The sequence below is a fragment of the Actinoplanes sp. TBRC 11911 genome, assembly GCF_012933445.1.
Taxonomy (GTDB): Bacteria; Actinomycetota; Actinomycetes; order Mycobacteriales; family Micromonosporaceae; genus Actinoplanes.
The window spans coordinates 230,687-288,357 of record NZ_JABBNC010000005.1 but is presented as its reverse complement, the minus strand read 5'-3'; the positions used below and the strand labels follow the sequence as shown (position 1 = coordinate 288,357).

The 57,671-nt window shown below is 70.6% G+C and carries 50 protein-coding genes and 1 pseudogene (2 of these 51 running past the window's edge); 27 read left to right on the top strand and 24 right to left on the bottom strand.

Annotated elements, in window-relative coordinates:
- The 4 genes in view from HH310_RS10745 to HH310_RS10730 are tightly spaced (at most 1 nt apart) and all read right to left on the bottom strand, a layout consistent with a single transcriptional unit that may run on beyond the window.
- Positions 1-1,456: the 5' portion of an FAD-binding oxidoreductase gene (locus tag HH310_RS10745; protein WP_211191988.1), read on the bottom strand. It extends 248 nt beyond the left edge of the window; the window shows 1,456 of its 1,704 coding nt (coding positions 1-1,456); the start codon lies at positions 1,454-1,456; its stop codon lies beyond the left edge, outside the window.
- Positions 1,446-2,222, bottom strand: coding sequence for a 1-acyl-sn-glycerol-3-phosphate acyltransferase (locus HH310_RS10740; protein ID WP_169175296.1), 777 nt, complete (start codon positions 2,220-2,222; stop codon positions 1,446-1,448). The genes HH310_RS10745 and HH310_RS10740 overlap by 11 nt, the downstream gene beginning before the upstream one ends.
- Entirely contained in the window at positions 2,219-3,016 is a 798-nt protein-coding gene (locus HH310_RS10735) for an SDR family oxidoreductase (RefSeq protein ID WP_211191987.1), read from the bottom strand. Before HH310_RS10735 ends, HH310_RS10740 begins: the two co-directional genes overlap by 4 nt.
- 1 nt (position 3,017) lies before the next feature.
- Positions 3,018-4,106, bottom strand: coding sequence for an SDR family oxidoreductase (locus HH310_RS10730; protein ID WP_169175295.1), 1,089 nt, complete (start codon positions 4,104-4,106; stop codon positions 3,018-3,020).
- A 626-nt stretch (positions 4,107-4,732) separates the two neighbouring features.
- On the opposite strand from HH310_RS10730, the gene HH310_RS10725 reads away from it, so the two are divergent.
- Both HH310_RS10725 and HH310_RS10720 read left to right on the top strand, forming a co-directional pair.
- Positions 4,733-5,350 carry a GntR family transcriptional regulator gene (locus tag HH310_RS10725; protein WP_169175294.1) on the top strand — a complete coding sequence of 206 codons (618 nt, stop codon included), beginning with the start codon at positions 4,733-4,735 and terminating at the stop codon, positions 5,348-5,350.
- Positions 5,350-6,357 (top strand): 1-aminocyclopropane-1-carboxylate deaminase, encoded by a 1,008-nt coding sequence (locus HH310_RS10720; protein ID WP_211191986.1) that lies wholly within the window; start codon positions 5,350-5,352, stop codon positions 6,355-6,357. Before HH310_RS10725 ends, HH310_RS10720 begins: the two co-directional genes overlap by 1 nt.
- 24 nt (positions 6,358-6,381) lie before the next feature.
- Here HH310_RS10720 and HH310_RS10715 read toward each other — a convergent pair whose 3' ends face one another.
- On the bottom strand, positions 6,382-6,948 hold the full coding sequence (locus tag HH310_RS10715) for a phosphoesterase PA-phosphatase (RefSeq protein WP_396027505.1): 567 nt from the start codon (positions 6,946-6,948) through the stop codon (positions 6,382-6,384).
- Between the two features lie 60 nt (positions 6,949-7,008).
- Here HH310_RS10715 and HH310_RS10710 point away from each other — a divergent pair, with 60 nt between their 5' ends.
- Entirely contained in the window at positions 7,009-7,431 is a 423-nt protein-coding gene (locus HH310_RS10710; protein ID WP_169175291.1) for a nuclear transport factor 2 family protein, read from the top strand.
- On the opposite strand, the gene HH310_RS10705 is transcribed toward HH310_RS10710, so the two are convergent.
- On the bottom strand, positions 7,406-8,224 hold the full coding sequence (locus HH310_RS10705; protein ID WP_211191985.1) for a helix-turn-helix domain-containing protein: 819 nt from the start codon (positions 8,222-8,224) through the stop codon (positions 7,406-7,408). The two genes, HH310_RS10710 and HH310_RS10705, sit on opposite strands and share 26 nt — an antisense overlap.
- A 33-nt stretch (positions 8,225-8,257) precedes the next feature.
- Between HH310_RS10705 and HH310_RS10700 the strand changes: the two genes are divergently transcribed.
- The 4 genes from HH310_RS10700 (at position 8,258) to HH310_RS10685 (ending at position 11,393) form a co-directional block, all read left to right on the top strand.
- Positions 8,258-9,181, top strand: a complete 924-nt coding sequence (locus HH310_RS10700) for an FAD-dependent oxidoreductase (RefSeq protein ID WP_211191984.1) — start codon at positions 8,258-8,260, stop codon at positions 9,179-9,181.
- Positions 9,178-9,783 (top strand): vancomycin high temperature exclusion protein, encoded by a 606-nt coding sequence (locus HH310_RS10695; protein ID WP_169175290.1) that lies wholly within the window; start codon positions 9,178-9,180, stop codon positions 9,781-9,783. Before HH310_RS10700 ends, HH310_RS10695 begins: the two co-directional genes overlap by 4 nt.
- Before the next feature lie 29 nt (positions 9,784-9,812).
- Complete coding sequence (locus HH310_RS10690) at positions 9,813-10,511, top strand: alpha/beta fold hydrolase (protein ID WP_169175289.1); 699 nt, start codon at positions 9,813-9,815, stop codon at positions 10,509-10,511.
- 66 nt (positions 10,512-10,577) lie between these two features.
- The gene (locus HH310_RS10685; protein ID WP_169175288.1) at positions 10,578-11,393 is read left to right on the top strand and encodes an LLM class flavin-dependent oxidoreductase; all 816 of its coding nucleotides are present in this window, start codon (positions 10,578-10,580) and stop codon (positions 11,391-11,393) included.
- A 98-nt stretch (positions 11,394-11,491) separates the two neighbouring features.
- On the opposite strand, the gene HH310_RS10680 is transcribed toward HH310_RS10685, so the two are convergent.
- Positions 11,492-12,835, bottom strand: a complete 1,344-nt coding sequence (locus HH310_RS10680; protein WP_312033954.1) for a peroxidase family protein — start codon at positions 12,833-12,835, stop codon at positions 11,492-11,494.
- Positions 12,836-14,986: 2,151 nt separating this feature from the next.
- Between HH310_RS10680 and HH310_RS10675 the strand changes: the two genes are divergently transcribed.
- The 3 genes from HH310_RS10675 (at position 14,987) to HH310_RS10665 (ending at position 16,920) form a co-directional block, all read left to right on the top strand.
- Positions 14,987-15,382 carry a cupin domain-containing protein gene (locus HH310_RS10675; RefSeq protein ID WP_169175287.1) on the top strand — a complete coding sequence of 132 codons (396 nt, stop codon included), beginning with the start codon at positions 14,987-14,989 and terminating at the stop codon, positions 15,380-15,382.
- Complete coding sequence (locus HH310_RS10670) at positions 15,383-16,120, top strand: SDR family oxidoreductase (protein WP_169175286.1); 738 nt, start codon at positions 15,383-15,385, stop codon at positions 16,118-16,120. It begins immediately after the preceding gene.
- Between the two features lie 71 nt (positions 16,121-16,191).
- Positions 16,192-16,920 carry a class I SAM-dependent methyltransferase gene (locus tag HH310_RS10665; RefSeq protein ID WP_169175285.1) on the top strand — a complete coding sequence of 243 codons (729 nt, stop codon included), beginning with the start codon at positions 16,192-16,194 and terminating at the stop codon, positions 16,918-16,920.
- Here the strand turns inward: HH310_RS10665 and HH310_RS10660 are convergent.
- Entirely contained in the window at positions 16,913-17,746 is an 834-nt protein-coding gene (locus HH310_RS10660) for a helix-turn-helix domain-containing protein (protein ID WP_169175284.1), read from the bottom strand. The genes HH310_RS10665 and HH310_RS10660 overlap by 8 nt on opposite strands.
- Positions 17,747-17,901: 155 nt before the next feature.
- Here HH310_RS10660 and HH310_RS10655 point away from each other — a divergent pair, with 155 nt between their 5' ends.
- The 3 genes and pseudogenes from HH310_RS10655 to HH310_RS10645 form a co-directional block, all read left to right on the top strand.
- Positions 17,902-19,413, top strand: a complete 1,512-nt coding sequence (locus tag HH310_RS10655; RefSeq protein WP_169175283.1) for a GMC family oxidoreductase — start codon at positions 17,902-17,904, stop codon at positions 19,411-19,413.
- 169 nt (positions 19,414-19,582) lie between these two features.
- Positions 19,583-20,212 (top strand): hypothetical protein, encoded by a 630-nt coding sequence (locus HH310_RS10650; protein ID WP_169175282.1) that lies wholly within the window; start codon positions 19,583-19,585, stop codon positions 20,210-20,212.
- A gap of 81 nt (positions 20,213-20,293) precedes the next feature.
- A pseudogene (locus HH310_RS10645) lies at positions 20,294-20,842 on the top strand (Pr6Pr family membrane protein); the annotation flags it as partial.
- A gap of 45 nt (positions 20,843-20,887) precedes the next feature.
- Here HH310_RS10645 and HH310_RS10640 read toward each other — a convergent pair.
- Positions 20,888-21,949, bottom strand: a complete 1,062-nt coding sequence (locus HH310_RS10640) for an XdhC family protein (protein ID WP_169175281.1) — start codon at positions 21,947-21,949, stop codon at positions 20,888-20,890.
- Between the two features lie 123 nt (positions 21,950-22,072).
- Between HH310_RS10640 and HH310_RS10635 the strand changes: the two genes are divergently transcribed.
- The 7 genes from HH310_RS10635 (at position 22,073) to HH310_RS10605 (ending at position 30,019) form a co-directional block, all read left to right on the top strand.
- Positions 22,073-22,942 (top strand): xanthine dehydrogenase family protein subunit M, encoded by an 870-nt coding sequence (locus HH310_RS10635; RefSeq protein WP_169175280.1) that lies wholly within the window; start codon positions 22,073-22,075, stop codon positions 22,940-22,942.
- 4 nt (positions 22,943-22,946) lie between these two features.
- On the top strand, positions 22,947-23,426 hold the full coding sequence (locus HH310_RS10630; RefSeq protein WP_169175279.1) for a (2Fe-2S)-binding protein: 480 nt from the start codon (positions 22,947-22,949) through the stop codon (positions 23,424-23,426).
- A complete protein-coding gene (locus HH310_RS10625) occupies positions 23,423-25,816 on the top strand; it encodes an aerobic carbon-monoxide dehydrogenase large subunit (protein ID WP_169175278.1) in 2,394 nt (797 codons plus the stop codon). The genes HH310_RS10630 and HH310_RS10625 overlap by 4 nt, the downstream gene beginning before the upstream one ends.
- A 10-nt stretch (positions 25,817-25,826) precedes the next feature.
- Positions 25,827-26,678: an XdhC family protein gene (locus tag HH310_RS45290; RefSeq protein ID WP_169175277.1), complete on the top strand. Its 852-nt coding sequence runs from the start codon at positions 25,827-25,829 to the stop codon at positions 26,676-26,678.
- A 35-nt stretch (positions 26,679-26,713) separates the two neighbouring features.
- A complete protein-coding gene (locus tag HH310_RS10615) occupies positions 26,714-27,535 on the top strand; it encodes a MoxR family ATPase (RefSeq protein ID WP_312033953.1) in 822 nt (273 codons plus the stop codon).
- Entirely contained in the window at positions 27,532-28,662 is a 1,131-nt protein-coding gene (locus HH310_RS10610) for an SRPBCC family protein (protein WP_169175275.1), read from the top strand. Before HH310_RS10615 ends, HH310_RS10610 begins: the two co-directional genes overlap by 4 nt.
- A gap of 202 nt (positions 28,663-28,864) precedes the next feature.
- Positions 28,865-30,019, top strand: a complete 1,155-nt coding sequence (locus HH310_RS10605) for a VWA domain-containing protein (protein WP_312033952.1) — start codon at positions 28,865-28,867, stop codon at positions 30,017-30,019.
- Positions 30,020-31,318: 1,299 nt separating this feature from the next.
- Here the strand turns inward: HH310_RS10605 and HH310_RS10600 are convergent.
- The 4 genes from HH310_RS10600 to HH310_RS10585 form a co-directional block, all read right to left on the bottom strand.
- A complete protein-coding gene (locus HH310_RS10600) occupies positions 31,319-32,242 on the bottom strand; it encodes an NADP-dependent oxidoreductase (RefSeq protein WP_169175274.1) in 924 nt (307 codons plus the stop codon).
- A 42-nt stretch (positions 32,243-32,284) separates the two neighbouring features.
- Positions 32,285-33,241: a LysR family transcriptional regulator gene (locus HH310_RS10595; protein WP_169175273.1), complete on the bottom strand. Its 957-nt coding sequence runs from the start codon at positions 33,239-33,241 to the stop codon at positions 32,285-32,287.
- A 119-nt stretch (positions 33,242-33,360) separates the two neighbouring features.
- The gene (locus HH310_RS45760) at positions 33,361-36,495 is read right to left on the bottom strand and encodes a S8 family serine peptidase (protein ID WP_211191982.1); all 3,135 of its coding nucleotides are present in this window, start codon (positions 36,493-36,495) and stop codon (positions 33,361-33,363) included.
- A gap of 80 nt (positions 36,496-36,575) precedes the next feature.
- On the bottom strand, positions 36,576-37,193 hold the full coding sequence (locus tag HH310_RS10585) for a TetR/AcrR family transcriptional regulator (protein WP_211191981.1): 618 nt from the start codon (positions 37,191-37,193) through the stop codon (positions 36,576-36,578).
- A gap of 106 nt (positions 37,194-37,299) precedes the next feature.
- On the opposite strand from HH310_RS10585, the gene HH310_RS10580 reads away from it, so the two are divergent.
- The 3 genes from HH310_RS10580 (at position 37,300) to HH310_RS10570 (ending at position 39,719) form a co-directional block, all read left to right on the top strand.
- Positions 37,300-38,727 (top strand): MFS transporter, encoded by a 1,428-nt coding sequence (locus HH310_RS10580; protein ID WP_169175272.1) that lies wholly within the window; start codon positions 37,300-37,302, stop codon positions 38,725-38,727.
- A gap of 87 nt (positions 38,728-38,814) precedes the next feature.
- Positions 38,815-39,195, top strand: a complete 381-nt coding sequence (locus tag HH310_RS10575) for a hypothetical protein (RefSeq protein WP_169175271.1) — start codon at positions 38,815-38,817, stop codon at positions 39,193-39,195.
- Positions 39,192-39,719 (top strand): DUF6036 family nucleotidyltransferase, encoded by a 528-nt coding sequence (locus HH310_RS10570; RefSeq protein ID WP_169175270.1) that lies wholly within the window; start codon positions 39,192-39,194, stop codon positions 39,717-39,719. The genes HH310_RS10575 and HH310_RS10570 overlap by 4 nt, the downstream gene beginning before the upstream one ends.
- 45 nt (positions 39,720-39,764) lie before the next feature.
- Here HH310_RS10570 and HH310_RS10565 read toward each other — a convergent pair whose 3' ends face one another.
- Positions 39,765-40,364 carry a hypothetical protein gene (locus HH310_RS10565; RefSeq protein WP_211191980.1) on the bottom strand — a complete coding sequence of 200 codons (600 nt, stop codon included), beginning with the start codon at positions 40,362-40,364 and terminating at the stop codon, positions 39,765-39,767.
- A gap of 86 nt (positions 40,365-40,450) precedes the next feature.
- On the opposite strand from HH310_RS10565, the gene HH310_RS10560 reads away from it, so the two are divergent.
- Positions 40,451-40,738: a GNAT family N-acetyltransferase gene (locus HH310_RS10560; RefSeq protein WP_169175269.1), complete on the top strand. Its 288-nt coding sequence runs from the start codon at positions 40,451-40,453 to the stop codon at positions 40,736-40,738.
- A gap of 9 nt (positions 40,739-40,747) precedes the next feature.
- Here the strand turns inward: HH310_RS10560 and HH310_RS10555 are convergent, their stop codons facing one another.
- A complete protein-coding gene (locus HH310_RS10555; protein ID WP_169175268.1) occupies positions 40,748-44,854 on the bottom strand; it encodes a fibronectin type III domain-containing protein in 4,107 nt (1,368 codons plus the stop codon).
- Positions 44,855-45,028: 174 nt separating this feature from the next.
- On the opposite strand from HH310_RS10555, the gene HH310_RS10550 reads away from it, so the two are divergent.
- Positions 45,029-47,083 carry an MMPL family transporter gene (locus tag HH310_RS10550; protein ID WP_169175267.1) on the top strand — a complete coding sequence of 685 codons (2,055 nt, stop codon included), beginning with the start codon at positions 45,029-45,031 and terminating at the stop codon, positions 47,081-47,083.
- Here the strand turns inward: HH310_RS10550 and HH310_RS10545 are convergent.
- The 7 genes from HH310_RS10545 to HH310_RS10515 form a co-directional block, all read right to left on the bottom strand.
- Positions 47,080-48,000: an isocitrate lyase/phosphoenolpyruvate mutase family protein gene (locus tag HH310_RS10545; protein WP_169175266.1), complete on the bottom strand. Its 921-nt coding sequence runs from the start codon at positions 47,998-48,000 to the stop codon at positions 47,080-47,082. The two genes, HH310_RS10550 and HH310_RS10545, sit on opposite strands and share 4 nt — an antisense overlap.
- A gap of 1,487 nt (positions 48,001-49,487) precedes the next feature.
- The gene (locus HH310_RS10540) at positions 49,488-49,592 is read right to left on the bottom strand and encodes a VOC family protein (RefSeq protein ID WP_169175265.1); all 105 of its coding nucleotides are present in this window, start codon (positions 49,590-49,592) and stop codon (positions 49,488-49,490) included.
- Positions 49,593-49,628: 36 nt separating this feature from the next.
- Positions 49,629-50,258: a sigma factor-like helix-turn-helix DNA-binding protein gene (locus HH310_RS10535; protein ID WP_169175264.1), complete on the bottom strand. Its 630-nt coding sequence runs from the start codon at positions 50,256-50,258 to the stop codon at positions 49,629-49,631.
- Between the two features lie 167 nt (positions 50,259-50,425).
- Positions 50,426-51,904 (bottom strand): thiamine pyrophosphate-binding protein, encoded by a 1,479-nt coding sequence (locus HH310_RS10530; RefSeq protein ID WP_169175263.1) that lies wholly within the window; start codon positions 51,902-51,904, stop codon positions 50,426-50,428.
- Positions 51,905-51,976: 72 nt separating this feature from the next.
- Complete coding sequence (locus tag HH310_RS10525) at positions 51,977-53,119, bottom strand: MFS transporter (RefSeq protein ID WP_312033951.1); 1,143 nt, start codon at positions 53,117-53,119, stop codon at positions 51,977-51,979.
- Positions 53,120-53,162: 43 nt separating this feature from the next.
- A complete protein-coding gene (locus HH310_RS10520) occupies positions 53,163-54,413 on the bottom strand; it encodes a GH1 family beta-glucosidase (protein WP_169175262.1) in 1,251 nt (416 codons plus the stop codon).
- 112 nt (positions 54,414-54,525) lie between these two features.
- A complete protein-coding gene (locus HH310_RS10515; protein ID WP_169175261.1) occupies positions 54,526-55,260 on the bottom strand; it encodes a hypothetical protein in 735 nt (244 codons plus the stop codon).
- A gap of 224 nt (positions 55,261-55,484) precedes the next feature.
- Here HH310_RS10515 and HH310_RS10510 point away from each other — a divergent pair, with 224 nt between their 5' ends.
- A complete protein-coding gene (locus HH310_RS10510; protein ID WP_396027504.1) occupies positions 55,485-55,985 on the top strand; it encodes a sigma-70 family RNA polymerase sigma factor in 501 nt (166 codons plus the stop codon).
- Positions 55,982-56,698, top strand: a complete 717-nt coding sequence (locus HH310_RS10505; protein ID WP_169175259.1) for a zf-HC2 domain-containing protein — start codon at positions 55,982-55,984, stop codon at positions 56,696-56,698. The genes HH310_RS10510 and HH310_RS10505 overlap by 4 nt, the downstream gene beginning before the upstream one ends.
- A gap of 9 nt (positions 56,699-56,707) precedes the next feature.
- Here the strand turns inward: HH310_RS10505 and HH310_RS10500 are convergent, their stop codons facing one another.
- Together HH310_RS10500 and HH310_RS10495 are read right to left on the bottom strand one after the other, a co-directional pair.
- Complete coding sequence (locus tag HH310_RS10500) at positions 56,708-57,328, bottom strand: NADPH-dependent F420 reductase (RefSeq protein ID WP_169175258.1); 621 nt, start codon at positions 57,326-57,328, stop codon at positions 56,708-56,710.
- A 49-nt stretch (positions 57,329-57,377) separates the two neighbouring features.
- Positions 57,378-57,671, bottom strand: the final stretch of a protein-coding gene (locus HH310_RS10495) for a polysaccharide lyase family 1 protein (protein ID WP_248293871.1). It continues 1,161 nt past the right edge of the window; 294 of the gene's 1,455 nt are visible here — the last part of the coding sequence; the start codon falls outside the window, past its right edge — the gene reads right to left on this strand; the stop codon is at positions 57,378-57,380.

The window sequence follows — 57,671 nt, the reverse complement described above, 5'->3', positions numbered from 1 at the left end:
AGTAGAGGCACGCGCCCGAGCGGTACGAGTGGGAGAGATGCGACATGATCGCGCCCTGCACGCCCGCCTGCCGCAGCGCCGCGTGCGCCGCCTTGACCACTTCGTCGTGCATGGTGACCAGCTTGGACCAGGGCGCCGCGGTCTCCGAGACGTCCGCCGCGCTGCCGCGGTCCAGCAGGAAGTCGCGGATGTAGGGCGTGTCGAACTTCTTCTGGTCGTAGAGCGCGCCGGGCCCGGTGCCGATGCTGATGCCCTCGTTCGCCTTGACGATCCGGCCGACGGCCTTGCGGATCGCACCGATCTGCCGGCTGCTGCCCTCGTAGCCCACGAACGACAGCGCGATGTTCTCGAGGTCCCAGCCCTTGGCCTTCAGGTACTTCATGAGGCCGTTCTTGACCATGGCCTCGACACCGCTGCTGCCCTTGCTGGTGGCGAACGAGAACGACGTCTCCACGGCGTCCGAGACGCGGGTCAGCGTCACCGGCAGCCCGTTCTGGGTGATGGCCCGCATCGCGGCCACCCCGTGCTCCCAGGTCTTGAACAGGTAGGCGCGGACCTCGCGGGCCTCCGGCTTGCGGTGCACCTGGATGGTGACCTCGGTGATCACGCCGAGGCGGCCCTCGCTGCCCAGGATCATCTCGCGCAGGCTCGGCCCGGTCGAGGTGCTCGGCAGCGGCCGCAGCGCCAGGATGCCGTCCGGCCGGGCCACCCGCAGACCCTTGGTGATGTCGGCGATGTCGCCGTACTTGTCGGACTGCATCCCGGACGACCGGGTGGCAACCCAGCCACCGAGCGTGGAGTGCGTGAAGCTGTCCGGGAAGTGGCCCAGCGTCCACCCGGTCTCGGCGAGCTGTGCCTCCAGGTCGGGGCCGCGCACGCCGGCCTCGACCCGGGCGAGCCCGGAATCGGTGTCGATGTCCAGCAGCCGGTGGAGCCGGCCCATGTCGAGCGAGACCACGACCCGCTCCTCGGCCGCCTGCGGTTCCAGGCTGCCGGAGATGTTGGAGCCACCGCCGAACGGGATGACCACGAAGTCGCGCTGAGCGGCCATCGTGACCACCGCGGCGACCTCGGCCTCCGATCCCGGATAGACCACCACGTCCGGGACTCGGCCGAAGTCGCCGGCCCGCATCCGCATCAGGTCACGGACGCTCTTGCCGAACGTGTGCAGCACCCGCTCGTGCGCGGTGGTGAGGACGTTGTCGGCGCCGGCGACCTCGGTCAGCGCCTTGACCAGATCGTCGTCGATGCGCGACGGCGGCACCTCGAGATCGTCGAAGGACGGGGCCTGCCCGGCGACGCGCGTCTCCAGGTCGAGGCCCACCACCTTCTTGATGAAGGGCGCGAACGCCGGCATGTTCGCGTAGCTGAAGCTCACCCCGTCGACGCCCCACCCCCACCACTTCATGTGGGGGACGTCCGTGCGGTTGAAGGGAGCCGCGTTGTCAGGGCTCAAGGGGAAGTCTCCCATCGGCGTCCGCACGCCGGCCCATGATCGCCGGCGTGCTGGTGTTCATCAACTCAACGATCTCCGCGCGCAGACGTTCACTGAAGGTCTCGGCATTGTCGTCGGCGGTCGGCCGCAGCGGTGCGCCGAAGGACACGCCGATCGGCGGGCGCCCGACCTTCGGCCACCACGAGGTGCCGGGGGGCTGCGCGTCGTAGGTGCCGACGATCGCGGCCGGGACGCACGGCACGCCGAGCTCCAGCGCGAGCCGGGCCGCACCGGTCTTGAACTGCCCGGTCCGGCCGGTCTTCTGCCGGCCGCCCTCGGGGAAGACCAGGATCGGCACGCCCATCTCCAGCAGCGTGCGCGCCGAGTATCCCGCGTCGCGCTCGGGCCGCTGCTCACGCTCCTCCGGTTCCGCGCGGCGCGGGTCGGAGCTGTCGCGGCGTACCGGGAAGGCGTTGAAGAACAGTGACGTCAGTCCCCGCCGCCAGGGGACGTCGAAGAAGTAGTCGGACGCGGCGGCCGCCGCGAGGCGGCGGGCCATCCGGGCCGGCAGCGCGCTCATGATCAGCGGCGCGTCGAGGTGGCTCAGGTGGTTCGCGACCACGATGAACGGCGCGTTGAGCTCGCCGAGGCGGTGCCGTCCCAGCACCGTGACCTTCGTGAACGTCCACACCGCCGGCTTGAGCAGCCCCCGCTGCGCGACGTATCGCACGGCCGCGTGGGACTTGGCCGTGAATCTGGCCGGAACCCCGGCCTCGGGCTGACTCATCGTCTTCCTATCGCCTCGGCGCGTCTGCGGCCCATGATCTCGGCCGAGATGGCGCGCACGATACCGCGTGGCGCGTGCCGCAGAAAGCTCCCGATGACCCGGTACCTCGTGGTGGGTACCGAGACGACCCGGTGCGCCGCGGCATCTCGTAGACATATACGAACGACCGGCTCCACATCAACCCACAGCGGTCCGGGAATTCCCCGGCGCCCGCCGGCCTTGTCGTGGAACTCGGTTCGGATCCAGCCGGGCAGCAGCAGGGTGACGCCGACACCGGTGTCCTTCATCTCCAGGGCGAGCGCCTGCGAGTACGTGATCATCCAGGACCGGGAGGCGGCGTACACACCCGACGTGAGCAGCCCGGTCAGGCTGGACACGTTGATGATCGTGCCGCGCCGGCGTGCACTCATGCCCGCGGCGGCCGCGGCCGCGAGCACCATCGGTGCGCGCTGGGTGACGTCGTACAACCGGTCGTGGCCCGGGTCCGGCGTGGTGACCGGCGTCCGCCACGCGTAGCCGGCGTTGTTGACCAGCACGTCGACCGGCCGCGCGTCGTCGGCCAGCCGGGCCGCGACCCGGTCGACGTCGTCGCGGTCCGCGAGATCGGCCGGCAACACCTCGACCTCGCGGCCCAGACCCTTCAGCTCGCCGGCCAGTTCCTCGAGACGCTCCACCCTGCGCGCGACCAGGATCAGGTCGAAACCGCGCGCGCCGAGCTGCCGGGCGAACTCCGCGCCGAGTCCCGAGGATGCCCCGGTCACCAGTGCGACCTTGCCCGGGAGTGGGCGGGACACGTCAGCGTCCTGCCGGAGCCGCGAGCACGTTGTCCAGGTACCAGGCCGAGTACCGGTCCAGCACCTCCGTGTCCATGGGGTAGGTCATCGCCTCGGGACCGCAGATGTCCACCGTGTTGGTGGTGTCGAAGATCTTCGAGGAGTTGATGTACGAGTCGTAGAACTTGCTGCTCAGCCGCCGGTCGAGCGGGCTCAGCGAGTCGGGGTCGTCGGTGAACACCGGCATCGGCAGGTCGAGCAGCCGGAACCCGGCCTCGAACACGTCGAACAGCCGCGGCGCCTGGTCGTTCGTGACGTGGAAGACCCGCTGGTCGCTGTCGGACAGCGCGATGCGCACGGCGGCGGCCGCGACCATGTCGACCGGGATGAGGTTGAGCTCCTGCTGCGAGTCGGCCAGCACCCGGATGGCGCCGGGAATGCCAGCGGTCCGCATGAAACGGTGCAGACGGGAGCTGGCTCGTAGCATCGCGTAATAACCGGTGGAGCTGGCGGTCGCGGCGGTCTCCCGGTGCCCGATCACGACCGAGGGCCGCACGATCCGGGTGTCGATCGCGGCCTCGCGCACGAGCGCCTCGGCGTCGGCCTTGGTGCGTTCGTACTCGTTGTAGTAGTCGCCGGGGGCCGGGTCGTCCTCACGGATGACGCCGGTGCGGCGGCCCGCGACGTACGCGGTGCTCACGTGGACCAGGCGGTTGATGCCCACCTGCTCGGCGAAGCGGACCAGCGCGCGGGTGCCCTCGACGTTCACGCGCTGCAGTTCGGGGGCGTCACGCTCGGAGAACTTGAGGCTCGCCGCCGAGTGAATCATGAGGTCGTGCGCCGACTCCGGCAACCTGCCGGGCAGCTCGGGGTCTTCGAGATCACCGTGGATCGCCTGGACCCGCTCGTCGATCGCGGGCAGCAGCTCCGGCCGGCCGTAGAGCACGGCGGCCTTGGTGAGGTAGTCGTTCAGCCGACGGGTCGCTGCGGCCTGGTTCTCGGCCCGCGTCAGGCCATACACCGTGACATCGGTCACAGCGAGCAGTTCCAGTGCGATCGCTCCACCCACGAAGCCTGTCGCTCCGGTAACCACCACCGTTTTCGGCCGCATATGACGAAACCCTCCATTCGGAACAACAGACGTATCGAAGGGCCGATCGGCTTTTTCTCCACGCCCAACTGGGTATGGATTTGGGCACCCGGGATTCGGAGAGCACTCATCCGGAACACAAGGATGTTAGGCCAAGTCTTCAGTTGTGAAGCATGATCCACAACACAAAAAGTGCTTGGCGCTGCACATCGCCGTCTATTTGTTGCTTGACGTGGCGTCCTTCCCGGTGGAAAATCCCGATCCTTCAATGGCCGCTAATAGCGTAACTTCGTCGTCACTCTACGTGATGTTGAAAACGGACATGGCGAGCCACGTCCGTCCGGTGCGGCGAGCGGGCAAGAGTGTACCACCGTCGATGGCTGCCCTTCGGCGACTCCGGTTCGCGGTGTCGCGTCCAAGATCAAGCGGCATGCGTACAACTTAGCGGAGGCCGGGCGGGCGGCGCCGGGAGCCTCGCCGTCCGCTGTGGAATCCCAGGTGACAGGGCATGCGCGGAGGACGTGACGGTCATCCCATGGGTGGACCGCCGGGAAATGGCGACGATGGCCATGCGCCTAAATAGACGAGCGGACGCGGTTGTCCCGGGCCCTTCCCCTGGGACCCTCTGACATCTAACATTTCAGTTCGTGGAGAGTGTGGGACGGCATCTGCTGCGCGACGCGGCCTACGGACGGCTGCGGCGCGCGATCATCGACGGCACGCTGGCACCCGGGACCGCGCTTAAGCCCGACGAGCTGGCCGCAAGGCTGGGACTGTCGCGGGCGCCGATCCGGGAGGCGCTCTTCCGGCTCGCCGGGGAAGGGCTCGTCGAGACCAAGCCGCAGAGCTACACGCGGGTCACGCTGGTCGACGCTAAGGAAGCCGCGGACGCGGTCGCCGTGCTCGAGGCGATGCACGACCTCGCCGTACGGGAAATCGCCGCAAGCATCCCCGCCGAGCTGGTGGAGACGATGCGGCAGGCCAATCGGCGGTTCGCCACGGCGGTCGCGGTCGGTGACGCGGACGCCGCGCTCGACGCCGACGACGAGCTGCACGCGGTGCCGCTCGAGGCGTACGGCAACGCGGCGGCCGTCGGCACAGTGGTGCGATACACCCCGCTGGTACGCCGGTCCGAGCGCCTGCTCTTCACCTCGGCCCGGGCGTCCGGGTCGGTCGCGCTGCACGACGAGCTCATCGACGCGCTCGCCGCGCACGACCGGGACCGCGCGGTCACCGCCAACCACACCATCTGGAGGCGTTTGTGATGCTCGCCGACTTTCCGCGTCACCCGCTGCTGTTCGGGCCCTCGCCCGTGCACCGGCTCGACCGCCTGACCGCGCACCTCGGCGGCGCCGCGATCTGGGCCAAGCGGGAGGACTGCAACTCCGGGATCGCGTACGGCGGGAACAAGACCCGCAAGCTGGAATACCTGGTCGCGGACGCGCTGCGGGCCGGCGCCGACACGCTGGTGTCGATCGGCGGCGTCCAGTCGAACCACACCCGCCAGGTCGCCGCGGTGGCCGCCGCCGTCGGCCTCAAGTGCGTGCTCATCCAGGAGAGCTGGGTGGACTGGCCGGACAGCGTCTACGACAAGGTGGGCAATATCCTGCTGAGCCGGCTCGCCGGCGCGGACGTGCGGCTGGTGCGGGCCGGCTTCGGCATCGGCTTCAAGGAGAGCTGGGACGCCGCCATCGCCGAGGTCGAGAAGAGCGGAGGCCAGCCGTACGCCATCCCGGCCGGCGCATCCGACCATAAGCTCGGTGGCCTCGGGTTCGCCGGGTGGGCCGCCGAGGTCGTGCGACAGGAGCGCGAACTCGGCGTCTTCTTCGACACCGTCGTGGTGTGCTCGGTGACCGGCAGCACGCAGGCCGGCATGGTCGCCGGGTTCGCCGCCGCCGGGGGCCCGCCGCGCCGGGTCGTCGGCATCGACGCGTCCGCCGAGCCCGCCGAGACGCGGGCCGCGATCGACCGCATCGCCCGCGCGACGGCGGCGCTGATCGAGACCGGTCGCGAGCTGACCGACGACGAGATCATCCTGGACGAGCGCTATCACGCCGGCGTCTACGGCATCCCGGACGAGACGACGCTGGACGCGATGCGGCTGGCCGCCCGCCAGGAGGGCATGATCACCGACCCGGTGTACGAGGGGAAGTCGATGGCCGGGCTCATCGACATGGTGAGCACGGGGGAGATCCCGCGGTCGGCCACCGTGCTGTACGCCCATCTCGGTGGGCAGCCCGCGCTGAACGCGTACGCGGCGCTGTTCTCTTAGCGCCGTCAACGTCTCTTAGCGCCGTCAACGGAGTACCGGGAACACCGTGCCGGCGACGGCGGCGCCGACCAGCGCGCCGGCGATCACCTGGGGTGCGGTGTGGGCCGACAGGCGCAGCCGGGACCAGCCGATCAGCGGGACCAGCGGGGCGGCGAGCCAGGCCCACGGGCCGTAGACCGCGATCAGCACGGCCACCGTCCCGGCCGCCACCCCGGTGTGGAACGACATCTTCCAGAACAGCGTGACCACGGCGAAGACGAACAGGCCGGTCAGCCCGGCGGCGAGCAGCGCCACGAGTTCGCGCGGCGCGCCCAGCACCGCTAATAGAGCAGTACCGACGAGCGACGAGGCCGCGCCGAACAGCAGCGGGCCCCGGCGCAGCTTGCGGTCCGGGATGTGGTGGTCGCCGAGGCGGCCACGGCGGACACCGCGGACCACGTACGCCATCGGGATGCCGGCGGCGAACACGGCGGCCGGCACGCCCCACCACCCGGAGCCGCCGGCCTGCCAGCCGACGAGTAAGAGCAGGGCCGCGACCAGTACCGCGGGGGCGAAGACTTCGGTCACGAGACGGGCCAGCCGATTGCGCACCCGCAACATGGTAATGGCGTTACCAGGCACGCCGCCGGAATGGTGATTAACGTTGCCGGCATGTCCACCGACAATCGACAACTCATCAGCGATCTTTACAAATTCGCGGCCACCGGGGATTTCGTCCGGCTGGGCGAGCTGATGGCCCCGGATTACGCATTGGTGCAATCGCCCGGCCATCCGATGGCGGGCACGTGGGAAGGTGCCGCCGCGACCGCGGCCGCCGGTCAGTTCTCGCAGGCGCTCGGCATTTCCGGGATCACCGTGCACGACATCGCGACCGACGGCCCGCACCGGGTGATGAGCCTGGTCGACCTGATCGGCACCGACGGCGCGGGCCGGCCGTGGACGATGCCGCTGGTGGAATGCTTCCGGATCGAGAACGGGAGGATCACCGAAGTGCGTCCGTTCTACTGGGATCAGCACGAATTGGCGGCGATCCTGGCCTCGCGCGGGATCACCGAATTCCGGCCGACAGTTTAGCCAGCGCCTCCTCGGACGCCTCGTCCAGCGCGGTATAGGTGACCAGGGAAAGCCCCGGCCGGTCCTCCACCGCGAAAAGCTGCGTCTCCATTCGGAGAGGGCCCGCGGCCGGGTGGTGATAGGTCTTGCGACGCACCTTCGCGCCGCTCACCGCCTGCGCGTCCCACCAGCGCCGGAATTGCTCGTCGGTGCGCCGCAGCTCGGCGATCAGGGCGATCAGCTCGGCGTCACCCGGGTGCCGGCCCGACTCCATCCGCAGCACCGCCACGCCCTCGCGGGCCATCTCGGCCCATTCGTCGCCGAACTGGGCCCGGTACGCGCTGTCCAGGAACGCCATCCGCACCAAGTTGCGCTGCCGGGGCGCCATCGCGTCGAAGTCGGCGACCACGGCGGCGGCGAGCTCGTTCCAGAGCAGCACGTCCATGCCGCGGTTGAGGACCAGGGCCGGGACGTTCCGCAAGCTCGACACGAGTTTGCGCACCCCGAGCGGGATGCCGGGCACGGGCTCGCTCTCCGTTTCCCGGGCCGCCGCCAGAGCGTGCAGGTAGGCGCGCTGGTCGGCGGTCAGCATCAGGGCGTCGGCGAGCGCGTTCAGCACCGGCGGCGAGACGTGCCGGCTGCGGCCCTGCTCGATCCGCACGATGTAGTCGACGCTCACCTTGGCCCGCTCGGCCAGCTCCTCGCGGCGCAGGCCGGGCACCCGGCGCCGGCGGGCGTCGCGGTGCACCCCGGCGGCGTCCGGGTCGACCGCGGCGCGTCGCGCGCGCAGGAAGCCACCCAGGGTCGAGTCCATGACCACCATCATGGCTCGGGCAGGATCGGGGACATGACTGACGTTCTCGTGGTGGGCGGCGGCATCATCGGCCTCACGGCCGCGAGCCGGCTGCGGCAGCGCGGCGCGAACGTGACGATCTGGACGGCCGACGACGTACGGGACACCGTCTCGTCGGTGGCGGCCGCCGTCTGGTACCCGTCGCACGTCGACGAGGATCCGCGGGTGCTGAGGTGGGCCGCCGAGGCGTACCGGGAATTCGTTCGTCAGGCTTCGGCCGGCGTGCCGGGGGTGATGCTGCGCCGGACCCGGATGGTGATGCGGACGGCGCCGGACGTGGTGCCGTGGTGGGTCGCGGGCGCCGGCGACGCGAGCCTGGCCGACGGCGAGGTTCACTTCACCGCGCCGCTGGTGGAGATGGAGACGTATCTGCCGTGGCTGCGCCAGGGGCTGATCGACGACGGGGTGCGGATCGAGCGGCGGCGGGTGTCCTCGCTGTCGCCGGCGCTGGCGGCGGCGCCGCTGGTGGTGAACGCGACCGGGCTGGCGGCGGGGGAGTTGTGCGGCGATCCGGCGGTGTTCGCGGCGCGCGGGCACGTCGTCATCACGGACAATCCCGGGCTCGACGTGTCGGTGCGCGACGAGGACAACCCGGCCGGGCTCACGTACGTGCACCCGCGTAGCCACGACGTGGTGCTGGGCGGCACGTACGAGGTGGGGCAGTGGTCGCTCGAACCGGATCCGGCCGAGGTGACGGCGATCCTGCGGCGCTGTGCCGCGCTGGAGCCACGGCTTGCGGGCGTACGGGTAAGGGGTTCGAAGGTTGGTCTGCGGCCCGGCCGTCGGGGTGGTCCGCGGGTCGAGGCGGCCGGACGGGTCATTCACGCGTACGGGCACGGCGGCGCCGGGATGACACTGTCCTGGGGTTGCGCGGACGAGATCGCCGGGTTGGCATCGTCCGGCACGATCAACGGATGACCCGGAAACGGATTTTATGGGCCTTGCTCGCGGTCGTGGTGCTGGTGAGTGCGCCGTGGCTGTGGACCTTTCTGGCGGCGCAGGGGCATCTGCACGACGCGGACTCGGCGCCGCCGGCCGACGTGGTGATCGTGCTGGGGACCGAGCCGGGCAACCGATTACAGGGGCGGCTGGACACCACGGCGGCGCTGGTGACGAGCGGGCGGGCCGCTTCGGTGCTGGTCTCCGGCGACCGCGGCGGTGAGCGCGGCGACGAGATCGCGGCGATGACCGACTACCTGGTGGCGCACGGGGTGGACCGCGGCAGGATCACGACGGATCCGTACGGGCTGGACACCTACGACACGTGCAAGCGGGCGCGCGACGTGTACCGGGTGTCGCGCGCGCTGGTCGTCACCCAGACGTACCACCTGAGCCGGGCCGTGACGCTGTGCCGGCACATGGGGATCGACGCGGAAGGGGTGCGCGCCCGCTGCGACTGCTCGGCGTGGCTGCTCGCCTCGAAGTGGTTCCGCGACTATCTGGCCAGCGGCAAGGCGGTGTGGGACGTGGTCCGCGACCGCCCGGCCCGTGTCACAGATGTTGTTGCTGCCCGGTCCTAGTAGGCAACGACGAATTGAAGGAGCAACACATGAAACCGACAGTGGTTCTGGTGCACGGGGCGTTCGCCGAGTCGGCCAGCTGGAACGGTGTCATCGAAAAACTCGGTGATGTCGATGTGGTGGCGGTCGCCAACCCGCTGCGCAGCCTGGACGGCGACGCCGCGTACGTGCGTGACGTGATCGCCGGTATCGGCGGGCCGGTGCTGCTGGTCGGACACTCGTACGGCGGGATGGTGATCACCGAGGCGGCCGCCGGGAACGACGCCGTGGCTGGGCTGGTCTACGTCTGCGCGTTCGCCCCGGAACAGGGCGAGTCGGCCTTCGCACTGTCCACCAAGTTCCCCGGGAGCACGCTCGGCGAGGCGCTCAACGCGTACCCGGTGAGCAGCGGGGGCAACGAGTTCGCGATCCGGTCCGACGTGTTCCGTCACCAGTTCGCCGCCGACGTGCCCGCCGCGCAGGCCGCCATCATGGCCGCCACCCAGCGGCCGGTCACCGAGGCCGCGCTCGCCGCGGGACTGTCCACGGGCGTACCGGCGTGGAAGTCGATTCCGTCGTGGTTCGTCTTCAGCGACGAGGACCTCAACATTCCGGTGGCGCTGCACCGTTTCATGGCCGAGCGGGCCGGTGCCAAGACCGTGCGCGAGGTGCGCGGGGGCTCGCACGCGCTCAGCGTCTCGCAGCCGGGCGCGGTGTCCGAGGTGATCCGGGACGCGCTCGGAGCCTGAGCTCAGTGTGCCGCCCGTCGCTCCGCGTCACCTGAACCGCGGGGCGGCGGGCTCGTTCAACGAGGTATGAACACACCTGCTTTTCGCTTCGGTATCAGCCTTCTGACGCCTCGCTCCGCGGCCGACTGGGCCGCCCGCGCGCACGAGGCCGAGGACCAGGGTTATCACGTCATCCAGAGCGCGGACCAGCTCGGCATGGCCGGGCCGTTCCTCGGACTGCTCGCCGCGGCCGAGGCCACCCACCTGCGGGTCGGCACGTACGTGCTGAACGCGGGTGTGCACAGCGCGGCCTACCTGGCGCGCGACGCCGCCGACCTGTACCGCCTCACCGACGGGCGCTTCGAAATGGGCGTCGGCGCCGGAATGGCGGCCTCGGCGGGGTCGTCGTCGCCCGGCTCCCGGATTCGCAATCTGAACCAACTGCTCACCGAGACGCTCGAGCTGCTGGCCGCGGAGGCGGACCAGCCCAAGCCGCCGGTCATGGTGGCGGGGGCCGGGAAGCGGGCGCTCGAACTGGCCGCGCGCACGGCCGACATCGTGAGTTTCCCGATCACGGCCGGTCTCGGCGAGCACGGCGGCGAGCAGGAGCTGGACTATCGCGTCAAGCTGGTACGGCAGGCGGCCCGCGGCCGCGAAGTCGAGCTGAACCTGTTCGTCCAGGGGATGGGTGCCCGCGTCGCCGACATCGACCTCGGTGACCTGCCGGCGCAGACCGGGCGGTCGGCGCAGGAGCTCGCGGACCTGCCCGGTGTCCTGGTTGGATCGCCGCGGGAGATCGCCGATACGTTGCGGCACTACCGCGAGGAGCTGGGCATCAGCTACATCAGCGTGCGGGAGCCCTACCAGCGGGCGTTCGCCGAGGTCATCGAGCAGCTGCGCTGACGGCTGATGTGGCGGCTCCGGCTCCGGCCCCCGCCGCCGCGGCCCCGCAACCCGACGCCGGCCCCACCGGAACCCGTTCCGACCCGGCCGGGCCGCGGTCACCCCGCCGTCGCCAGCGCTATCAGGTCGGCCATGCCGAACTGCCCGCCCAGCTCGGGAGTCCACCCGGGTTCCAGGCTCAGGTAGCTCTGCGGGTCGGCGCGCAACAGTCCGATCAGGACCTCGGCGACGATCCGGCCGCCCACCGGCCCCAAGGCGTCGCCGTCGGTGAAGTGCTCGGCCTCCTTGAGGATGTAGAACCACAGTGGCGTGCCGTGCGGCCACTCGTGTCCCATCTGCGCGCCGGTCATCGCCTCGACCCCGAGCAGCCGCGCGACGGCCTCGCCACTGGGTAACTTTGTTGACTCGCCGCGCAACAGGTCGCGTACGGCCAAAGATCGGTATGCCGCGTCGGCGGGACCGGTCACCTGCTGCGGCAGCCCGATCAGACTCCCCGCGAGGGTGCCGTCGAGCCGTTTCGCGCGCTGCGCCGGCGGCCGGCCCGGCACGTCGAAGATCTGGCTGAGATCCAGGCGCCGGTCGGCGGGCAGCGGCCCGAAGCCGACCAGATCGGGGAACAACGGCACCGCCGGCCCGCCGTCGACCAGCCGATAGGTGTGCCGGATCTGCCCGTGCCCGTAGCGGTAGGCGGCGTCCGCGAACTCGAGCGGGATGAACGCGTGCCCCGGCGCCGGCGCGAACCACCTGCCACCCTCGGTGAGCACCTTTTTGACCAGTTCCCGGCCGACCAGCCGCGGCAGGAAGTCGTGCACCACGATCCACTGGTAGTGCCAGGTGAGGGCGACGCGCGCGCGGTCGAACACGTCCGTTTCGCCGTTCGCGCGCAGGATCTCGACGATGCGGTTGTGGGCCCGCAGCAGCGCGACGTGCAGACTCAGCGAGAACAGGTGCACGTCGTTGCGCGGGTCCCCGATCAGCGCCACCCCTTGCTGGTTGCGCGGCACGTCCCCGCCGTCCGGCCCGAGCAGGAACTTCGCCGGGTCGCCCACGTCGAACAGATAGGGTGACCCGACCGGCCCGTCCGAGTAGATGATCTCCAGGTTGAGCTTGGGCTGGCGGGCGTTGCGCAGCACCCGCGGATCGGTCCCACCCATCAGAGCCGACCGGTCCGCCGTGATGTCATGCGCGACAAGCTGCCCGAAGAACGGCCACCCCGCAGCTTCTCCCGCATCGTCCCCACCGGCGTCCGGCGCCACCGCCGCGTCACAGATCCCGCCGCTGACCCCGGCCCGCACCAGCACGTCCGCCCCGGTCCCGAGCGGCGCCAGATCCGGAAACATCCGCCCATACCGGGCAGCCTCGGCGGGCCGGTCCACCGCCCGCACCAGGCTGAGGCAGTGATCACGAGCAGCCACTTGGGTGCCGGTCTCCACAGTCTTCACGACATTCCTCCCGTACGCCTCCACCCCGCCATCACAAAGACCAGCAACCAGGTCCCGCTGTGACAGACGCCCACCCCCGCCGCCACGCCGTCGCTGACCCGTTGCCTTGGCTGACCCGTCGCCTTGGCAGCCCTTGTGCCGTGGCTGATCTCTCGCCTTGGCTGATCTGTCGCCGTGGCTGATCTGTCGCCGTGGCTGATCTGTCGCCGTGGCTGATCTGTCGCCTTGGCCGCCCTTGTGCCGTGGCTGATCTGTCGCCTTGGCTGACCTGCTGCCGTGGCTGACCTGTCGCCTTGGCCGACCTGCTGCCTTGGCTGACCTGCTGCCGTGGCTGACCTGCTGCCGTGGCTGACCTGCTGCCTTGGCCGACCCGCTGTCGTCGCTGACCTGCTGTCGTCGCTGACCTGCTGTCGTCGCTGACCTGCTGTCGTCGCTGACCTGCGGCTTCCGCTGACCTGCTGCACCCCTGGCCGACCCGCCGCACCAGCCCAGCTTCAGCGCCCACGCCGCAGTCCGCAACGCCCTGCCTGCCCGAGGCCCGCCACGCCCACGCACCGTCACCCGCGCACCGTCACTCCATGCACCGTGACCCGCGGCACCGTCACTCCATGCAGCGTCACCCCCGCTGTCGTCCCCATGCGCTGTCGTCCGGCGTGTTGCCGGAGCCCGCGCGCCGTCGTCCTGCGAGTTGGCGTTCCGTGCCCTCGTCCCGCGTGTTGGCGTTCCGTGCCGTCGTCCTGCGGGGTGTCGTCCTGTGCGTTGCCGTTTTGTGCGCTTTCGTCTTGTGCGCGTTAGTTGTCCAGCGTCTTGTTCTCCGCGCCGTCGTTCCGCCGCCGACCGGCCCGATCACGGCGCCGCTCGGCCTGCGCATCGATCCGCGCCGCTTGAGCACGTGGCGGCAGCGACCCGGCGGGCGCTGGCGACGGCGACGGTCGCAGGCCGCATATCGCTCATGTCGGTCTTGTCACGCCTTCGGGGTGGGTGCGCTTGGCGGCCATGCGGGGCGGGGCGTTTGGTTGCGTGGTCTGCGGCTGTTGCGCTGTGGGGGTGGGTGCGCTTGGCGGCCATGCGGGGCGGGGCGTTTGGTTGCGTGGTCTGCGGCTGTTGCGCTGTGGGGGTGGGTGCGCTTGGCGGCCATGCGGGCGGAGCGTTTGGTTGCGTGGTCTGCGGCCGTTGCGCTGCGGGGTGGGTGCGCTTTGTACCTTTCGTTGCCTTTGGCCGGGTCGAAATTGGTTCGGCTCAAGCGATTTCGCGCGATTCTCGAGACCTTGGAGAGTTATGGCTCGTATGTGGGCGTAACTCTCCATCAAGGTCTCGAAATTGGGCGCCGAATGGCCTTCGCAAAAGCGGCATATTAGTACGAACCCACTGTCGCATGTGGATGATCATCCACTATGCGGATGGTCCGGACCGAATAGTGAGATCGCGGCACAAGTAGGCGGGCAGGCGCGGCCTCGTCGGCGGCCTCCAGCCTGGGCAATGTGTGTCTTATAAGGCATACCGGGCGGCTCCAAGGTGGGATGTCGATGCTTGGGACGTAAGGCGGCGCGGTTTCACACGCTGACGGCGGGGCAGGACGTGGGACGGCTTGGGTGGCGCGAAGTCCTGCGCCGCTGCGGTCAAGGTCCTGCGCCGCTGCGGTCAAGGTCCTGCGCCGCTGCGGTCAAAGTCCTGCGCCGCTGCGGTCCGAGTCGCGCGCTGCAGGGGTGGAGGTTGTCCGCAGCGGGGGTGAGTGGCGCGGGTGCGTTGCGGGGTGGAGGTTGCGCGCGCTCCGGGGGTGCGCTGCGGGGGTGGGGGTTGTGCGTTGCGGGGCCGGCGGTTGTGTGCGAGCGGGGGTGGAGGTTGTGCGTTGCGGGGCCGGCGGTTGTGTGCGACGGGGGTGGAGGTTGCGCGCTGCGGGGGTGGGGGTTGTGCGTTGCGGGGCCGGCGGTTGTGTGCGAGCGGGGGTGGGGGTTGTGCGTTGCGGGGCCGGCGGTTGTGTGCGAGCGGGGGTGGAGGTTGCGCGCTGCGGGGCCGGCGGTTGTGTGCGACGGGCGTGGCGGTTGTGGGCTGTGGGGGGTGGGGTGGGGGTTGTGGGGGAATGGGGGAGGGGGCTGTCACAGGGGGTGGGTGGGCTCGGTCTTACGGGGTGACAGAGGGAGGGAGAGTCTCATGTCGGATGCGTGGAAGAGCGCGCTCACCGTGCTGCAAGAGGTGACGCCGCCGTTCATTCCGCACGGGGCGCACGCGATGACGGTCGTCATTGAGTATCCGCCGGGGGATCCGGGGGCGCCGCCGCATCGGCACCCGGGTGGGCCGGCGTTCGGGCTGGTGCTGGATGGCGAGATGGTGTTTGAGCTGGAAGGGGACGAGCCGCGCGTGGTGAAGGCGGGGGAAGCCTTCTGGGAGCCGGGCGGGGACGTCATTCACTACCGGGACGGCAACAACCGTGCGGACGTGCCGGTGCGGTTCACCGTGACGATGGTCTGCGATCCGGATCAGCCGATGCTGGTGCTCGTGGATGACGAAGAGCTTGAGCAACGTAAAGACCGTAGGAAGGGCAAGTAAATGAAGATCGCCGTCATCGGGGGCACCGGGCTCATCGGCTCGCAGGTGGTTCGGATCCTGAACGAGCAGGGGCACGAGGCGCTGCCGTATTCGCCGTCCACCGGGGTTGACCTGGTCAGCGGGAAAGGGCTGGACGGGGCGTTGAAAGGCGCCGACGTCGTGGTCAACCTGACGAATTCGCCGACGTTCGACGACGCGTCGCTCGCGTTCTTCCAGACCACTATGGCCAATCTGCTGGCCGCCGCGAAAGACGCCGGGGTGCGGCACGCGGTCATCCTGTCGATCGTCGGCGTCGAAAAGGTGCCCGACCTCGCGTACTTCCGGGCGAAGGTGCTGCAGGAGGACATTCTCAAGGCGGGGCCGGTGCCGTACTCGATCGTGCGGGCCACGCAGTTCTTCGAGTTCATCGACGCGATGATGTCGTGGACGTCGGACGAGACCAGCGTCCGCCTGCCCGCCGCTCCGATCCAGCCGATCGCCGCGGCCGACGTCGCCAAGGTGGTGGCCGAGGTGGCCGTCGGCGCGCCGCTGCAGGGGACCCGCAACATCGCCGGGCCGGACGTCTTCACCCTGGACGAGCTGGGGCGGGTCACGCTGGAGGCTCGCGGCGACAAGCGCACGGTCGTCATCGACACGACCGCGGGCATGCTGGCCGCGGCACCCGGCGACGTGCTCATCGCGAAGGCCGGCGCGGACATCGCCCCGACCTCGTACCGGGAATGGCTGAAGTCGCACTGACCCCCGGTGCCGGTGGCCGCGGGCATCGAGCGCGGTCACCGGCCGGGCGGGCCGCGTGACATGATCACGTAATGACGGCTAGCTATTTCGACGGTTGGTACGCGGACCAGAGCGCCTCGTCGGCGAAGGACCGCCTCATGCAGCGCCACCTCGGTCTCCCGAGTGAGGTCGTGCCCAACAACACGCTTCCGTGGACGGGCCTGGCCGAGGTCGCGACGATGCTCCGCCTCGAACCGGGTGGCCGGCTGCTCGACCTCGCCTGCGGTCGCGGCACGTACGGCGGGGAGATCGCACGCCGTACGGGAGCAAGCCTTTCCGGTGTTGACTTCTCGGCGGAGGCGTTGAACGCGGCCCGCCGCGCCCACCCGGAGGCCGACTTCCGGCTGGGTGACATCACCGCGACCGGGTTCGGCGACGACGCGTTCGACGCGGCCGTGTGCATCGACGCCATCCAGTTCGGTGACCCGCAGAGCGCGGGCTTCGCCGAGCTGCGGCGCGTGGTCCGGCCGGGCGGGCGCGTCGTTCTCACCTGCTGGGAAGCGCGGCTGCGCGGCGACGAGCGGGTCCCGAAACGACTGCAGCACCTGGACCTGGCCGAGGGGCTGGGCGCCGCGGGATTCACCGATGTCGAAGTGCAGGAGCGCACGGACTGGGAAACCGTCGAGTTAGGACTCAATCAGGAAGCCGCCGCGCTCGACCCCGGCGACGATCGTGCGCTCAAATCGTTCCACGACGAGGCGGTGCGGTCGCTGCCGAACATGCCGCTGGTACGGCGGGTGCTCGCGACCGCGGTCAGCTGAGGCCGCGCAGCGCGGTCATCGCCGCCTGCGACGCCGCGTCGGGGCCGGGAATCATCACGTGCAGCGTCTGGTCCGGGTCCTCGGTGATCCGGACCGCCTCGACGTGCAGGCGGACCGCGCCGACCTCCGGATGCAGGATCACCTTGGACTCGACCGTGTAGGCGCGGGTCACCCGGCCGCCCGCCCAGATCTCGCGGAACTCGGCGCTTTCCGCGCTCAACTCGTCGATCAGCGCGATGGTTTTCGGGTCGTCCGGATAGCGGCCCAGGTCCATGCGCAGCATGCCGATCAGGCCGGCCGCCGCCGCGTACCAATCCTGATGGATGTCGCGCGCGCTTTCGTCGAGCAGCACCCAGCGGACCGCGTTGCGTTCGCGTGCCGGAAGGGCCGGGAAATCGTGGATCAGCCGGCGGGCCAAGGCGTTCGCCGCCAGCACGTCGGTGCGCCGGCCGACCAGGATCGCGGGCAGGCCGGAAAAGGACTCCATAAGCTGGAAGGTGCCCGGGCGGACCGATTGCGCCGCGGCCGGGTGCACGATTTTCCGGCGATTGTCGAGGCGGGCCAGATCGAACATGTGCTCGCGTGCCGGATCGTCGAGCTGCAGCACGTCGGCGAGCGCGTGCAACACGTTCCCGCTCGGGGTGATCCGCCGTTTGCCCTGCTCGAGTTTGACGTAATAATCGACACTCACGCCGACTCGGCGGGCCACCTCCTCACGCCGGAGCCCGGGGACGCGCCGCGTCGCGATCGGCGGCACATCCGCATTCCCCGGAGTCAGCGATGCGCGTCGCGTACGGAGGAAATCGCCCAGCGTGAGCTCTTTCATTGGTTGATCCGCTTCCTGTTCTTTCCGTTGCTCTGCGACAAGAGTAGCTCTCTCCTGCCTAGGTACGTTCGGGCCTTGTTAGGTCATTTGACGGGGCTTCTCCGCTGTTTTCCTTGGTCCGGGTCACACCACTCACGGACTTTGGACAGGAACAGATGGACTCGTTTGATTTTGTGATCGTCGGCGCGGGAACGGCCGGGTCGGTGCTCGCCGCGCGGCTGTCCGAGGATCCGTACAACCGGGTGCTTCTGGTCGAAGGGGGCGCGCCGACCGGCCCGCCGGCGATGTCGGTGCCGGCCGCCTGGCCGACGCTGATCGGCAGCGAGGTGGACTGGGGGTACGCGACCGTGCCGCAGCGCGGCCTGGACCACCACGTGCTGCCGTACCCGCGGGGCAAAGTCTACGGCGGCAGCAGCAGCATCAACGCGATGGCCTTCCTGCGCGGGCACCGCGACAACTACGACGAGTGGGCGCGCGGCGGCGCCACCGGCTGGGGCTACGACGACCTGCTGCCGTACTTCAAGCGCTCGGAGACCGCCGCGCCCGGCCGTGACCCGTACTACCGCGGCACCTCCGGGCCGATGCGCGTCGCCCCGGCACCCCGGGTCAACGAGATCTCGTACGCCTACCACGCCGCCGCGATCCAGGCCGGGCATCCGGTGTCCGAGGACCTCAACGGCAAGCAGCCGGAGGGCGTGGCCTGGCTGGAGATGAACATCGTGGACGGGCTGCGCCAGTCGGCTGCCGACGGTTACCTGCGCCCGATCCTGGGGCGGGCGAACCTGACCGTCGTGCCGAACGCCGTCGTGCGCCGGCTCACCTTCGCCGGCGACCGCTGCACCGGTATCGAGTACGTCACCGGCGGACGAGTGGTGCAGGCGCGCGCGGATCGCGAGGTGGTGCTCAGCGCGGGCGCGGTCGGCACCCCGAAGCTGCTCCTGATCTCCGGCATCGGTCCGGCGCACCACCTGCGGGAACGGGGCCTCTGGGTGCGTACGGACCTGCCGGGCGTCGGCTCCGGCCTGCAGGATCACCCACTGTCCGGCATCACGTACGCGGCGGCCAAGCCGGTGCCGGCGGCGATCAACAACCACAGCGACCTGGTGTCGCAGCTGCGCAGCCGGCCCGGGCTCGTGGCGCCGGACGTGCAGATCACCTTCATGGACATCGCCTACTACCCGCCGGGCACGACCGGTCCGGCGCAGGGCTACACGATCGTGTTCTCGCTGATGCGGCCGCACAGCCGGGGGACCGTACGGCTGGCGAGCGACGATCCGGCGGCGGCCCCGCTGATCGACCCGAACTTCCTGAGCGATCGGCGCGACGTGGAGACGATGGTCGCGGCGCTGCGGTTGGCGCGCGAGGCCGGTGAGACCCCGGCGATGAGCGAGTGGCGCGGCGCGGAGGCGATTCCCGGGCCCGAAACGGACAGCGACGAGGCGCTGGCCCGGTACGTGCGGTCGACGGTCAGCCCGTTCTTCCACGCGGCCGGCACCTGCCGGATCGGCACCGACTCGCTCGCGGTGGTCGATCCGCAGCTGCGGGTGCACGGCGTGCAAGGGCTGCGGGTGGCCGACGCCTCGGTGATGCCGGCGCTGACCGGCGCGAATCCGAACGCGACGGTCTACGCGATCGGGGAGAAGGCGTCCGCGCTGCTCCTCCAGTGACGCCCCGTACGGGCGCGAAGCAGGCATGCTCCCCCGAGCCCGTACGGGGCCCCTCAGCGTGATCTCGGCCGCCGGGGGGATAACGGTTTGGACACGGGGCGGCGGTCTCGGGGCGGACCAGGTAACGTGCGACCGCTCAACCTGAGAATCTCCTGATAGGAACAGAATCGTGTCCGTCGACCAGCCGGGCCCGCCGCCGCAGAGCGCGCAGGGCTACCCGTCACCTTCTGGCCAGCCGGGCTTTCCGCCGCCCGGCCAGGGATTCCCGCCGCCGGGTGACGGGTTCCCGCCGCCGCCCGGGGGTTACCCGCCGCCGCAGCAGCAGGGCATGAGCGGCCTCGCCATCACCGGTTTCATCCTGTCCTTCCTCGGTGGTCTGCTCGGCCTCATCCTGAGCGTGATCGCGATCTTCCAGACCGGCAAGGGCAAGAAGCGGGGCCGCGGTCTCGCGATCGCCGGCGTCGTCATCTCGCTGATCTGGGGCGGGGTCTACGTCGCCATCGCCGTGGCCGCCTCGAAGTCGACGCTCATCGACCCGGGATGCACCACCGGTAAGGCCGCGATCGTTGACAACGCCACCGACATCACGCCCGCCAAGGTGCAGGCCACGATCGACGGGCTCAACAAGGCCGCCGGCGAGGCCAAGCACGACAACGTGCGCGACGCGATGAAGACCATGGCGGACGACTACACCCAGCTGCTGAACGCCGTGAAGACCGGGAAGGTGCCGGACGGCCTCCAGACCAAGATCAACACGGACGCCGCCGCCATCGACGACCTTTGCACCCTCGGTTCCTGATGAACTGACGAACGGCACCGGCCTTGCCGGTGCCGTTTGCGGCGGGAAGCAACCTGAACGCGCTGACCCCATAATCCCGGCATGCGAATCACTGCCGCGCCCCGGTTCTGGTGGCGGATTGCCATCGTCGTCTTCGCCGCGGTCGGCCTGCTCGTCGGGAACAGCCGCCTGGTGTTCTTCACCTTCCAGAGCAACGTCCTCGTGCTGGTCTACTTCAGCGGCGTTCTCTACTGGATGGCCCGGCGCGGCACCACCGCGACGCCCGCTCCCCGGATGCGCGGCCTGGTCACGCTCGCCATCCTGGGCACCGGGCTGATCGCGCACTTCATCCTCAACCACGGCGACAGCCCGTTCCCCGGCCTGGTCGACGACAACCCGGCCGAGCGGGTGGACAGCCAGTCGTTGTTCCTCCTGCACTACGTCGTTCCGGTCATGGTGCTGATCGACTGGGTCGCGTTCGGGCCGCATCGCGTCGTGCGGTGGCGCGAGATGCCGTTGTGGATCCTCTACCCGCTCGGCTACGGCGTCGCGGTCGAGGCGCGCGCGGCGATCTTCCCGGCCGCCGTCAACCGGTACCCGTACAGCTTCCTGGACGTCGGAAAGCACGGCTGGGGCTACGTGCTGGGCCAGTTCCCCGAGCTCGCGGCGATCTTCGTCGTACTGGGCGCGCTGCTGCTAGGCCTCGACCGGCTGGCCGGCCGGACCGTGGATCGGCGAGTCGAGCTCGCTCAGCGACCGGCCGGTGCCGCCCCAGGCCTCCCGGATGAACTCGGCGGCGATCGCGACGGCGGTCTCCTCGGGGGTGCGAGCGCCCAGGTCGAGACCGATCGGAGCGCGTAGCCGGGCGATCTTCTCGTACGGCACGCCCAGCTCGCGCAGCCGCACCAGCCGGTCCTCGTGGGTGCGCCGGCTGCCCATCGCGCCGATGTAACGCGCCGGCGTGTCCAGCGCGACCTCGAGCAGCGGGATGTCGAACTTCGGGTCGTGGGTGAGCACGCACAACACGGTCCGTTCGTCGACCGTGGTCGACGCCAGGTAGCGGTGCGGCCAGTCGACGACCAGTTCGTGCGCGTCCGGGAAGCGCTTGGCCGTGGCGAAGACTCCCCGGGCGTCGCAGACGGTGACGTGGTAGCCCAGGAAACGCCCGATCCGGGCCACCGCACCGGCGAAGTCGATGGCGCCGAAGACGATCATGCGAGGCGGCGAGACGTACGTCTGGACGAAGACCTCCTGCTCGATGACGCCGGTCGTGCCCTGCGCCAGCATGCCGGAGGCTTCCAGCTTCACGCGGTGGTCGAGATCGTGCTCGCCGAGCGACCCCTCGACGCGGTCCGGCCAGATCACCAGCTGGCGGTCCGGGACCGAGGCCACCGAGACCGGCGAGCCGTCCCGGATCGCGGCGAGCACGGCGTCGAGCGATGTCATCGCCACGTCGGGCTGGACCAGCAGCTCGATGGTGCCGCCACAGGTCAGACCGACGTCAAAGGCGTCATCATCACTGACCCCGTACGTCCGCCGGAGTGCCTGGCCGGACTCCAGCGCTTCCTCGGCGGCGGCGTAGAGAGCACCCTCGACGCATCCGCCGGACACGCTGCCCAGCACCTCGCCGTGCTCGCTGACGGCCATCGCCGCGCCGGGCTGCCGGGGGGCGGACTTCCACGTACGCACCACGGTGGCGACCGCGAACCGGATGCCCGCCGCGCGCCATGCCAGCAAGCCGTCGACGATGTCCCGCACGCCCGTACGATCATCGACCGCCGCCTGCACGTCAACGCCGACTTAAGGGATCACTTAGGTGGCCGTTGACATTGATTGTCCGCCCGCGTGAGGTTGAGCGAGATCGATTGCGGGAGGTGCGGCGTGCAGGTACCGGCTCCGTTCGAGTACGAACGTGCGACCACTGTGGACCATGCGATCGGGCTGCTCGACCGGCTCGGCAGCTCCGCGCGGCTGGTGGCGGGCGGGTACAGCCTGCTGCCGATGATGAAGCTGCGCCTGGCGAACTTCGAATACTTGATCGATATTAACCCTCTTCACGATGAGCTTGGCTATATCCGCATAAATCCGGATGAGGTGCGCATCGGCGCGCTGACCAGGCACCGCGAACTGCTCGAATCGGACGAACTGGCCCGCGCGTTCCCGATCTTCCGGGACGCCGAGAAGGTCATCGCCGATCCGGTGGTCCGCAACCGGGGTACGCTCGGCGGCTCGCTCTGCCAGGCCGACCCGTCCGAGGACCTGTCCGCGGTCTGCACCACGCTCGACGCCACCTGCGTGATCCGCGGGGCACGCGGCACCCGGGTGGTCAGCATGGAGGAGTTCCACGTCGGCCCGTACGAGACGGCGGTCGGCGACGGCGAGATGCTGACCGAGATTCGCCTCCCGGTGCGGGACGGCGGCGGCAGCGCGTACGAGAAAGTGGAACGCCGGGCGGGAGATTGGGCGGTGGTCTCGGCCGGCGCGGCGGTCTGGCTGCGCGACGGGACGATCACCGACGCCCGAGTCGGCCTGGCGGCTGTCGGGCCAAATACCACCGGAATTCGCGAAATTTCGGAAATTTCGCAAGGGCGCGAGCCCAGCGAGGAGCTGTACGAGCAAGCCGGCGCCATCGCCGCGCGCACCTGCAGCCCCGTGACCGACCAGCGCGGCAGCGAGGCGTACAAGCGGCACCTGGCCGACGAGCTGACCCGGCGCACCCTCCGCAAGGCCGTCGAACGGGCGAGGAGCTGAACCCATGCAGGTCACGATGACCGTCAACGACGCCGAGGTCACCCGGGAGATCGAGGGCCGGCTGCTGCTCGTGCACTTCCTGCGCGACGTGCTCAGCCTGACCGGGACGCACTGGGGCTGCGACACCAGCAACTGCGGCACCTGCGTGGTGCTGATGGACGGCGAGCCCGTCAAGTCGTGCACCGTGCTCGCCGCGATGGCCGCGGGCCACGAGATCCGCACGGTGGAGGGCCTCGCCAGCAACGGCGAGCTGGACCCGATCCAGCAGGGCTTCATGAAGAACCACGGTCTGCAGTGCGGGTTCTGCACGCCGGGCATGATGATGACCTGCCGGGCCCTGCTCGACCGTAACCCCGACCCGTCCGACATGGAGATCCGCGAGGCCATCTCCGGCCAGATCTGCCGCTGCACCGGATACGCCACGATCGTGCGTTCGGTGCGGTGGGCGGCGGTGCACGAGGCGCAGGAGGTCGTCACCCCATGACCACGATCCAGGACCCGAAGTTCACCGACTTCCACGACAACGATCAGAAGCCGCTCGGGCACGGGCGCATGCTGCGCAAGGAAGACCCCCGTTTCGTACGCGGCCGGGGCCGGTACACCGACGACGTACAGCTGCCCGGGATGTTGCATCTGGCGATTTTGCGCTCGCCGTTCGCGCACGCCCGGATCGTCAGCGTGGACACCAGCGCGGCCGAGGCGGCACCGGGCGTGCGGGCCGTGGTGACCGGGGCGATGCTGGCCGAGAAGGGCCTCGCCTGGATGCCCACGCTCTCCAACGACGTGCAGGCCGTGCTGGCCACCGACAAGGTGCGCTTCCAGGGCCAGGAGGTCGCGTTCGTGGTCGCCGACGACCGCTACCAGGCCCGCGACGCGCTGGAGCTGATCGACGTCGAGTACGACGTGCTCGACCCGGTGATCGACGCGCGCAAGGCGCTGGACCCGTCGGCGCCGCTGATCCGCGACGACCTGCAGGGCAAGGAGAACAACCACGTCTTCGACTGGGAGACCGGCGACGAGGCGGCCACCGAGGCCGTGTTCGCGGCCGCCGACGTGGTGGTCAAAGAGGACATCGTCTACCCCCGCGTGCACCCGGCCCCGATGGAGACGTGCGGCGCGGTCGCCGACTTCGACGCGGTCGAGGGCAAGCTGCGGTTGTGGTCGACCACGCAGGCCCCGCACGCGCACCGCACCCTGTACGCGATCGTGGCCGGCATCCCCGAGCACAAGATCCAGGTGATCTCGCCGGACATCGGTGGCGGCTTCGGCAACAAGGTCCCGATCTATCCCGGGTACGTGTGTGCGATCGTCGCCTCGATCGTCAGCGGCAAGCCGGTCAAGTGGATGGAGGACCGCTCGGAGAACCTGATCAGCACCGGGTTCGCACGCGACTACATCATGCGCGGCGAGATCGCGGCCACCCGCGACGGCAAGATCCTGGCGATCCGCACCAACGTCCTCGCGGACCACGGCGCGTTCAACGGGACGGCGGCACCGGTGAAGTATCCGGCCGGTTTCTTCGGCGTGTTCACCGGCAGCTACGACATCGAGGCCGCGTACTGCAAGATGACGGCGGTCTACACCAACAAGGCGCCGGGCGGCGTCGCGTACGCCTGCTCGTTCCGGATCACCGAGGCGGTGTACCTGGTCGAGCGGATCGTCGACTGCCTGGCCGACGAGCTGGGCATGGACCCGGCCGAGCTGCGGCTGAAGAACTTCATCCGGCCCGAGCAGTTCCCGTACACGACCAAGACCGGCTGGGTCTACGACTCCGGGAACTACGAGCCCACCATGCGGCTCGCGATGGACATGGCCGGCTACTACGACCTGCGCAAGGAGCAGGAGGAGAAGCGGGCCCAGGGTCAGCTCATGGGCATCGGCATCTCGTTCTTCACCGAGGCGGTCGGCGCCGGCCCGCGCAAGGACATGGACATCCTCGGGCTCGGCATGGCCGACGGCTGCGAGCTGCGCGTGCACCCGACCGGCAAGGCCGTGGTGCGGTTGTCGGTGCAGTCCCAGGGGCAGGGCCACGAGACCACGTTCGCGCAGATCGTGGCCGAGGAGATCGGCATCCCGCCGGCCGACATCGAGGTCGTGCACGGCGACACCGACCAGACCCCGTTCGGGCTCGGCACGTACGGGTCGCGCTCTACCCCCGTCTCCGGGGCCGCGGCAGCGTTGGTGGCGCGGAAAGTCCGGGACAAGGCGCAGATCATCGCGTCGGCGATGTTGGAGGTGTCGGTCGCCGATCTCGATTGGACAAAAGGTGCCTTCCAGGTCAAGGGGGACCCGGGCAAATCGGTCACGATCCAGGAGATCGCGATGCGGGCGCACGGCGCCGGCGACCTGCCCGAGGGTATCGAAGGCGCGCTGGAAGCCCAGATCTGCTACAACCCGTCGAATCTGACGTACCCGCACGGGGCGTACATCTGCGTGGTTGACGTTGATCCCGGCACCGCGCAGGTGAAGGTGCGGCGGTTCATCGCGGTCGACGACTGCGGCACCCGGATCAACCCGATGATCATCGAGGGTCAGGTGCACGGCGGTCTCACCGACGGCGTGGGCATGGCGCTGATGGAGATGATCGCCTTCGACGAGGACGGCAACTGCCTCGGCGCGTCCCTGATGGACTACCTGATCCCGACCTCGCTCGAGGTGCCCGACTGGGAGACCGGATTCACCGTCACCCCGTCGCCGCACCACCCGATCGGGGCCAAGGGCGTGGGCGAGTCGGCCACGGTCGGCTCACCGCCGGCGATCGTCAACGCGGTCGTCGATGCCCTCAAACCCTTCGGTGTACGCCACGCCGACATGCCGCTCACCCCGTCCCGCGTGTGGGACGCGATGAACGGCCGTGCCACGCCCCCGATCTGAGGTGCATACCGTGAACGCCACCATCGCCGACCGGGCCCGCGAGCTCACCGTCTCGCGGGAACCGTTCGTGCACGCCACCGTCGTCCGCGCCCAGGAACCCACCTCGGCGCGGGCCGGCGACGACGCGGTGATCCTCGCCGACGGGTCCATCGAGGGCTTCGTCGGCGGGGTCTGCGCGGAGAGCTCGGTGCGCGCCGCCGCGCTGGAATCGCTGCGCGAGGGCACCTCCACGCTGCTGCGGGTGCTGCCGGAACGCGCGTCGGGGTTCCCGGAGACGCCCGGCGCGGTGGTCGTGGTCAACCCGTGCCACTCGGGCGGCGCGATCGAGATCTTCCTGCGTCCGGTGCTGCCGAAACCCCTGCTCGGGGTGGTCGGGACGACGCCGATCGCGCGGGCGGTGGCGCAGCTCGCGTCGTTCCTCGACTTCGAGGATGCGCCGGCTGGCTATGACGGCGCGACGGCCGTGGTGGTGGCCGGGCTGGGGCGCGACGAGGAGAAGTCGATCCGGGCCGCGCTCGACGCCGGGGTGCCGTTCATCGCGCTGGTCGCGAGCCGGACACGGAGCAAAGGCGTACTTGAGGAAATGGGTCTGACGGCCGCCGAACTCGCGCGGGTGCATACGCATGCGGGGCTTGATATCGGGGCGCGGACGCCGGCCGAGATCGCGCTTTCCGTGCTGGGGGAAATCGTCCGGGCCGTCCGGGTCGACGGCATCCAGCCCGCTTCGATTGTCGCGTCGTCGCCGAAGACCGCGATCGATCCGATCTGCGGGATGACCGTCGTGATCGGACCGGATACGCCGACCCTCGACGGCCAATACTTCTGCTGCGCCGGGTGCCTCGAGAAATACGCGGCGGCGTGAAGGATTCGTCCGAGGTACAGGCTCGGCTCGACGCGGTGGACTATCTCGTCGACGACGGGCTCGCCATGGCGGTATTCCTGTCGCTGCGACTGGGCAAGCCGCTGTTGCTCGAAGGCGAGCCCGGAGTGGGGAAGACGGCCGCGGCCAAAGCCCTCGCTGTCGCTTTGGATACGCCGCTGATCCGGTTGCAGTGCTACGAAGGGCTGACCGCGGGCGAGGCGCTGTACGAATGGAATTATCAGCGTCAGCTCCTGCACATCCGGCTCGCCGAAGCATCGGGTTCGCGGCTGACCGACGCCGATCTGTTCACCGCCTCGTTCCTTCAGGAAAGACCCATTCTCCGCGCCGTACGCCACCCCGGGCCGACGCCTGCGGTGCTGCTCATCGACGAGATTGATCGGGCGGACGACGAATTCGAGGCGTTGCTTTTCGAGTTCCTCGGGGAGGCGGCCATCACGGTGCCGGAGCTCGGGACGTTCGCCGCGGTGGTGCCGCCCGTGGTCGTGTTGACCTCGAATCGCAGCCGGGATCTGCATGACGCGTTGCGGCGGCGCTGTCTTTACCACTGGATCGACTTTCCGGCGCCGGCGCGGGCCGCGGAAATCGTTCGACGGTCGGTGCCCGGGGCTTCGCTACCGCTGATTCGCTCGGCCGCTGACTTTGTCGGTCGCGTACGTACGCTTGATTTGGACAAATCACCCGGATTGGCCGAGACGATTGATTGGGTGTCCGCCTTGGCCGCGCTCGGTGCCATTTCGCTGTCCCGTTCGGACGCGCTGAGCACACTCGGCACGATCGCCAAGACCCCCGACGACCGTCTCCTCGTCGCCGAAGCCGTCCACCAGGAGATCTCATGAAAATCAGCAACGAGTTCACGGTGCACACGCCGATCGAGCGGGCCTGGCAGGTTCTGACCGACCTGCCCGGGATCGCGCCATGTATGCCCGGCGCCCGGCTCACCGGCGTGGACGGCGACGTCTATCAGGGCAAGGTGAAGGTGAAGGTGGGTCCGGTGATCTCGGAGTTCGCCGGGACGGCCCGTTTCACCGAGAAGGACCCGTCGGCGTATCGGGCGGCCATCGATGCGAAGGGGCGGGACGCGCGCTCGGCCGGGAACGCGGCGGCGGTGGTCACGGCGGTGCTGACGGCCTCGGGCGACAGCACAGTCGTGTCCGTCGACACCGACCTGAAGATCAGCGGGAAGCTGGCCCAGTTCGGCAGCGGCATGATCAAGGAGGTGTCGGGCAAGCTGCTGGCCCAGTTCGTCACGAATTTGGAGGCCAAGCTGGCCGCCGAGGACGAGGGCGTGACGGAGGCGGCGGGGGCCAACGGCGCGTCCGCGGCATCGTCGCCCGAGGCGTCGTCCCCGGAGGGTTCGGCGTCTTCCCCGGCGGCGGGTTCGTCGGACTCAGCGGCCGCCTCGACGATCGGCGCGCCTGCATCCGGGGCGGCCTCGGTGTCCACAGAGTCGTCGACGGTCAGCGCGGCGGCGGGATCCGGGGCGGACACGGCCTCCGGGGAGTCCTCGACGGTCGGCGCGGCGGCATCGGGGGCGGCCACCGCGACCGTCGCCGATGCGGCGGTGTCGCCGGCCGACGTCGCACCAGCGGCGGTCCCGTCCGTAGAGGAGGCGGCACTGGCCGAATGTCCGGTGCCGGCCCAGGAGCCGAAGCCGGGCGGCGAAGCCGATTTGGCGGGCACCGAACCACCGGCGGCCATCCGCACGGTGCCGTCCCCGCCATCCAGCCCGTCCGCTTCGCACACCGCCGGCACCGCTTCCGCTCGGTCGGCGACCTCATCCGCCACGGTCGCTCCCTCTCCCGTGTCGCGGGATACGGCCTCGCTCGCGACCACGGACGACGAGTTGGAGGCGCTTGATCTGCTCGCCGTCGCCGGAGGGTCGATCTACAAGCGGCTCGTTCCGGTCGCGATCGGCGTCGTCGCGGTGGGTGCGGTCATTGTCTGGCTCGTCGCCCGGCGCTGACGACCCGCCGCAGGCCGCCTCACGCCGCGGTCCCGCTCGAGGCGAAGGGCCCGACGCGGTGGTGCGCGCGGTTGGGTGGTCGGATGCTGTGTCGGGGCGGGGTCTGGCTCCGGGGGGATCGATAGAGGCCGCGGCGCGCGGTGGACGGGGTGGCGGGCGGCGGCCGGTTCTGCTTCGTGGCACGGACCGGGCCGCGTTCGCGGTGGCGTTCGCTGACCGGCTTCGGACGGCCGGGGTGCCGGCCGGGCTCACGCACGTGGCAGACCTGGTGCACGCGCTCGACGTCAGCCCGCCCGACTCGGTCGGGAATCTCTACTGGACGGCGCGGATCGCCCTGGTGCGGCGGCAGGCCGACGTGGCCGCGTTCGACCGGGTCTTCGACGCCGTGTTCGCCGAGGCGCCGCCGCTGCCGCTGCCGCACACGTCCGGCGCGCACGCGCAGCGCGACGAGGACATGCACGTCCCGATGCCGGCCGGCGCCGACCAGCTCGCCGGGGGAAACGGCCTGCCGTGGGCCACGCTGCCTGCCGCCGTGGAGGCCGGCGACGACCCCGCCGGCACCGGCCCGCGCCTGCCCGAACTACGGCCGAGCGCGCTGACCGCCCTGGCCGCGCGGCCGTTCGAAGAACTCGACACCGCCCAGACCGCCGCCCTGGGCGAGGCGCTGCGAAAGTCGCTGACCACGTGGCCGGCCCGGCGCACCCGCCGCCACGCGGTCGATCCCGCCGGTCGCCGGATCGCGCTGCGGCCGACCATCGCGCGCGCCCGCCGAACCGGTTGGGAGCCGGTCACGATAGTCCGGGAGCGCCCGATCCGCCGCCCGCGCCGGGTGGTGCTGCTCTGCGACGTCAGCGAGTCGATGCGCGCGCAGGCCACCGCCTACCTGCATTTGATGCGCGCCTTCGCCTTGGTGGCCGACGCCGAGGTGTTCGCCTTCGCCACTACGTTGACCCGCTTGACCCCCGCGCTGCGGCAGTCGTCCCCTTCGGAGGCGATCGCGAGAGCGACCGAAACGGTGACCGACCGCTTCGGCGGCACCCGCATCGCCACCAACATCGAAGCCTTGCTCGCGTCGCATCACGGCAACGCCCTGCGCGGCGGCCTGGTGATCGTCGCCTCCGACGGCTGGGACAGCGACCCACCCGACCGCCTGGCCGCCGCGATGGCCCGCCTGCGCAGGCGCGCGTACCGGATCTTCTGGCTCAACCCCCGCGCCGGCCAGCCAGGCTTCGCCCCGCGGGTGGCATCGATGGCGGCGGCCCTGCCGTTCTGCGACCACCTGCTGCCCGCCGCCACCTTCGCCGACCTGCAGGCATGCGCCCAGCTCTGGGCCGCAGCCCCGGCATCCAGGCCATAGCGCCACACTCGGGGCAAGTCGGTGCCGGATGACATCGGCCCGCACCATGCAGACCAGCTCGACCTGCTGCCGCGGCCTGACTTGCATTAGGCGGGTCAGCTCGACCTGCTGCCGCAGCCCGACCCGCACGACGCGGTCAGCCCCAGGCCGCTTGCCGGCCGCGGGGCACATCTGCCGCGCGAAGCGAGGGTGTCCCATCGCCGTCGAAGCAGCCGCTCGCAACGAGTGGAACCGGGCCAGCACGGCCTCGTTTGGCGGGCCCGGAGGTTATGCCGTCAACATCAAGCACGTTTCGTTAGCTTAAGCACCATTCGCGCGTCCCATTCAGGTGTCCGCACCCCGCATTTCCGAGACCTTGGAGAGTTATGGCTCGTATGTGGGCGTAACTCTCCAAGGTCTCGAAATCGGGCGGGAAATCGGCTTCGTAAAAGGCGTGAAGGGTGTAAAACGACCGTCCTGTTCGGACGATCGTCCACAATGCGAGAATCTGTGACCGGATGGTGAGACGACTGCCGGGTACGGGCGGCACGTGTCGCTTCACCGCGAGCCATGTGCAGGTCAAACTATGCCTTATGCCCCAAGCCGGGCAGCTTAGTCAGCGGCGCCAGCCCAACCACCGCGGCGATGGCAGGCGATCCACCGGGCTTCCTTGCCAGCCTGCAGCGGCCGGGAGTCGGCGGGCGGCGGTTTGGTGTGCGTGGCAGGTTGCGGCGGGCGGGTGTTGGCGGCGGGGCGGCGGTTTCGGGCGGTTTGGTGTGCGGGGCAAGCTGCGGCGGGTGGGTGTTGGCGGCGGGGCGGCGGTTTCGGGCGGTTTGGTGTGCGGGGCAGGCTGCGGCGGGCGGGTGTTGGCGGCGGGGCGGCGGTTTCGGGCGGTTTGGTGTGCGGGGCAAGCTGCGGCGGGTGGGAGTCGGCGGCGGGGTGGCGGTTTCAGGCGGCTCGGCGTACGGGCCAGGCTGCGGCGGGCGGGAGTCGGCGGCGGGCGGCGGTTTCGGGTGGCCCGGCGTCCGGGCCAGGCTGCGGGAGCGGGTGTCAGCGCCGGGGTGGCGGTTTCAGGCGGTTTGGTGTGCGGGGCGGGCTGTGGCGGGTGGGTGTTGGCGGCGGGGTGGCGGTTTCGGGCGGTTTGGTGTGCGGGGCGGGCTGTGGCGGGCGGGAGTCGGCGCCGGGGCGGCGGTTTCGGGCGGTTTGGTGTGCGGGGCCGGCGGCGGGGTGGCGGTTTCGGGCGGTCTGGCGTCCGGGCCGGCTGCGGGAGGGTGGCCGCTGGGGCCGCGCCTCCGCGTGTGCTGGCGGGAGCGCCTCCCGTTACCGGGCGTCGGGGATCTCGATGATGGTTTTGCCGGGGGTGCGGCGGTGGCGGGCGAAAGCCGCCGCCGTCTCGGCCAGCGGGCGGACGTCGCCGACGATGGGCTTCAGGCGGCCGGTGCGGACGCGGTCGGCCAGGTCGGCCAGGCGGGCGCGGTCGGGCTCGACCACGAAGAAGATGGCGCGGCCGTTCCTGGGCTGGGTCTTCGGCGGGGCCGCGATGGTGACGACGGTGCCGCCGGGGCGGACCAAGGCCGTGGACTGGTCGAGGACGTCGCCGCCGATCACGTCCAGGACCAGGTCGACCTCGCCGGCGGACTTCAGGTCGCCGGCGGTCAGGTCGAGGAACGTCTGCGCGCCCAGGCCCAGGACGACGTTGCGGTCCGCGGTGCGGCCGGTGCCGATCACGTACGCGCCGGCCTCGTGCGCCAGCTGCACGGCGAGTGAGCCGACCCCGCCGGTCGCGCCGTGGATCAGGACGGTCTGGCCGACCGTGAGGCGGCCGTGGTCGAACAAGCCCTGCCACGCGGTCAGGCCCGAGATCGGTAACGCGGCGGCGACCGGGTGGTCGACGTCGGCGGGCAGCGGGGCGAGGTTGCGGGCCTCGACCGCCACGTACTCGGCCAGCGAGCCGTTCCGCAGCCAGTCGGCCAGGCCGAACACCCGCTGGCCGACGCTGAGTCCGGTGGTGCCGTAGCCCAGCTCGGCGACCACGCCGGATAACTCGTGCCCGGGGATCGCCGGCGTGCGATCGTTGCCGGCCCGGTCGGCCCAGGTGCCGGGCCAGGAGAGTTCCCCGGGCGTGAAGCCGGCCGCGTGCACGCGCACGATCACGTCGTTCTCGGCGGCGTGCGGGTACGGCATGTCGGTCAGGGTGAGCCCCTCGATCCCGGCGTCCCGGTCGTTCACGATGATGGCTTGCATGGCGGTTCCTCCCCCAGTCGCTTCTGCAAGCAACTATGCCGCCTAGCTCCAGAGCGTCACGTGCACCGATGGGCGGAAGTGACCAACGTTAACGCCGGAGCCGCGCATCATCGCCTGGATCGCCCGCGGCGTCGACGCGAACCGGGCCAGTTCCGCGGCCGCCGACGGGGTGCCCTGTTCGGCCAGCGACAACGCGTACCAGGTCGCCTCGATGGACGCGTTCGGGCCGGCCAGCTGCACCAACTGGCCCGTCCGGACCGACGGCGCCACGGTGAACGACAGCGCGGGCGCCACCCCACGGCCACGTTTCGCCTCCTCGAGGGCTGCCGCATGGCTCTGGAAGATCTGCTGGCGTTCCTCCGGTACGCCCAGACGCCGCAACAACGACGGCACCGCACCCATGTCGGCGGTCGCGGACGGGCCCAGAAGCCAGGTCTGGTCCCGCAACTGGCCGGCGGACGGGCGTACGGCGGCAAGCGGGTGTTTGGGGGCCGCGACCACCACCAAGCGGTAGTTCATGATGGGGCGCGACCGCAATGCCGGGTCGAGGACAGCGGGCTGCGAACCGATCGCGATGTCGATGGCGCGGCCCAGCAGCAACGCCGGGAACGCGCCGGGATCGCGGACGCTGAGCTCCACGTCCAGGTCGGCGGCCCGGCCCGCGAACAGCTCGATCAGGCCGGGCGCCGCGTGCTCGGCGAACAGGCTGGACGCGCCCACCCGCAGCAGGCGGCGACCGCGACCGGCGGCGCTGACCTCGAGCACGGTGATGTCCTGCAGGCCCAGCATCTCGGCGGCGCGCGATGCCAGCCGCAGCCCGCCGGGGGTGAAGGCGAGCCCGGCCGACGTCCGGGTGAAGAGCTGGTCGCCCAGCTCACGGCGCAGCTGCCCGATGTGCAGGGAGACGGCCGCCTCGGAGACCTCCAGCTCGGCCGCGGCGTGTTTGACCGAGCCGAGGCGGACCACCGTCGAGTACGCGCGCAACTGAGTCGGGGTCACTAGCCGCGAACCGCCATGACGAACCCCCTGTGCAGAAACGTGACGCGCGCTACACCCGCAATCTATCGCGGGGACCTGGGAGGGCGCGTCCGGCGCTTGGCCAGGACGCGCCCACCCGGTCATCGCGAGCTGATCAACAGTCCGGGCACCACGTCCCGGCCGGTGGTGAACTCGGTGTACGCCCAGTTCTCGACGTCCGGCAGCGGCTTCGTCGGGGTGAGCGTGACGGTGCCGGACCCGCCGCGGGTCACGGTCGGCGTGACGTCCAGTGCCGCGTTGCCATAACGGGCGTCGACGGGGATGACCGTGACGCCCAGCTGGTACGCCACCGTCGCCGCGCTGGCGACCTGCGCGTGCACATACGCGGTGTAGACGCCCGGCTCCGGGAAGAACAGCACGACCCGCTCGTTGCTGTGCCAGAACGCCGCGCTGAAGTCGACCTGCTTGCCGTCTTTGTACACGTACAGGTCGAAATTGCTGTTCTCGTCCGTCGTCGTGGTCTGGATGATCGCGCCGGCGGTGCCCTTCGGGACGACGATGCGGGTGCCCTGCACGCCCTCACCGCCGGGGGAGAAGACCCCGCCGGAGACCGTGGTGCTGACCTGCTTGGCGGTCCAGACGACCGGGGTGTAGCCGCTGGTGCGTCCGGTCAGCGGGCCGGTGAACCCGGGCTGCAGGTAGCCGGAGCCCTGGCCACCGGTGCGGCCGAACTCGATGCCGGTGTCGTCGTACGGTCGCGGCGTGAAGCCCCACGGCCGCGCCGCCACGGTGAGCCGGACCCGGTGCTCGTCGCCGGCGAAGACCAGCGAGCCGGTGGTGTAGCGGTCCCAGGTGGCCGACCCGCGGGCGAGGCGAATGGTCACGGTCTGGGTCTTTCCGGGACGGATCGAGAACGTACGCGGGGAGACCGTCACGTCCATGCCGTCGAGACCCTCGGTTTTCGCCCGATAGGTCTCCGTCCGGGTGCCGACGTTGGTGAGCCGCCGGGTGACCACGACCGGCTTCGTCCCGTCGTATTCGCGCAGCGCGATCGACGGCAGGTTGATCTCCTTGCCGTCCGGCGCCCCGGCCGCCGCGAACGCGGTCAGCTCGGCCGCCGACGGCTCGATCACCAAGCCGGGGTCCGTCGCCTCGGCCGGGTGGGGGAGCCCGGAGCCCTGCTTGAGCGGCGACGACGTCGTCTCGGTGTCGGTTGCGGTCGTGCGCAGGGCCGACGCGATCGCGCCGGGCGACCAGTCCGGGTGCGCCGCCTTCAGCAGCGCCGCCTCTCCCGCGACGTGCGGGGCGGCCATCGAGGTTCCCGAGTACGCGTCGAAGAGTCGCCCGCCGTCGCCCACCGGAGAGACCGCGGCGATCACATCGACGCCGTCCTCGACGAGATCCGGCTTCTGCAGGCCCGTGTGCACCTGATCCGGCCCGTACGAGGAAAGGCTCGCGACGCTCGGGACCTGGATGTCGGAGTTGCCGCCGAGGCGCAGCGAGGCGGTGGCGTTACCGATCCGGTGCCGCCACAGGTAGTTGAACAGGACGCCGGCCTGCTCCTCGCTCCACAGGTAGATCGCCGGGAAGTCGTAGATGATGTTCAGCCGGGTGTTGCCGCCCGACTGGAACAGCACGACACCCGCGCCACCCTTGGACTTGACCTCCTGCACCGCCGCGTACGGGTCGTCGAAGTCGCAGGCCACGATCTTGCCCTTGATCTTCGCCGGGTCGAGGGTGCCGCCCCAGCAGTACTGCGCGCCGTCCGCCAGCGAGCCGGCCGTGTCACCGAAGACGATGTCCCTGGTGCGGGTGTCCGGCAGGCGGTCCATCGAGGTGCCGACCAGGGCGGTGCCGTCGCCCAGGCGTACGGTCGCCGGGTTGAGCCGCTCGACCGCCGCACCGACCGTCGTCACCCACGGCTCGGCGTTGCTGATCATGCCCGAGGTGCCGTCGTTGCCCGCGGCGGCAGAGATGAAAACCCCGGCCGTGTACGCGTTGAGGAACGCATCACCGATCGGCGAGTTGGCCGTGAAATCCCCGAAGGACGCGCCGATCGAGTAGTTGATGACGTCCACGCCGTCCGCGACCGCCGCGTCGATCGCCGCGATCAGGTCGGCGTCGGTGCCGGCGCCACCCCAGAGGGCCTTGTAGACGGCGATCTGCGCGTCGGGGGCGACGCCTTCGATGCGGCCGTAGTCGTGGCCCAGGACGGCGGCGTGGTCGACCTTGATGCCGGCCGCGGTGGAGGCGGTGTGGGTGCCGTGGCCCTCCATGTCGCGGGCCGAGAGAATCTCCCCGGCCGGTAGTTCGCCGACCGCGTCGAGGTAGCCGTCGGCGAAGTAGCGGGCGCCGAGGATCTTGCCGTTGCAGGCGCTGGCGGGGAAGCCGTCGCCGGATTGGCAGGTGCCGTGCCAGCCGGCGGGGGTGGTCATTTTCTTGGCGAAGGACGCGCTCTCCGGCCAGATCCCGGTGTCGATGACGCCGATGACGGTGCCGGCGCCCTTGCCGGGCTTGCCGGTCCCGCCGGCATTGCCGTTGACGCCGGCGCTGCCGTTCCCGCTTGCGCTGCTGGTCCCGCTTGCGTTGCCGTTGCCGCTTGCGCTGCTGGTCCCGCTTGCGCCGCCGACATCCTCATTTCCCGATTTTTCGTGATTTATCAGGGCGGATGATTGAGTGGGGGCTGGGGTTTGGGCTGTCGGCTGGGTCGGGGTCGCGCCCGTTGGTGTTGCGGCGTCGGCCTCGGACAAGTGCATCTCGGTTACCGCCGCCACGCGCGGGTCCTGGGCGAGCTTTGTCGCCTGGGCCGAGGTCAGCTGGGCCGCGAAGCCGTTGAACGCCGTCGTGTAGGACTGCCGCGCCCGCGCGCCGACCGCCGCCAGCACCGCCGACTGGCCGTCGTCCAGGTGCTTGCGGTACTTCTCCGCCGCGGGGGAGTGCGGCTCCGGTTGCTGACCCGCGGCGGGCTTCGTGGCGGCCAGTCCGGCTGTCCCACCGGCGTACGTGGCGACCGGGTTTTCCTTCAGCCGCACGATGTAGTGGCCGGGCAAGGCCCTGGCGGTCTGCTGGGCGTGTCCGGCAGCGCCGCCGGTCAGTGGCGCGGGCGTGCGGCTGCCGCCCAGTCCGGCGGAGGGCGGAGGCGTACGGGAAAGGGTGGAGGGTGGAGGCGTACGGGGAGCGGCCGAAGCGGGGTCGCCGAGCGCGACGCCGCTGATGGTCAGGGTGAGAACGACGGACGCCGCGAAAAGGCGCCGGGAACTCGTGTGGGGGACCACGAGTCTCCTTCCGGTACAGCGAGGGATGTAGATAGATCAACACCCAACACTGAACCGGTTAACAAGCTGTCCCGGAACTATTACGATTGATGATCATCTGTTGCGGCGCCGACGAATCCGGCGATCGCCAGGGACACCATCTCGTCCAGACGCGACAGTGCGTCCGGGAACGCGCCGCGCAGGTAGTCCTCGTACCAGATCCGGAACGCCGCGGTCGCGCACGCGAACATCAGCCGCCGGCGCCACCCCGGCTCGCCCGGACGCAGCGACAGCAACTCCTGCTCGCGCTCGGGCGTGACCCGCAGATGCGTGGCCCGCAGGTGCGCCGACTGGTCGACCACGCGGCTCAGCGCGCGCAGCCAGTCCGCGTGCTCCACCACGAAAGCGCCGAGCTCATGCATCGCCGGGAGGATCACCTCGGGGTCGCTCACCGACGCGGGTGCGGTCGTCATGTGCCGGGCGACGATCGCGGTCATCTCCTTGACCGGCTCGGCGATGACGTCGTCCTTGCTGGCGAAGTACCGGTGAAAGGTCCGCGGTGCGATCTCCGCGGCCGCGCAGATGTCGGCCACGGTCACGTTGTCGTACCCGCGCTCGATGAACAGCCGCCACGCCGTCTCCGCGGTCAGCGTGCGGTTGCGTTCCCTCTTGCGATCCCTCAGGCCGGCGATCGGCGTGCTCCCTCCCTGCGCTGGCAATGCTAGGTGTGTGACCCCGGTCTCACGCGATGGTGCCCGCCCCCGGGTCGTGGCACTCTCTGCCTCGTGGCAGATTATGCCACTTCCTTTCGTGAGAGGCCTGCCGATGTCTTCAGCCGTCGCCGCCCCGCCGGCGCCGACCAGGTCCGGGCCGTGGTCCGGCAAACAGCTGATCGTGCTGCTGGTGATCGGCGTCGGCGCCCTGATGGTGTCGCTGACCCAGTCGCTGCTGGTGCCGGTGCTCGGCGAGGTCGGCACCGACCTGCACGCCTCCGGCGACGGCGCGGCCTGGATCCTCACCTCGACGCTGCTGGTCGGCGCGGTGGCGGTGCCCGCGTTCGGCCGGTTGGGCGACCTCTACGGCACCCGGCGCATGGTCATCGTCGCGCTCGCGGCCCTGGTCCTCGGCTCGCTGATCTGCGCCTTCGCCCACGACCTCAGCACGATGATCGTGGGTCGCTCGGTGGTCGGCATCTCGGTCGCCACCGTCCCGCTGAGCATCAGCCTGGTCGGTGTCACCCTGCCGCGCGAGCACTCCGGTTCCGGCATCGCCCTGATCAGCGCGATGCTCGGCGTCGGCGGCGCGCTCGGGCTGCCGCTGGCCGGGGTCATCGCCCAGTACGCCGACTACCACGTGCTGTTCTGGATCTGCGTGGCCGGCGGCATTCTCGCCATTCCGGGGATCGTGTGGCTGGTGCCTTCGCCGGAACGGTCGGCCCACGGGCGCATGGACATCATCGGGACGGTGCTGCTCGGCGGCGCGATGCTGGCGCTGCTGCTGCCCCTCGCGCAGGGCTCGTCGTGGGGCTGGACCGGCCCGCTCACGCTGGGCCTGCTGGTTCTCGCGGTGGTCCTGCTCGTCGTCTTCGTGCTGGTCGAGCGGCGTCTGAGGTCGCCGCTTGTCGACGTACGCACGACGGCCCGTCCCGCGATCCTGCTGACCAACCTGGCGTCGCTGTGCGTGGGCTTCGCGCTGTTCGCGACGCTGATCGGCACGGCCACCTACGTCGAGGCGCCGGTCGCCACCGGTTACGGTTTCGGCAAGTCCATCCTGGTCGGCGGCCTCTGCATGCTGCCCGGTGGTCTTTCCATGCTGCTGCTCTCCCCGGTGTCGGCCCGGTTGAAGCCGCGCACCGCGCTGATCGTGGGCTCGCTGATCGTCGCGGCCGGCTTCGCCACCCGCATCGTCCTGACGGACAGCCTGTGGCAGGTCGTTCTCGGTGCGACGATCGCGGGCGCCGGCACCGGGATCGCGTACGCCGCTATGCCCGGCCTGATCATGCAGGCGGCGCCCCGGTCCGAACTCGCCGCGGCGAACGGGTTGAACTCGTTGTTCCGCAGCGTGGGCAGCTCACTGGCGAGCGCCATCGGCGGCGCGATCCTGGCGGCGCAGACGATCGACCTGGCCGGGTTCGCGTTGCCGTCGCTGGGGGCCTATCGGTTGTTGTTCGTGATCTGCGCGGCGGCGGCGGTGGGGGCGGCGTTGATCGCGCTGGTGATCCCGCGCCCGGCGGCGATCGCCGTGACGGAGTAGCGCTTCGCCGCGGCAGGCTTCCCGCCTGCCGCGGCCCCGTATCATCGGGGCGAACGCTATCCGCGGGCGGGAGGGAGGCAGAGGATCATGGATTACCAGCCGATGACCCTGGTCGAGCTCGCCCGTCACCTCGCGCGCCACCCGGACGAGAAGATCCGTTGGAAGCACGTCTGGGAGTTCCTCGAGGAATACCGCTGGGAGCCGGCGGACAAGCAGCGCATCCTTATCCACGAGGAACCACCTCGGGTCGGCGAAGAGAATTGGGACGTGCTGCTGGCGGCGTTGGCCGAGCACTTGGCCGCGCAGCTTGATCTCGCCCCACCGGAGTGGACCAGGCCCAGGGTCCTGGCGACGCCGTGGTTCCCCTCGTCGCTGCGCTCGAAACGCATGGAGGCCCTCGTGTGGGCGCCTGCCGCGTTCCGCAAGCACGGCGTCTATCTCTCCGCCCACGACCTCGAAGCCGCATGACAGACGACGCCCTACTCGGTCGCGCTGAGCTGGAGCGCGCGTTCGGAGCGCTCGGCGACCGCCTGGCCCGGCGTGGCGTCGTGGCCGACCTGTTCATCGTCGGCGGTGCCGCGATGGCGCTCGCCTACGATGCCCATCGCGTCACCCGCGACGTGGACGCGATCTTCGTGCCGCACGGCGTCGTGCTGGAGGAAGCCCGGAACGTCGCGCAAGCGATGGGCCTTCCGCCCTGGTGGCTTAACGAGCAGGCCAGCGCCTACGTCTCGGCACAGCACGACGCCGGCAAACGAGAGGTGTTCGAGCACCCCGGCATCAGGGTCATGGCCGCCTCGCCCGAACACGTCTTTGCCATGAAGGCGTTCGCCGCGCGAAGCCGTGACGAGGACGACCTGCGCACGCTTGCGAAGATCACCGGGGTGGCCACGCTCGACGGTGCCCTTGAACTGTGTGATCGGTTCTTCCCTGGAGAGTCGTTGCCGTCCCGGTCGAGGGCGATGCTCGAAGATCTCTTCGGCGTGAATTGAGCCGGGTGTTCACGCCGTACGGGGGCTTGTCAGGCTTCCCGTCCGTCAAGGGGCGTCGGAGTAAAGGTCCGCCGGGCTGACGAGCACGATGTCGTCGTTCTGCTCGGCGGCTCGCAGCAGGTCGTCGTGGAAACCGGCTGCGCTGTAGCAAGCCAAACGCGCGGTCTCCGCTCCGTACCGGCCCTGCGCGGCGAGCAGCGTCCGGATCCGGCGCAGGCGCTCCAGGTGGGTCATGCCCATCGTCTCGCCCCATTTGGCCTCGCCGATCGCCAGGAGCGGGCGGCGATTGTCGTCGTCGAGGCCGAACGCGACCACATCGAGTTCGTACGAGGCTTTGCGCGCGGGATCGTTGACCGTGCCGCTTCCGACGTGGTTCGGATAGCCGCCGAACGTCTCGTCCGGCGCCATGTATCGCGTCCAGTGCCGGCAGACCTGCTCGAGGTGCGGGCCGAGCACGTTGCCGGTGAAGCGCTGCTGGCTGCGCCGCCAGAGCCCGCTCGCGTCGCGGGTGTGCTCCAGGTCCGCCCGGATCGGACGCATCACCGAGTGGTAGAAGGTGACCAGCGGTTCGGCGATCCGGTACTTGGTGCGGTTGTCCTTGAACACGTCCGGCTCGCGGGAGATGAGCCCGCAGTCCTCCAGCACCGTGAGCGGGTGGGCCAGGTCGCCCGACTTGCGGCCGAGGTACGACGCGATCCCGCTGCGCCCGGAGCGGGTGGCACCATGGACGGGTGAACTTTGCGGTTGTGGACGTGCCGGAGCGGGAGCGGTTCGAGGCGCGCGATGACGACGGGGCGCTCGCCGGGGTGCTCACCTACCAGCTGACCGGCAACATCATCGCCTACACGCACACCCAGGGCGAAGAAGGCGCCGACACCGCCCTCGCCCGCGCCGCGATGGACGACGCCAAGGCGAAGGGGCGGGTGGTCGTGCCGCTCTGCCCGTTCCTGAGCGGCTGGCTCGACGAGCACCACGAGTACGACAAGATCCTGGCCCGCTCGACGCGCAAGGTGAAGTAGGCGGCCCGTTCAGGACCACGGCCGGCCCAGCCACCAGGCCGCCGAGCACAGGCTGATCCCGGCCAGCAGCCAGCACAGGCCGGCCAGGACGTGAGCCAGGGGCGTCCCGCCGGTGATGGGCAGGAGCGCGGCGCCAACCGACACGACCAGCTTCATCGCGCGTGGCTTGCCGTGCCGGTCCACGCCGGTGGCGACGAACGAGTGCTGGCCGGTTCCGAGGCTCGCCGGCACGCTCACGGCCTTGCGGAAGGCGCCGTCGGCGTCGGTCACCGCTAGACCCAGGACGATCGGATCCGAGTAGATCGTGATCCGCACGGTGGAGCGCGGGGCGAAGCCCTTGCCGATCACCACGATGTTCTCGCCGGGGGCGGCCGTCGTGATGTCGCCCTTGTCCGTCGTGAGAAGCAGCCTCGTCGTGGGCGGCCCGGCGGGCACCAAAGGCGCTGTCGGGATGACCTCGTTCGACAACGCCGGCGGTGACGGCACGTTGCCGCCGAGGGCCACGACGACCGCGGTGTACCGGGTGCCGGCGACGGCGCCGAGCACGCAGTGGCGCGTCGCGGCGGTCACTTCGCAGGCCGTGTCGCCGGGAGCGGCGTACACGACGTAGCCGGTGACCGTCACGCCGTTGTCGGCCGGGGGCGTCCAGGTCACGTCCAGTGACGATGTGCCCGCCGTGGCGACCACCGCGGCCGGTGCCGGCGGGCGGCCCGCGGTGACCTCGACCGGGTCGCTGCCGGCGCCCGGACCGCTGCCGTTGACCGCACGCAGCCGGAAGGCGTACGTGGTGCCGTTGTCGAGCCCGGCGACGGTCGCCACCCGGGTGCCACCGATGCCGGCATTCGTGGTGACCGGTGCCCAGGAGTCGCTCGAGCTGACTTCGTACCCGGTGACCTCGGCACCGCCGTCCGGGCCGGGGCGGAACGAGATCGTCGCCCCGCGGTTGCGCGACTCCGCCGCCCGGATCTCGGGAGCGCCGGGCACGGTGGAGGGGGTGCCGGGCCGTGCCGACGAGCCGGCGCCGGGGCCGACACCGTTCACCGCGCGCAGCCGCACCTGATAGGTGGTGCCGTTGGTCAGGTTGCCGACGCTGCCGACGCCGGCCGTCGCGGGGAGCGGCCGCCAGCTGTCGCCGTCATCGGTGGAGATCTCATACCCGGTGATCGGGTCGCCGCCGGTCGCACCCGGCGTGAAGGCGACCTCCAGGCCGCCGGCGAGGGACGCGACGGAGGACACCGTCGGCGCGTCCGGTGTGGTCGCCGGGGTCGCCGAGACACCGGCGCCGGCCGGACCGGGGCCGGAGCCCGTCCGGGCGCGCACCTTGAACGTGTACGCCGTGCCGTTGGTCAGCCCGGTCACCGTGCCTGTTCGCGAGGGGGCCGTCGTCAACGTGTGCCAGCTCGACCCGTCGTCGATGGTCCACTCGTACGCCGTCACCGGGTCACTGCCCGTGTTCGTGGGCGGGGTGACGGTCAGCGACACGGCACCGGCACCCCGCACCGCGGTGACGCCGGCGGGTGCACCGGGCGGCACCGCCGCCGGCGTGACCGACGCACCGGCCGAGGCATCTCCCGGGCCGACGTCGTTGCGCGCCCGGAGCATCACCGTGTAGGCGACGTTGTTGGACAATCCGGGGACGCGGCCGGTGCGGGTGCCACCCGCCCCGGCGGCGGTCGGCAACGGCTTCCAGCTCGTGCCGTTGTCCACCGTGTATTCGTAACCGTAGATCGGCATGCCCCCGTCGGAGGAGGGCGGCGTGAAGGTCACCGCCGCCGCCGCGGAGGCTGCCGCCGCGCTCAGTCCGGTCGGGGCGCCGGGCACGACCGGCGACGGGCTGCCATTGACGGCCGCGCTGGCCGCACCGTCGCCGACCCCGTTCACGGCGCGGACGCGTACGGGATAAATCGTGCCGGGCACCAGGCCGCCGAACGAACCGGTGAGCGTGCCGCCGGTGCCCGATGCGGTGGGCAGCGTCGCCCAGCCGGCCGAGCCGGTGGACACCTCGTAGCGCGTCACCGGGTCGCCGCCGGTCACACCCGGCGTGAAGGTGACGGTCACGGCGCCGGTGCCGGGACTGACCGAGAGCCCGGTCGGCGCGGCGGGCGTGGTCGCGGGAACGCCCGTGATCGCGTCACTCGCCGCGCCGTCGCCGACCGTGTTCGCGGCCCGGACGCGTACGGGATAGGTCGTGCCGTTGATCAGCCCACCGATCGTGCCGGTGCGGGTGCCGCCGGTACCGGCCGTGGTGGACATTGTGGACCAGTGCGAGCCGTCGTCGGTCGACACGTCGTACCGGGTGATCGCGTCGCCGCCGACATCGCCCGGCGGCAGGAAGGACAGGTCCAGGGCCGTGTCGCCCCGGGTCGCCACGAGCTGCGTCGGCTTCCGCGGCGTGGTGGCCGGAGTGACCGTCAGCGCGTTGCTGTCCGCGCCGGGCCCGGCGAGGTTCAGCGCACGCACCTTCACGCCGTACGAGGTGCCGTTGGCCAAGGCGGTGATCGTCGCAGTCCGGGTGCCGCCGCTCCCGGCGCTCGTGGTCAAGGCGTTCCAGCTGCCGCCGGTGGTGTATTCGTAGCCGGACACCCCGTTGCCACCATCATCGAGCGGCGGCGCGATCACCAGATCCGCCGAACCGTCACCCCGGGTGGCCGACTGCAGGACGGGCGCGCCCGGGACCGTACGGGGAATGCCACTCCCGGTGACCACAGCGCCGTCACCGACAGCGTTGACCGCGCGCACCCCGATCCCGTACGAGATCCCGTTCGTGAGGTTACCGACCGTCGCCGTGAGCGGATTGGTGCCGCTGGTGGGCAGTGTCGTCCAGTTCCCGGCACCGACCGACACCTCGTACCGCTGGATCGCACTGCCGCCGTCGGCCGCGGGCGGGAAGCTGAGATCGAGCCCGCCGTTGGCCGGCGTTACGGTAAGGCTCGCGGGCGCGGCCGGCGCGGTGAGCGTGAGCGGTGCGGCCAAGCTGGACGGCGGGCTGGGCTCGGACCAGGTCGTCCCGTGGTCGTTGCTGGCCTGGACCGTGAACGTGTACCCCTGGGTCGGGCTCAGGCCGGCGACGTCGCAGGTGAGGGCGCCGTTCGTGGTGCAGGTCTTGCTCTCCGGGTTCGACGTCACCTTGTAGTCGGTGACCGCCGCGCCGCTGTAGGTCGCCGACGCGGTCCAGGAGACCGCCACCTTGCTGGCGCCGGGCGTGCCGGTGACGGTGGCGGGCGGCGGCGGCGTGGAAACGACGGCGATACCGGTCGGCCAGCCGAGGCCGGTGACGACCGCGGGGCCGGGCAGGTAGCCGCCCGCGAACGTGGGCGGGAACTTGATCACCGCTCCGGCCTGGGGGTCCGCGGCGAAGAGGTTGCCGCGTCCGTCCAGGGCCAGGTCGAGGGCTGGACTGCTCAGCTTGGCGAACTCGCTGACGACGCCGCCCGGGGTGATCTTCTGAATCCGGAGGCCGTTCGTCGACACGTAGAGCACGCCATCGGCGCCGGCCTCGACGGCCATCGGCGCGGTGATGCCGGTGGCGTACACGCTGACGGTGCCGTCGCTGGTCACCTTGATGATGCGGTTGCGGATCTTGTCGGTCACGTAGGCGTTGTCGTTCGGATCGATCGCGATCCCGTACGCCACGACACCGCCCGGCACCGTGATCGGAGTCTGGACCCCGCCGGCCACCTTCATCAGCCAGCCTGCTCCGCCGGCGTAGACGGCGCCGGTGGAGTCGACGTTCACCGCCATGGAAGCGGTCAAGTTGCCGAGGAAGGTGCTCCGGGTGCCGTCCGCGGCGATCCGCTCGATGCTTCCGGCGCCCGGCTGCCCGCTCGCGTACTCGGCTATGTAGATCACCCCGCTGGGCGTGCGCGTCAGCTGGTACGGCTCCTGCATGGGGATGCCCATGCTGGAGGCGGTGCCGCCGGCCGGGATGCGCTTTGCCGGCCCGACCAAGTACTGGCTGATGACGTAGATGTCCGCGTACGGATCCGACCCCGCGACGGGGAGGGGAGGAAGCGGGACGGCCTGGGCGGGCGCCGCCGGCCCCCACGACACAAACCCGCTCGCGATCAGCGCCAAGGCAAGGACGGCCATGACCCGCCGCGCGGAACGAATGTGCATCGGGACCCCTGTACCTGGCAGTGACTTTCACTCAACGTAAGCAAAGCCCCGCCCGTTTTAGGCCCTTTTCGTCCTCACTACCACCGGGGGCGTAGTCTGCCCTCCACGCGGTACCCGCAGGTGTCATCCCTGGCGGGACGACCCGGGCGGCCCCGACCGGCATCGTCAGCAGGCATGAACGGTCTCTCCGCTTTCGTGCTCCGCCACAAGCTGGCCGTGACGCTGGCCTGGCTCGTCGTCTTCCTGGCCGGCGCGGCCACCGCCGGGCGGCTCTCCGGCGCGCTCGACCAGGACTTCACCTTCCCCGGCACCGACGCCGACCGCGCCAACCGGGCCGTCCTCACGGCATACGGCGCGGGCGGCACCGAATACCCGCTGGTGCCGGTCGTCACGCTGCCCGCCGGTACGCCACCGGACGCCACCCGCGACGCCTTCGCCGCGGCCGCACAAGCCGATCCCTCGGTACGCGTCGTCTCCTATCCGTCCACGAAGGACAACCGATTTCTCGGCTCGGACGGGCGTACCCAATTCGCTTTGGTCTTCGTCCCGTCGGCCGGGCACGGACCCGGCAAAGGCGCCGGCGTGACCGCCGCCATCCAGACGGCCCTGCCACCGGGCAGCACCGTGCACGTCACCGGGATCGGCGCGCTCAACACCGGCGGCAACACCGGCTCCGGCACCAGCGTGCTGACCGAAACGCTGCTCGGCGGCCTCGGTGCGCTGGCCGTGCTCGCGTTCGTGTTCGCGTCCCTGCTCGCCCTGCTGCCGCTGCTGATCGCCGCGGTGTCGATCCTCACCACGTTCCTCGTCGTGCTCGCCCTGACCGCCATCACCGACGTCAGCGTCATCGTGCAGTTCCTGGTCGCGCTGATCGGGCTCGGCGTCGCCATCGACTACTCGCTGCTGCTGGCCACCCGATGGCGCGAGGAACAGGCCCACGGTCACCGTGGCGACGAGGCGATCCACCGCGCGATGGCGCACGCCGGGCGGGCCGTGCTGCTCAGCGGCGTCACCGTGGCGATCGGCCTGCTCGCCCTGGTCGTGCTCCCGGTTCCGTTCCTGCGCAGCGTCGGCATCGGCGGCATGCTCATCCCGCTGATCAGCGTGCTGGCGACCCTGACCCTGCTCCCGGTGCTGCTGGCCCGGTTCGGGCAGCGTCTGCTGTGGCCGCGGATTCGCAGCGACCGGTCGGCGAGCCGGGCCTGGCGGGCCTGGGCGTCCGGTGTGGTGCGCCTGCGCTGGCTCGCCGTGGTCGCCGCGCTCGCGATCCTCGGCGCGCTCACCTTCACCGCGACCGGCATGCGGCTCGGCGAGGCCGGCAGCGCCGCGGTCGCCCAGGCCGCCCCTCCGGCCGCGGCGCAGGGCCTGCGCGAGCTGACCGACGCCGGCATCCCCAGCGGCGTGCTCACCCCCATGCTTTCCCTCGGTACGCCTCCGCCGGTCGACGGCACGTACGCCACCGTGACCACCGGGCCGCTGACGATCGTGCTGCCCGTCGACGAGGCGAGCACCGACGCGGGCAAGGCGACCATCCAACGCGTACGGGGCTCGACCGATGCCTTGATCGGTGGCCCGGGGGTGCTGGAGGTGGACGCCGAACACGCGCTGTACCAACCGTTCCCGTATCTGCTGGCCGCCATCAGCCTGATCACCTTCGTGCTGCTGGCCCGCGCGTTCCGCTCGCTGCTGCTGGCGGCCAAGGCGATCGTGCTCAACCTGCTGTCGATGGTCGCCACGTACGGCGTCGTGGTCATCGTCTGGCAGCACGGCCATGGCTCGGACGCGATCTGGGGCATCCCGGCGACCGGTGCGGTCACGTTCTGGCTGCCGGTGATGACGTTCGCGTTCCTGTTCGGCCTGTCCATGGACTACGAGGTGTTCATCCTGGCCCGCACCCGCGAGGAGTACGACCGCAGCGGCGACACCCGGACTGCGATCGTCGAGGGCATCGGCCGCACCGGGCGGCTGGTCACGAGCGCGGCGCTGATCCTGTTCCTGGCGTTCGTCTCGCTGGCCACCGCCCCGGAGACCGACGTGAAGATGCTCGCGACCGCCCTGGGCGCCGGCATTCTGCTCGACGCGACAGTGGTCCGGAGCCTGCTGGTCCCGGCGACGGTCTCGTTGTTCGGCAAGTGGAACTGGTGGCTGCCGGGCTGGGCGGCCCGTGTCCTGCGGGTGCCTCCAGCCACGCCGGCGACACCTTCACCCCGGGTCCTCGAACCGGTCTAAGTGCCGAGACGGTCGAGGCGTTCCACGTCCTGTTGAACTCCGGACGGCCCCGAGGGGGAGGGCCGTCCGGGACGGGGCCGAGGCGGGTTCAGCCACGGCTCCGGGGACGGCTCACCGGCGTACCGGGAAATGTCCTGAAGGGGTGGCACCGGCTCCTGGCCGGTCAGCTCGGCGAACTCGGCCCACGACAGCTCCTGCTGGGCCTCGCCCTCGTCGAGAATCTCCCGGTACGCCGCGGCCATCGCGGCCAGCGCGGACCGCACCGCCGCCAGCGGATGCAGCACCAGACGCACACCCAGGGCCGCGAGCTCGGCGTCACTCAGCGCCGGGCAGGCGGTCGCGCTTTCCGACCGACTGATTGCCAGCCGTACGCCCGGAAGAGCGTTACGGATCTCCGTCAACCGCGCCCGGTCGGCGACGCCCACCGGCAGCACCGCGTGTGCGCCGGCCGCCGCGTACGCCCGGCAGCGCGCGACCATGTCGGCCGGCCCGGTCCCGGTGGCGCGGGCGATCACCACGACCGACGGCACACGCTCGGCCAGCTCGGCGATCCGGGTCGTGGCCCGCGCCGGGTTCGCGCCGTCGTCCAGGTGCAGGCCGCCGACCCCGGCCCGCTCGTACGCCAGCGCGGTCCACACCGCGTCCGACCGGTCGTCGTAGCCGAGATCGGCGTCGGCCAGCAACGGCACGTCGCCCAGCGCCGGCTTGATCGTCGCCGCGCGGTCGGCGATCTGGGTAGGCGGCGTGACCTCGACACCGGGCCGCCCGCGCATCGTGGCCGCCACCGCCGCGCCGGACAGCAGCACCGCCCGGTTCCCGGCACGCACCGCGAGGGCGGCGCTCGCCGGATCGAAGACACCCGGCACGTGGGTGACATGGTCGGCGTCGAGCAGGTCCCGGAGAGTGGCGGCAGTCACGGCGCGATGTTATGCCGCCCCCGGTAGCCCGTGACCGGGTGGTGCCCCGTTGCCCCGTGCGGGATCGTCGACGAAGACCTCTATCCGTCCCTAGCACCGTGGGGCTTTCCCACCCGTTGTCCTCGGGCTGCGCGACGAAGAACGGCGCTCCGTGGAATTCCGGGTCGATGACCGAGCCTAGGCGAGTAAGTCCTGACCGTGGTGGTAGGCGGTGAGTGATCTGGTCGCGGTGTGGCAGTTGCGCGGTGGTGCCGGAGCTGAGGTGCTGTGGTGATCCGTTCGGCCGGGCGGTCCCGCTATGTGTAACTGTTCAGCTGCTTCCGTCGGCCGGGAGTCCCCGTGCGAGGCGGCGCCGCCAGGCCCGCGCAGGTCCCAGCTCCCCACAGTGGGCGCGCCCCACCCGGGTGTGGGCAGTAGCGACGCCGGGGAGGCTGTGGTTGCCCACACCGCGGCCACGCTCACCCGCGTGTGGAGAGTCGCGACGGCGGGGAGGTTGCGGTTGTCCACACCGCGGCCACCCTCACCCGCGTGTGGGGAGTCGCGACGGCGGGGAGGTTGCGGTTGTCCACACCGCGGCCACCCTCACCCACGTGTGGAGAGTCGCGACGGCGGGGAGGCTGTGGTTGTCCACACCGCGGCCACCCTCACCCGCGTGTGGGGAGTCGCGACGGCGGGGAGGTTGCGGTTGTCCACACCGCGGCCACCCTCACCCACGTGTGGAGAGTCGCGACGGCTGGGGGGCTGTGGTTCCCCACACCGTGGCGACCCACAGCGGGTGTGGGCACCTGTCACGGCCGGAACCTCCCAGCTCCCCACAGCGACCGGCCTAGCAGGTCCGCCACGGAAGGCCGACGCATCGCAGGGTGAGCGGCGAGAACCAGCTGAACAGTTCCGCTATGTGGACACCGCGGTCACATCGTGGATTTTTGTGAACCTTGGAGAGTTGGGCCCACATAGTGCGCGTACGGAATTAACTCGGCGTGTTGCTGATTTCGGCCATTCGATCTGCTAAGGCAGCTTCGTTACCTGCGCGTTCGCCAAGCCTGGACGTCTTCACTGGACAGATAACTTCCGACAAAGCCGCTGGTCAGCCAGCCGCCATGGGATAAATCGGTACAAAACGCGAAACTACGAGTTATTTTTTCGCAGGCCCATACGAGCCATAACTCTCCAAGGTTCACATTCGGCCGGAGAAAGCCGCCGGGCGAAAGCCTCGTTACGTGACAAAGCTATTCTCTACAATGGACGTTGGTCCCACATCGCGGGCGGTGGGTCCATGATGCGGGCGCGGGTCTCAGCAGGCGGTCACCACGTCTCACGGAATGGAAGCGCGGCGCGGCCGCGCGCCGAGCCCGCCTGTCCAGCGGCCCGGCCGATCCAGTAAATTTCAGGAAATGTCGGATATGTGCGAGAGGGGTAGCGGGGGCTGGCGGACGGACGGCGATCAGATCGCTGATTCGCCTACGGCCACTGACTCGGCTTGGCACTTACTCGTCTAGGGTCCACAGCTCGGTGGCGCCGAGGGCTCTCCGGTACCAGGCGGATGCCGACGCGGCGTCCGGCACCGCGAGCATGACGGAGATCGTGGTCATGACTTCGCAGGGTAGTCGCGGTGGTTTGCCGCCACGCTACCAGCCGCTGGTGCACCCGTCGGCTTGATCTGTGTCCTGCGCCACCTCGGCCAGGGCGCGGGGGTTCCCGGTGCTGGCGAGCTGCAGGAAAGCCCCGAGCAGGCGCCCCTCGGCCGCCGATGACGCGGGCCGGATCGCGTCCGCATCCACCCGGACGCGGGCCCGCCGGACCAGCTGGCGCGCGTTCGACTCGGTGAGCCCGAGCAGGTCACCGATCTCGCGGTGGGAGTAGCCGAACGCCTCGCGTAGCACGTAGGCGGCCCGCTCCCGGGGGCTGAGCCGCTGGACCAGCCGCACCACGGCGTGGCGCAGCCCGTCGCCGCGTTCGACCGCGATGGCCGGGTCGGCGTCCGGCTCCGGCCGGTCGGTCGGCAGCTCGGCCGCGTCGCGATGGCGCACCCGGGCGGACTGGACCACGCCGACCGACAACCGGGCCGTCGTGAGGCTGAGAAAGGCGGGCGCGTCCCGCACGACGCTGCGGTCGGTGCGGTTCCAGCGCAGCCACGCGTCCTGGACGACGTCCTCGGCCTCGGACGCGCCGCCGACGATGTGGGCGGCGATACGCAAGAGCCGATCGCGTACGGCCAGGAAGTCGGTGAGGCCATCGGTGGTGTCGGTTGCCGGCATCGCTCGCTCCTGGATCGCGGCCGGGCTGGCCGCGGACGCGTTCGACGCTAGGAACTGTCAGTGCGTAAGCAGTGGCAAACGAGTGTGCCCGGGAGGTCGCGGCGTACGCCCACTGACAAACAGGGTGCGGGCGCCCGGGGCCGACTCCCCGGACGCCCGCACGTCTCTCACCAGGCGGGCAGGTCGATCAGCAGCGGCCCGGTCCGGTCCGCGATCGCCTTCGCCGCGTGGTCCATGTCGTCGATCCCGGCCACGGTCAGTCCCTCGCCGCCGAGCGCCTCGGCGATCCGGGCCATCGACAGGACCGGGCTGTGGTCGTACACCATCACGATGATGTCCAGGCCGAGCCGTGCCGCGGTGGCGAACTCGGCCTGGCCGCCGCGCAGGAACTCCTCGTCGCCGCAGGCCAGCACCACCGGTTCGGCCTGCCGTCCGGCCGCGGCGCCGACCGCCGCGCCCATGCCCATGCCGCCCGAGCCGAAATTCACCGGCAGCACGTACGCCCGTGGGTCACCCGGATGCAGGTAGCGGAAAGCGTCCATCATGGACCGTCCATAGTCGACGACCACGGCGCGGCGCTCGGGCAGCACCTCGTCCAGGCGGCGCAACAGGGTGGCGGGCCCTGCTTTCTGCTCGGCCAGCCGCTCGGCCATCGCCTCGGTGCGGAACCCGCTCGGCGGCAGCTCGCGCACGTCGACCGCGTCCAGCAGGGCCTGCGCGGTCTCGGACGCGTCGCCCCGCACGGTCACGTGCGCCTCCGGCACGACCCGGTGCTCCACGTCGACCACCACGAGACGCTTGCCGCTCAGCAGCGTGCCGTGCCGGGTCGTGGACGCGTCCAGCGCCGCCCCGAAACTGATGAGCAGATCCGCCGAGTCCAGGATCTCGCGGGTCACCGGCCCGGCCAGGTCGCCCGCCACCTCCATGTCGAACGGCTCGCGCCGGAACAGGTCCTTGGCCTTGAGCGTGGTCGCCAGCGGCGCGCCGATCCGCTCGGCCAGCCGCAGCACCGGCGACCGGGCCTCGATCGCGCCGCGACCGGCCAGCACCACGGGTCGTTGCGCCGCCGCGATCTCCCGCACGGCGTGCCGCACCGCGGCCGGATCCGGCACGATCCGTTGCGCCTCCGGCAGGTGCAGCGGCACGTCCCAGTAGTCGATGTCGCGCCGTGCGTAGTCGGCCGGCACGTTGAACACCACCGGACGGTGCTCGGTGATCGCGCGGCGCATCGCCGTGGCGAGGTCGGCGAGCGTGGTCTCGGGCGTACGGGCCTGCTCGAAACCGGCGCCGGTGGGAAGGACCACGTCACGCTGTGCGATGTCGCGTACGTCGGACCGGTTCGTCGTGTCCGTGTCCGCGGCGATCAGCAGCATCGGCACCCGGCCGCGCACGCCCTCGATCAGGCCGGTGAGCGTCTTCGTGAGGCCGGGACCGGGGGTGACCGTCACCACGCCGGGCCGTCCGGTCAAGGAGGCGTAGCCGAAGCCCATGTGCGTGGCGCCCGGTTCGCTCGCGGCCGCGACGTAGTCACCGCCGTTCGCGACGAAACTGTCCACCAGGAGCAGGTTCGCGTCGCCGGTCACCCCGAAGACGGTGCGCACGCCATGGCGCGCCAGGGCACGCGCCAGCGCAGCGGGCACCAACATCTCGGCCGGCCTCCTTTCACAACGTCACTATCGACGGTGTACGGAGGAGGTTGTTCAGGCCAGAGACGCTACTCACCTCACCGCTTTGATCCTCGTCACCAGCACCGATCCCAGGATGGTGACCGCAGCCACCGCGACGTACAGCGAGGGGTAACCGCCGAGCCAGTTGACCAGCGGGAAGGCGAGCGCCGGGCCGAGCACCTGGGGCGCCGAGTTCGCGATGTTGATGACGCCGAGATCACGCGCCCGGTCGTCGGCCGACGGCAGCACCTGGGTGATCAGCGCCTGGTCCACCGACAGGTAGACGCCGAAGCCCAGGCCCAGCACCACCGCCGCGGTCAGCGCGCCCGGCCAGGCCGGCCAGAACGCGAGGATCAGGGCGCCGGCCGCCATGACGTAGCCGGAGAGGATCACCGACGGCTTGCGGCGCCCGGACCGGTCGGAGATCCAGCCGCCCACGACGACGGTCGCGACGGTGGCCACCGTGTAGACCACGACGACGATCGCCAGCCCGTTCTCCGGGTCGCCGTAGCCGATCCGGTCCCGCAGGAAGAACAGCAGGTACAGGGTCGCCATCGCGTTGCCGAGCTGCACCAGGAACCGGGTCGCGAACGCCCAGCGGAAGTCGTGGTCGCGACTGAACCGCAGCCGGAATCGCGGCGGCGCGGCGACGATCAGCGGCGGGTCGGTGGTGAACAGCACGAACGGCGCCGCGGTGGCCAGCACCAGCACCGCGATCAGCAGGTAGCCCTGGGCCTCGTCGGCCGCCAGGGTCACCACCAGGACGCCGGCCACCACACCGACGGACTGGGTGAGGCCGACCCAACCCGAGACGATGCCCCGCTGCAGCACCGGCGTGCGGTCCGGGACCACGGCGGTCAGCCCGGCCTGCATCGCGTTCAGGCCGGCCTGCGTGATGCACCACGCCACGGTCAGCCCGAGAACCGAGGCCTGGCTGGCCAGCAGCACCAGACCGACGCCGCCGACCAGCGCGCCCGCCATGATCCAGGGGTGCCGCCGGCCGGTGCGCGAGGTCGTCACGTCGGACAGAGCGCCCGCGATCGGGCCGGTCACCGCGGCGACCAGCGCGCCGAAGCCGGTGACGATCGCCAGCGCCAGCGTCTCCTCGCCGTCGGCCGCGAACCAGGACACCTGTTCGGGCAAGAGCACCTGAAGCGGGCCGAAATACCCCATCCAGAGACCGAGGTTCGCCACCGACAGCAGGGAGATCCAAGCCCCGCCGACGCGGGGTCTGGCTTCAGTGGTCACGCCGCCGGGTCAGTTCGTCGCGTAACCAGCGGAAACTGTCGTTGCGGGTGCGGACCTGCGTCGCGAAATCGACGCCGACCAGGCCGAACCGCTGCCGGTAGCCGTCCGACCACTCGAAGTTGTCGAGCAGCGACCAGACGAAGAAGCCGCGCAGGTCCACGCCGTCGGTCAGCGCCCGGTGCGCCGCGCGCAGGTGGGCGTCCAGGTAGTCGATCCGGGACTTGTCCGCCGTACCCTCGTCACTGGAGCAGCCGTTCTCGGTGATGTAGATCGGGGGCAGCGCCTCGGCGTACGTCCGCTTCAGGCCGGTGAGCAGGTCGTACAAGCCCTCCGGGACCACCGGCCAGCCGAACGCGGTGGTTTCGGCGCCCTCGATGGGCACCATCCGGAAGGGCAACGGTCCGTCGGCGGCCGCGATCCGGGTCGGGTTGTAGTAGTTGATGCCGAGCGCGTGCATCGGCGTACGGATGATGTCCATGTCGCCGTCGCGGACTCCTGGCACGTCCATCGGATAGGTGCCCAGCATCACCGGGTCGTTGAACAGCCGATTGTGGAATCCGTCGTAGATCGCGGCGGCCGCGTGGTCGGCCTCGTCGTCGCTCGCCGGCATCACCGGGGTGCAGTTGTTGGTGAGCATCACCTCGCCCGGCAGGGTCTGCGCGGCCAGTCCGTGGGCGAGCAGCAGATGGTGCGCGACCGGGAGGGCGTCGAGCATGAGCGTGCGGCCCGGTGCGTGCGTGCCGAACGCGTACCCCTCGGCCATGTGCACGACCGGTTCGTTCAGCGTGATCCAGCGGTGCACCCGGTCGCCCAGGCGACGGCCGACGTTCGCGGCGTACTGCGCGAAACGCTCGCTCGTCTCTCGGTTCAGCCAGCCGCCGCGGTCCTCCAGGGCCTGCGGCAGATCCCAGTGGTAGAGGGTGGGCAGCGGCGTGATGCCGCGCGCCAGCAGGCCGTCCACGAGGCGATCGTAGAAGTCGAGGTTGCTCTGGCGGGGCCAGGCGATTGAGAAGCGGTACGCGTCGACGCCGAGCTCCACCAGCAGATCGAGATCCTCGGGCCAGCGGTGGTAGTGGTCGCACGCGATGTCGCCGGTGTCCCCGTTCCGGGTGTTGCCGCGGGTGTGCGCAAAAGTGTCCCAAATAGACGGTTCGCGGCCGTCGTCCGTGGTCGCGCCCTCGATTTGATAGGCCGACGTGGACACCCCGACCACGAATCCCTCAGGGAACGGCGGCAGCATGCAGCACAGAGTATTGCCGCGGTCACCTTGGCGGAATGGTCCGTTGGTCGGACATGACACGCCCGGCGGAAGCGTGCGCTGCCGCCGGGCGTACCCCCGATGTTTGGTTTGCTCAGTTGCCGCCGACGCCCGGGATGGGCTTGGTCTTGCCGCCGTCCGGGGCGACCGCGAACCACGTGCCGTTGACGCCCTGGCCGTTGAGGTCGCCGGGCTTCGCGTCGGCGATGAAGTAGTAGACCGGCCAGCCGTTGATCGTGACCTGGCAGTGGCCGTCGGCGCGCTCGACGTACCCGAGGATCTTGGGGTCGACGCCCTTCGGGAAGATCTTGCCGGGCGACTTGATCAGCAGCGGCGGCCACGCCTTCTGGCAGTCGCCGTTGCAGTTCGACTTCGGCGGCTTGTTGGTGTCCTTGTCGAAGCGGTAGAGGGTGCGGCCGGCGCCGTCCGTGACGTACGTGCCGATCTGCTCGTTCTCGGTGGCGTTCAGCTCGACGGTGTTGCTGCCGCTGGTCCGCGACTTCGGCGGGGTGATGTCCTGGTCGGAGGGGCCGCTGAAGATCTTCACCCACTTCTGGGTCTTCACGACCGTGGGTTTGCCCGCTTTGTCCTCAGTGTTGGTTGCCGATGGGGTGGGGCTGCCCTGCTCGTCGCCGCCCGCTGCGCCCGCCAGACCGCCAGGTTCCGCCGGACCATCGGGGGAGAGCGGCGCCGCCGAGGACACCGCCGCCGGTGCCTCCTCCGCCGCTTCGGGCGGATTGTTGTCCGAGCTCTTCTCGAGCCGGAAGTCGCAGCCCGCCACGCTCACGACACCGGCCAGCGCTAACGCGACGAAGATCCGTTTCCGCATGGTCGCACTCCCTGGTCCCTTGGCTTTTGGCTTCTTGGCAATGCCATCCACACGCCTTGATGTCCGCCGGCGGTTCAGCCGAATGTGCCAATTCCCAAGATTTTTGATCCGGTTGGGCTACGGAGTACGTACTGGGAGTAGCTACGGCACAGTAGTTTCGTCGATGTCGATTCGCCAGATCGGGAGAGACGATGCCGTCGACCAGGACACGATCACATCGGGAGGTGGCCGATGAAGCGCTCGTCAGATCGCTGTGGCAGGAACACGGACGGGCCATGCTCGCGTACGCCACGCAGCTGACCCGCGACCGCGCCGCCGCCGAGGACGTGGTGCAGGAGGCGCTGCTGCGCGCCTGGCGCCACCCGGACAGCCTCAACAACGGCAAGGGCTCGGTACGCGGGTGGCTGCTCACCGTCGTCCGCAACATCGTGCTCGACCAGATCCGAGCGCGTGGCCGGCGCCCTCCCGAGGTCGCCGAAAGCCCGCCGGACGCCGCCGTCGAGGGCGACCACGCCGACCGTGTGGTGACGTCGATGGTGGTGGTCGACGCGTTGAGCCGATTATCGGCCGAGCACCGGGAAGTGCTCGAACAGGTCTACCTCCGAGGCAACACGGTGGCCGAGGCCGCCGAGGCGCTCGGCATCCCGCCGGGCACGGTGAAATCACGCTCCTTCTACGCGTTGCGGGCCTTGCGCGAGGCCGGCACGGAACGGTTGGCATCATGAGTACGCCGGACAGCGCGAACCCGACCAACGACCACGTCGACATGGCCGGCTACGTGATGGACATGCTCACTCCCGAGGAGAAGCAGCGCGCCGACGAGCACCTCACGACGTGCACGGCGTGCCGCGAGGAGATCGAGTCCCTGCGCGAGTGGTCCGCCGCGCTCGACGACGTCCCCGAGGCGATGCTGCTGGACGGCCCGCCCGACGACGCCGACCTGCTGCTGCAGCGCACACTGCGCCAGGTCCGCCAGGAGTCGGCCGGCCGCCGCCACCGCCGGTTGGCGCTGGTGACCTCGATCGCCGCCGCCGTGGTCGCGGTGGCCGTGGTGGGCGGCGCCCTGGTCGGCCGGACGACCGCACCCTCGTCCACCCCGCAGGCCGCGCCACCGGCCGCGTCCGTCCCGGCCGCCGAGCGTTCGGCGAGCGGGGTGTCCGCCACGACCGGCGCCCGCATGACGGTGTCGGTGGTCCCGGCGACCGGCTGGGTGCGGGTCAGCGCCACGGTCGGCGGCATCCCGGCGGGCGAGCGCTGCAAGCTGGAGGTCGTCGGCAAGGACGGCGCCGCGGTCCTGGCCGGCAGCTGGCTGGTGTCCCCCGCGGGCGAGGCGAACGGCACGCCGCTGAACGGCAGCGCGCTGATCGACCCGGCCCAGGTGGCGTCGGTCCGGGTGGTGAACACCGGCGGCAAGGAGTTCATCAACGTCCCGGTCTGACATGCCTGTCTACGCGGAATAGCCGGCCATCGCGTCGGCCAGCGTGTCCTTCGCGTGGAAGACGTCGACCTCGGTGAGCTGGAGCGGGCCGCCCGGCTCGGTCAGCCGGGCCGTCTCCGGGCCGCCCGCGTAGAACGGGGCGAATCCCAGATCCCGGATGATCGTGGTCGCGGCGCGGCGGGCGTCCCGGTGCTCGGTGCAGACGAACTCGGCCAGCAGCGGATCGTGGCCCCGGCGCCGGGTCAGGACGTCGGCCGGGAGGGTGTTGAAGGCCTTCGCCCAATGGGCCTCGGGCGCCCACTCGATCAGCGTCTCCAGGCCACTCATCCGGCCGCCGGCCGGGGGCGTCGGCGGGTTGGTCGCGTCGATGACGATCTTGCCGGTCAGCGCGCCCCCGGCCATGTCCAGCGCCTCCCGGGCCGACTCCCAGGGCGGGGCGAACAGGACGACGTCGGCGAAAGTCACCGCGTCCGGGACGTGCATCGCGATGCCGTGGCCGCCCATGTGGTCGACCACCGGGGTCAGGCGCTCGGGATGCCGGGACGTCACCGCCACGTCGTGGCCGCTCTCCGCGCACCATTCGGCCAGTGTCCCGCCCAGGCGGCCGGCTCCGACGACGCCGATCTGCATGCTCTCAGCGTGCCCGCTCACGTCGGGCGCGGGGTGCCGAACAGCGATTTCAGTGCGCCCCGGCGGTGGCCGCCACGACCACCGGGACGGCCAGGGTGGGGTCCACACGCGTACGCAGGGAAGGTTGCCAACCCGCGTCCGGCGTGAGATCGGGATCGAAGGCCGTGTTGTACGCGGCGACCAGATCGGTCCTGCGCGGCAGGCGGCTGCCGACCTGGACCAGCGAGCCGAGCGCGGTGATCCGGGTGCCCTTCCAGTAGTGGATGACGGTGCCGGTGGGGACGCCGGCGCTCAACCGGAAGTAGTTGTTCTCGGCGTAGATGCTGGACTCCACGCCGACCCC

Coding starts and splice junctions, on each gene's coding strand:
- HH310_RS10740 (WP_169175296.1), bottom strand. CDS start 2,222: ATGAGTCAGCCCGAGGCCGGGGTTCCGGCCAGATTCACGGCCAAGTCC.
- HH310_RS10730 (WP_169175295.1), bottom strand. CDS start 4,106: ATGCGGCCGAAAACGGTGGTGGTTACCGGAGCGACAGGCTTCGTGGGT.
- HH310_RS10720 (WP_211191986.1), top strand. CDS start 5,350: ATGCTCGCCGACTTTCCGCGTCACCCGCTGCTGTTCGGGCCCTCGCCC.
- HH310_RS10710 (WP_169175291.1), top strand. CDS start 7,009: ATGTCCACCGACAATCGACAACTCATCAGCGATCTTTACAAATTCGCG.
- HH310_RS10705 (WP_211191985.1), bottom strand. CDS start 8,224: ATGGACTCGACCCTGGGTGGCTTCCTGCGCGCGCGACGCGCCGCGGTC.
- HH310_RS10700 (WP_211191984.1), top strand. CDS start 8,258: ATGACTGACGTTCTCGTGGTGGGCGGCGGCATCATCGGCCTCACGGCC.
- HH310_RS10695 (WP_169175290.1), top strand. CDS start 9,178: ATGACCCGGAAACGGATTTTATGGGCCTTGCTCGCGGTCGTGGTGCTG.
- HH310_RS10690 (WP_169175289.1), top strand. CDS start 9,813: ATGAAACCGACAGTGGTTCTGGTGCACGGGGCGTTCGCCGAGTCGGCC.
- HH310_RS10685 (WP_169175288.1), top strand. CDS start 10,578: ATGAACACACCTGCTTTTCGCTTCGGTATCAGCCTTCTGACGCCTCGC.
- HH310_RS10675 (WP_169175287.1), top strand. CDS start 14,987: ATGTCGGATGCGTGGAAGAGCGCGCTCACCGTGCTGCAAGAGGTGACG.
- HH310_RS10670 (WP_169175286.1), top strand. CDS start 15,383: ATGAAGATCGCCGTCATCGGGGGCACCGGGCTCATCGGCTCGCAGGTG.
- HH310_RS10665 (WP_169175285.1), top strand. CDS start 16,192: ATGACGGCTAGCTATTTCGACGGTTGGTACGCGGACCAGAGCGCCTCG.
- HH310_RS10660 (WP_169175284.1), bottom strand. CDS start 17,746: ATGAAAGAGCTCACGCTGGGCGATTTCCTCCGTACGCGACGCGCATCG.
- HH310_RS10655 (WP_169175283.1), top strand. CDS start 17,902: ATGGACTCGTTTGATTTTGTGATCGTCGGCGCGGGAACGGCCGGGTCG.
- HH310_RS10630 (WP_169175279.1), top strand. CDS start 22,947: ATGCAGGTCACGATGACCGTCAACGACGCCGAGGTCACCCGGGAGATC.
- HH310_RS10625 (WP_169175278.1), top strand. CDS start 23,423: ATGACCACGATCCAGGACCCGAAGTTCACCGACTTCCACGACAACGAT.
- HH310_RS10610 (WP_169175275.1), top strand. CDS start 27,532: ATGAAAATCAGCAACGAGTTCACGGTGCACACGCCGATCGAGCGGGCC.
- HH310_RS10600 (WP_169175274.1), bottom strand. CDS start 32,242: ATGCAAGCCATCATCGTGAACGACCGGGACGCCGGGATCGAGGGGCTC.
- HH310_RS10580 (WP_169175272.1), top strand. CDS start 37,300: ATGTCTTCAGCCGTCGCCGCCCCGCCGGCGCCGACCAGGTCCGGGCCG.
- HH310_RS10575 (WP_169175271.1), top strand. CDS start 38,815: ATGGATTACCAGCCGATGACCCTGGTCGAGCTCGCCCGTCACCTCGCG.
- HH310_RS10570 (WP_169175270.1), top strand. CDS start 39,192: ATGACAGACGACGCCCTACTCGGTCGCGCTGAGCTGGAGCGCGCGTTC.
- HH310_RS10555 (WP_169175268.1), bottom strand. CDS start 44,854: ATGCACATTCGTTCCGCGCGGCGGGTCATGGCCGTCCTTGCCTTGGCG.
- HH310_RS10550 (WP_169175267.1), top strand. CDS start 45,029: ATGAACGGTCTCTCCGCTTTCGTGCTCCGCCACAAGCTGGCCGTGACG.
- HH310_RS10540 (WP_169175265.1), bottom strand. CDS start 49,592: ATGACCACGATCTCCGTCATGCTCGCGGTGCCGGACGCCGCGTCGGCA.
- HH310_RS10535 (WP_169175264.1), bottom strand. CDS start 50,258: ATGCCGGCAACCGACACCACCGATGGCCTCACCGACTTCCTGGCCGTA.
- HH310_RS10530 (WP_169175263.1), bottom strand. CDS start 51,904: ATGTTGGTGCCCGCTGCGCTGGCGCGTGCCCTGGCGCGCCATGGCGTG.
- HH310_RS10520 (WP_169175262.1), bottom strand. CDS start 54,413: ATGCTGCCGCCGTTCCCTGAGGGATTCGTGGTCGGGGTGTCCACGTCG.
- HH310_RS10515 (WP_169175261.1), bottom strand. CDS start 55,260: ATGCGGAAACGGATCTTCGTCGCGTTAGCGCTGGCCGGTGTCGTGAGC.
- HH310_RS10505 (WP_169175259.1), top strand. CDS start 55,982: ATGAGTACGCCGGACAGCGCGAACCCGACCAACGACCACGTCGACATG.
- HH310_RS10500 (WP_169175258.1), bottom strand. CDS start 57,328: ATGCAGATCGGCGTCGTCGGAGCCGGCCGCCTGGGCGGGACACTGGCC.